45 protein-coding genes and 7 pseudogenes (1 of these 52 running past the window's edge) are annotated in these 57,671 nt (G+C 65.6%); 33 read left to right on the top strand and 19 right to left on the bottom strand.

Annotation, left to right across the window (positions count from 1 at the left end; translation table 11 throughout):
* Positions 1 to 316: the final stretch of a preprotein translocase subunit SecA gene (secA, locus tag AKN84_RS28925; protein ID WP_050423931.1), read on the top strand. 2,549 nt of this gene lie to the left of the window's left edge; the window shows 316 of its 2,865 coding nt (coding positions 2,550-2,865); its start codon lies off the left edge, out of view; its stop codon occupies positions 314 to 316.
* A 161-nt stretch (positions 317 to 477) separates the two neighbouring features.
* Here the strand turns inward: secA and AKN84_RS28920 are convergent, their stop codons facing one another.
* On the bottom strand, positions 478 to 912 hold the full coding sequence (locus AKN84_RS28920; protein WP_050423930.1) for a VOC family protein: 435 nt from the start codon (positions 910 to 912) through the stop codon (positions 478 to 480).
* A 175-nt stretch (positions 913 to 1,087) separates the two neighbouring features.
* Positions 1,088 to 1,531, bottom strand: a complete 444-nt coding sequence (locus AKN84_RS28915; RefSeq protein ID WP_050423929.1) for a MarR family winged helix-turn-helix transcriptional regulator — start codon at positions 1,529 to 1,531, stop codon at positions 1,088 to 1,090.
* A gap of 178 nt (positions 1,532 to 1,709) precedes the next feature.
* On the opposite strand from AKN84_RS28915, the gene AKN84_RS28910 reads away from it, so the two are divergent.
* The 9 genes and pseudogenes from AKN84_RS28910 (at position 1,710) to AKN84_RS28870 (ending at position 10,930) form a co-directional block, all read left to right on the top strand.
* Positions 1,710 to 2,891: a substrate-binding domain-containing protein gene (locus tag AKN84_RS28910; protein ID WP_050423928.1), complete on the top strand. Its 1,182-nt coding sequence runs from the start codon at positions 1,710 to 1,712 to the stop codon at positions 2,889 to 2,891.
* 65 nt (positions 2,892 to 2,956) lie between these two features.
* Positions 2,957 to 4,139 (top strand): annotated as a pseudogene (locus tag AKN84_RS28905) (substrate-binding domain-containing protein).
* A gap of 333 nt (positions 4,140 to 4,472) precedes the next feature.
* Positions 4,473 to 5,986, top strand: a pseudogene (locus AKN84_RS28900) (amidase).
* A 36-nt stretch (positions 5,987 to 6,022) separates the two neighbouring features.
* Positions 6,023 to 6,895: a branched-chain amino acid ABC transporter permease gene (locus AKN84_RS28895; protein WP_050423927.1), complete on the top strand. Its 873-nt coding sequence runs from the start codon at positions 6,023 to 6,025 to the stop codon at positions 6,893 to 6,895.
* The gene (locus AKN84_RS28890; RefSeq protein ID WP_050423926.1) at positions 6,885 to 8,105 is read left to right on the top strand and encodes a substrate-binding protein; all 1,221 of its coding nucleotides are present in this window, start codon (positions 6,885 to 6,887) and stop codon (positions 8,103 to 8,105) included. Before AKN84_RS28895 ends, AKN84_RS28890 begins: the two co-directional genes overlap by 11 nt.
* 7 nt (positions 8,106 to 8,112) lie before the next feature.
* Positions 8,113 to 9,210 carry a branched-chain amino acid ABC transporter permease gene (locus AKN84_RS28885; protein WP_244485558.1) on the top strand — a complete coding sequence of 366 codons (1,098 nt, stop codon included), beginning with the start codon at positions 8,113 to 8,115 and terminating at the stop codon, positions 9,208 to 9,210.
* Entirely contained in the window at positions 9,197 to 9,931 is a 735-nt protein-coding gene (locus AKN84_RS28880; RefSeq protein ID WP_050423924.1) for an ABC transporter ATP-binding protein, read from the top strand. The genes AKN84_RS28885 and AKN84_RS28880 overlap by 14 nt, the downstream gene beginning before the upstream one ends.
* Complete coding sequence (locus AKN84_RS28875; RefSeq protein WP_050423923.1) at positions 9,924 to 10,625, top strand: branched-chain amino acid ABC transporter ATP-binding protein; 702 nt, start codon at positions 9,924 to 9,926, stop codon at positions 10,623 to 10,625. The genes AKN84_RS28880 and AKN84_RS28875 overlap by 8 nt, the downstream gene beginning before the upstream one ends.
* A 74-nt stretch (positions 10,626 to 10,699) precedes the next feature.
* Positions 10,700 to 10,930 carry a cysteine rich repeat-containing protein gene (locus AKN84_RS28870; RefSeq protein ID WP_050423922.1) on the top strand — a complete coding sequence of 77 codons (231 nt, stop codon included), beginning with the start codon at positions 10,700 to 10,702 and terminating at the stop codon, positions 10,928 to 10,930.
* 37 nt (positions 10,931 to 10,967) lie between these two features.
* Here the strand turns inward: AKN84_RS28870 and AKN84_RS28865 are convergent, their stop codons facing one another.
* The 5 genes from AKN84_RS28865 to AKN84_RS28845 all read right to left on the bottom strand — a co-directional run bounded on the left by AKN84_RS28865 (position 10,968) and on the right by AKN84_RS28845 (position 15,686).
* Positions 10,968 to 11,363, bottom strand: coding sequence for a nuclear transport factor 2 family protein (locus AKN84_RS28865; RefSeq protein ID WP_050423921.1), 396 nt, complete (start codon positions 11,361 to 11,363; stop codon positions 10,968 to 10,970).
* Between the two features lie 278 nt (positions 11,364 to 11,641).
* On the bottom strand, positions 11,642 to 13,126 hold the full coding sequence (locus tag AKN84_RS28860; protein ID WP_050423920.1) for a L,D-transpeptidase family protein: 1,485 nt from the start codon (positions 13,124 to 13,126) through the stop codon (positions 11,642 to 11,644).
* Between the two features lie 229 nt (positions 13,127 to 13,355).
* Complete coding sequence (locus AKN84_RS28855) at positions 13,356 to 14,318, bottom strand: acetyl-CoA carboxylase carboxyltransferase subunit alpha (RefSeq protein ID WP_050423919.1); 963 nt, start codon at positions 14,316 to 14,318, stop codon at positions 13,356 to 13,358.
* Between the two features lie 202 nt (positions 14,319 to 14,520).
* Positions 14,521 to 15,522, bottom strand: a complete 1,002-nt coding sequence (xerD, locus tag AKN84_RS28850; RefSeq protein WP_050423948.1) for a site-specific tyrosine recombinase XerD — start codon at positions 15,520 to 15,522, stop codon at positions 14,521 to 14,523.
* Positions 15,523 to 15,539: 17 nt separating this feature from the next.
* Positions 15,540 to 15,686: a hypothetical protein gene (locus tag AKN84_RS28845; RefSeq protein WP_016843561.1), complete on the bottom strand. Its 147-nt coding sequence runs from the start codon at positions 15,684 to 15,686 to the stop codon at positions 15,540 to 15,542.
* A gap of 145 nt (positions 15,687 to 15,831) precedes the next feature.
* Here AKN84_RS28845 and AKN84_RS28840 point away from each other — a divergent pair, with 145 nt between their 5' ends.
* The 3 genes and pseudogenes from AKN84_RS28840 to AKN84_RS28830 all read left to right on the top strand — a co-directional run bounded on the left by AKN84_RS28840 (position 15,832) and on the right by AKN84_RS28830 (position 18,927).
* Positions 15,832 to 16,464, top strand: coding sequence for a shikimate kinase (locus tag AKN84_RS28840; protein ID WP_050423918.1), 633 nt, complete (start codon positions 15,832 to 15,834; stop codon positions 16,462 to 16,464).
* Entirely contained in the window at positions 16,461 to 17,603 is a 1,143-nt protein-coding gene (gene aroB / locus AKN84_RS28835) for a 3-dehydroquinate synthase (protein ID WP_050423917.1), read from the top strand. Before AKN84_RS28840 ends, aroB begins: the two co-directional genes overlap by 4 nt.
* A 17-nt stretch (positions 17,604 to 17,620) precedes the next feature.
* Positions 17,621 to 18,927, top strand: a pseudogene (locus tag AKN84_RS28830) (HlyC/CorC family transporter).
* Positions 18,928 to 19,081: 154 nt separating this feature from the next.
* Here AKN84_RS28830 and AKN84_RS28825 read toward each other — a convergent pair.
* Complete coding sequence (locus tag AKN84_RS28825) at positions 19,082 to 19,531, bottom strand: hypothetical protein (protein ID WP_050423916.1); 450 nt, start codon at positions 19,529 to 19,531, stop codon at positions 19,082 to 19,084.
* Positions 19,532 to 19,607: 76 nt separating this feature from the next.
* A complete protein-coding gene (locus AKN84_RS28820) occupies positions 19,608 to 19,883 on the bottom strand; it encodes a BolA family protein (RefSeq protein WP_028338206.1) in 276 nt (91 codons plus the stop codon).
* A gap of 109 nt (positions 19,884 to 19,992) precedes the next feature.
* Here AKN84_RS28820 and AKN84_RS28815 point away from each other — a divergent pair, with 109 nt between their 5' ends.
* Positions 19,993 to 20,628: a J domain-containing protein gene (locus AKN84_RS28815; protein WP_050423915.1), complete on the top strand. Its 636-nt coding sequence runs from the start codon at positions 19,993 to 19,995 to the stop codon at positions 20,626 to 20,628.
* An 84-nt stretch (positions 20,629 to 20,712) separates the two neighbouring features.
* Here AKN84_RS28815 and AKN84_RS28810 read toward each other — a convergent pair.
* A pseudogene (locus tag AKN84_RS28810) lies at positions 20,713 to 21,807 on the bottom strand (citrate synthase/methylcitrate synthase).
* Between the two features lie 76 nt (positions 21,808 to 21,883).
* Here AKN84_RS28810 and AKN84_RS28805 point away from each other — a divergent pair.
* Positions 21,884 to 23,106: pseudogene (locus AKN84_RS28805) on the top strand (citrate synthase).
* Between the two features lie 30 nt (positions 23,107 to 23,136).
* Here AKN84_RS28805 and AKN84_RS28800 read toward each other — a convergent pair.
* The gene (locus tag AKN84_RS28800; protein ID WP_050423914.1) at positions 23,137 to 23,799 is read right to left on the bottom strand and encodes a DedA family protein; all 663 of its coding nucleotides are present in this window, start codon (positions 23,797 to 23,799) and stop codon (positions 23,137 to 23,139) included.
* Between the two features lie 295 nt (positions 23,800 to 24,094).
* On the opposite strand from AKN84_RS28800, the gene cobS reads away from it, so the two are divergent.
* From cobS to AKN84_RS28765, 7 genes and pseudogenes are all read left to right on the top strand, one after another.
* Positions 24,095 to 25,093, top strand: a complete 999-nt coding sequence (cobS, locus tag AKN84_RS28795) for a cobaltochelatase subunit CobS (RefSeq protein ID WP_050423913.1) — start codon at positions 24,095 to 24,097, stop codon at positions 25,091 to 25,093.
* Between the two features lie 3 nt (positions 25,094 to 25,096).
* Complete coding sequence (locus AKN84_RS28790; RefSeq protein ID WP_050423912.1) at positions 25,097 to 25,507, top strand: GNAT family N-acetyltransferase; 411 nt, start codon at positions 25,097 to 25,099, stop codon at positions 25,505 to 25,507.
* Positions 25,504 to 27,402, top strand: coding sequence for a cobaltochelatase subunit CobT (cobT, locus tag AKN84_RS28785; protein ID WP_050423911.1), 1,899 nt, complete (start codon positions 25,504 to 25,506; stop codon positions 27,400 to 27,402). The genes AKN84_RS28790 and cobT overlap by 4 nt, the downstream gene beginning before the upstream one ends.
* 3 nt (positions 27,403 to 27,405) lie before the next feature.
* Positions 27,406 to 28,512, top strand: coding sequence for an esterase-like activity of phytase family protein (locus tag AKN84_RS28780; RefSeq protein ID WP_050423910.1), 1,107 nt, complete (start codon positions 27,406 to 27,408; stop codon positions 28,510 to 28,512).
* Positions 28,513 to 28,816: 304 nt separating this feature from the next.
* Positions 28,817 to 29,929, top strand: a complete 1,113-nt coding sequence (locus AKN84_RS28775; RefSeq protein ID WP_050423909.1) for an NADH:flavin oxidoreductase/NADH oxidase — start codon at positions 28,817 to 28,819, stop codon at positions 29,927 to 29,929.
* A 237-nt stretch (positions 29,930 to 30,166) separates the two neighbouring features.
* Positions 30,167 to 31,266, top strand: a pseudogene (locus AKN84_RS28770) (LLM class flavin-dependent oxidoreductase).
* Positions 31,267 to 31,573: 307 nt separating this feature from the next.
* On the top strand, positions 31,574 to 31,993 hold the full coding sequence (locus tag AKN84_RS28765; protein WP_050423908.1) for a hypothetical protein: 420 nt from the start codon (positions 31,574 to 31,576) through the stop codon (positions 31,991 to 31,993).
* A gap of 51 nt (positions 31,994 to 32,044) precedes the next feature.
* On the opposite strand, the gene AKN84_RS28760 is transcribed toward AKN84_RS28765, so the two are convergent.
* Positions 32,045 to 33,223 (bottom strand): ABC transporter substrate-binding protein, encoded by a 1,179-nt coding sequence (locus AKN84_RS28760; protein WP_050423907.1) that lies wholly within the window; start codon positions 33,221 to 33,223, stop codon positions 32,045 to 32,047.
* A gap of 222 nt (positions 33,224 to 33,445) precedes the next feature.
* Here AKN84_RS28760 and AKN84_RS28755 point away from each other — a divergent pair, with 222 nt between their 5' ends.
* Entirely contained in the window at positions 33,446 to 33,916 is a 471-nt protein-coding gene (locus AKN84_RS28755; RefSeq protein ID WP_162240913.1) for a winged helix-turn-helix domain-containing protein, read from the top strand.
* 32 nt (positions 33,917 to 33,948) lie between these two features.
* Here the strand turns inward: AKN84_RS28755 and AKN84_RS28750 are convergent, their stop codons facing one another.
* A complete protein-coding gene (locus tag AKN84_RS28750) occupies positions 33,949 to 34,569 on the bottom strand; it encodes a TetR/AcrR family transcriptional regulator (protein WP_193399695.1) in 621 nt (206 codons plus the stop codon).
* 52 nt (positions 34,570 to 34,621) lie between these two features.
* On the opposite strand from AKN84_RS28750, the gene AKN84_RS28745 reads away from it, so the two are divergent.
* The 4 genes and pseudogenes from AKN84_RS28745 (at position 34,622) to AKN84_RS28730 (ending at position 41,485) form a co-directional block, all read left to right on the top strand.
* Complete coding sequence (locus AKN84_RS28745) at positions 34,622 to 34,879, top strand: hypothetical protein (protein ID WP_050423904.1); 258 nt, start codon at positions 34,622 to 34,624, stop codon at positions 34,877 to 34,879.
* A 287-nt stretch (positions 34,880 to 35,166) separates the two neighbouring features.
* Positions 35,167 to 38,636: pseudogene (locus tag AKN84_RS28740) on the top strand (acyl-[ACP]--phospholipid O-acyltransferase).
* A gap of 87 nt (positions 38,637 to 38,723) precedes the next feature.
* Positions 38,724 to 40,508 (top strand): NAD(P)-binding domain-containing protein, encoded by a 1,785-nt coding sequence (locus AKN84_RS28735; protein WP_050423903.1) that lies wholly within the window; start codon positions 38,724 to 38,726, stop codon positions 40,506 to 40,508.
* A gap of 14 nt (positions 40,509 to 40,522) precedes the next feature.
* The gene (locus tag AKN84_RS28730; protein ID WP_050423902.1) at positions 40,523 to 41,485 is read left to right on the top strand and encodes an alpha/beta hydrolase; all 963 of its coding nucleotides are present in this window, start codon (positions 40,523 to 40,525) and stop codon (positions 41,483 to 41,485) included.
* Positions 41,486 to 41,666: 181 nt separating this feature from the next.
* Here the strand turns inward: AKN84_RS28730 and AKN84_RS28725 are convergent, their stop codons facing one another.
* Entirely contained in the window at positions 41,667 to 42,872 is a 1,206-nt protein-coding gene (locus tag AKN84_RS28725; RefSeq protein WP_050423901.1) for an ABC transporter substrate-binding protein, read from the bottom strand.
* A gap of 265 nt (positions 42,873 to 43,137) precedes the next feature.
* Positions 43,138 to 43,362 carry a hypothetical protein gene (locus tag AKN84_RS28720; RefSeq protein ID WP_050423900.1) on the bottom strand — a complete coding sequence of 75 codons (225 nt, stop codon included), beginning with the start codon at positions 43,360 to 43,362 and terminating at the stop codon, positions 43,138 to 43,140.
* Positions 43,363 to 44,263: 901 nt separating this feature from the next.
* On the opposite strand from AKN84_RS28720, the gene AKN84_RS28715 reads away from it, so the two are divergent.
* Positions 44,264 to 46,408 (top strand): COG3904 family protein, encoded by a 2,145-nt coding sequence (locus AKN84_RS28715; protein WP_128971254.1) that lies wholly within the window; start codon positions 44,264 to 44,266, stop codon positions 46,406 to 46,408.
* 128 nt (positions 46,409 to 46,536) lie between these two features.
* On the opposite strand, the gene rpmB is transcribed toward AKN84_RS28715, so the two are convergent.
* Positions 46,537 to 46,845, bottom strand: coding sequence for a 50S ribosomal protein L28 (gene rpmB / locus AKN84_RS28710; RefSeq protein ID WP_050423898.1), 309 nt, complete (start codon positions 46,843 to 46,845; stop codon positions 46,537 to 46,539).
* A 353-nt stretch (positions 46,846 to 47,198) separates the two neighbouring features.
* Here rpmB and AKN84_RS28705 point away from each other — a divergent pair, with 353 nt between their 5' ends.
* From AKN84_RS28705 to AKN84_RS28685, 5 genes are all read left to right on the top strand, one after another.
* Positions 47,199 to 48,029, top strand: coding sequence for a DUF3108 domain-containing protein (locus AKN84_RS28705; RefSeq protein ID WP_050423947.1), 831 nt, complete (start codon positions 47,199 to 47,201; stop codon positions 48,027 to 48,029).
* 665 nt (positions 48,030 to 48,694) lie between these two features.
* Entirely contained in the window at positions 48,695 to 52,267 is a 3,573-nt protein-coding gene (locus AKN84_RS28700; RefSeq protein WP_050423897.1) for a helicase-related protein, read from the top strand.
* Positions 52,268 to 52,328: 61 nt separating this feature from the next.
* Positions 52,329 to 52,571: a S4 domain-containing protein gene (locus AKN84_RS28695; RefSeq protein ID WP_050423946.1), complete on the top strand. Its 243-nt coding sequence runs from the start codon at positions 52,329 to 52,331 to the stop codon at positions 52,569 to 52,571.
* Positions 52,572 to 52,767: 196 nt separating this feature from the next.
* Positions 52,768 to 53,106 carry a ferredoxin FdxA gene (gene fdxA, locus AKN84_RS28690; protein ID WP_050423896.1) on the top strand — a complete coding sequence of 113 codons (339 nt, stop codon included), beginning with the start codon at positions 52,768 to 52,770 and terminating at the stop codon, positions 53,104 to 53,106.
* 421 nt (positions 53,107 to 53,527) lie between these two features.
* Positions 53,528 to 54,310, top strand: coding sequence for a CarD family transcriptional regulator (locus tag AKN84_RS28685; protein ID WP_128971253.1), 783 nt, complete (start codon positions 53,528 to 53,530; stop codon positions 54,308 to 54,310).
* 549 nt (positions 54,311 to 54,859) lie between these two features.
* On the opposite strand, the gene AKN84_RS28680 is transcribed toward AKN84_RS28685, so the two are convergent.
* The 3 genes from AKN84_RS28680 to AKN84_RS28670 are packed head-to-tail and all read right to left on the bottom strand — an operon-like array spanning position 54,860 to position 57,531.
* Positions 54,860 to 55,396 carry a response regulator transcription factor gene (locus tag AKN84_RS28680; RefSeq protein ID WP_050423895.1) on the bottom strand — a complete coding sequence of 179 codons (537 nt, stop codon included), beginning with the start codon at positions 55,394 to 55,396 and terminating at the stop codon, positions 54,860 to 54,862.
* Positions 55,386 to 56,771 carry an ATP-binding protein gene (locus AKN84_RS28675; RefSeq protein ID WP_050423894.1) on the bottom strand — a complete coding sequence of 462 codons (1,386 nt, stop codon included), beginning with the start codon at positions 56,769 to 56,771 and terminating at the stop codon, positions 55,386 to 55,388. The genes AKN84_RS28680 and AKN84_RS28675 overlap by 11 nt, the downstream gene beginning before the upstream one ends.
* Positions 56,743 to 57,531: an SURF1 family protein gene (locus tag AKN84_RS28670; RefSeq protein WP_050423944.1), complete on the bottom strand. Its 789-nt coding sequence runs from the start codon at positions 57,529 to 57,531 to the stop codon at positions 56,743 to 56,745. The genes AKN84_RS28675 and AKN84_RS28670 overlap by 29 nt, the downstream gene beginning before the upstream one ends.
* Positions 57,532 to 57,671: the final 140 nt, after the last annotated feature.

The following is a 57,671-nucleotide window of genomic DNA, read 5'->3' as shown; positions in this document are numbered from 1 at the left end:
CCAGGAGATGAGCGCGCATCTGCGCGAGGCGGTCACCGCGCAGCTGATGCGGGTCGAGATCGTGCCGCCGGACGAGCCGCCGCAGCCGCTGCCGGTGATGGAAGCGCACAAGCTCGATCCCAACACCGGCGAGGACGAGTTCGCCCGCGCCAGCCTGCTCGAGGCCACCTACGCCCAGGCCTCGCTGGCGCCGGGAATGCCCGCCGCCGACCGCAATCCGAACGACCCGGCAAGCTGGGGCAAGGTCGGCCGCAACGAGGACTGCCCCTGCGGCAGCGGCAAGAAATACAAGCACTGCCACGGCCGCTACGCGTAAGGCGCGGCAATCGTCGCGATTGTAGGGTGGGCAAAGCGAGAGCGTGCCCACCACGTCTTGTGTTGCTCTCGAGGGTGGGCACGCTGCGCTTACGGTCTGTCCCTGCACCCGCCAGCACGCTCGCACTGTTGGGAATTAGCCTTCGAATTGATATTGAAGCCTCACCCCGCATACGCCCTGTCGAGATCGGCGATCACGATCTTCTGCATCTTCAGCATCGCCTGCATGACGCGGTCGGCTGCCTTGCGGTCGGGATCGCCGAGATAGCGGCTCAGCGCCGTCGGGATCACCTGCCAGGACAGGCCGAAGCGGTCCTTGAGCCAGCCGCAACGCGATTCCTGGCCGCCGTCGGTGAGCTTGCCCCAGAAGTAGTCCACCTGCTCCTGGGTCTCGACGCTGAGGAAGAACGACACTGCCTCGTTGAACTTGTGCTGCGGTCCGCCATTGAGCGCGTAGAACCGCTGGCCCTCGAGCTCGAAGCTCGCCATGAAGTCGCTGACGGTCTCGATCTCGGCATTCGGAAACACGGATTTGTAGAACGCGACGGCATCGCGGACGTTGTTGTCGAGCCAGAGGAACGGCGTGATCGAAGTCATGGCGGGAATGTCCTCGCTGATGGTGGATCGGGGAACCCTGCGCGACGGCGCGCGACGGCGCGCGAAGCTGCGCCGCAGGCGCGCCCACAGGACGCACCAACCGCCCCAGGCCCGACATTCCCCGCCGGTCTTTTTTTGACGGCCCGGCGCGCGGTGGCGCCCGGCCTGTGCGGCGTCAATTGGCGGTGCCGATCAGGCTTTCCAGCAGGCGCTTGAGCTCGGTGGTCGATTTGTCGCCATAGCTCTCGACGATGTGCTCTTCCTGGCTCACCGCCAGCGAGTTGAGCCGGCGGCACAGCGCCTTGCCGCGGTCGGAGACGAACATCAGCACCTTGCGGCGATCCTTGGGGTCCTGGACGCGGTAGACCAGCGCGTCCGACACCATGCGGTCGATCATCTTGGTCAGCGTCGGATGGTTGAGCAGCACAGCATCGGCGAGCTCGCCCATCGAATGGCCGTTGCCGTCGGACAGAACCTTCAGGATGCGCCACTGCTCGACCGGCACGCCTTCCTTGGCCAGCCGCGTCTCCAACTGCCGGTTGATCTCCCGGTTGGCTTGCGCGAGCAGGTAGGTGAGGTGTTCGGTGATCGGGGAGTTTTCTTTCGGCGGTTTAGCCACGGCGTGAGACCTGGTTCCTGACCCGGTGAATGAATGTCCGGCAATGCATGCCATTTCTATATGCACTTCAATTGTTGAATATTCAATATTTTCCCCTAGGATATTCCCCCAACCAAAGGGCGGATGCCGCGACCGCCCGCTGGCTGCGTTGCGTATTGCTTCCCAGACAGGAGTTGGCGTGCTCTCGACGGTCTCTTACCAGGCGTATGGCGGCTTGCCCGTCGCGCCGCCGCACCTGTTTCGAAGTCCGTCGTCCTGCGCGGCCGATCTCGCTTTGACCGTCAAGCCGGGCTCTTCGCGCCGCGGCGGCACCGACAGCAAGCTTCGGATCGGCAATTTCATCACCTTCTCCGGCGCGCCCGGCATCTGGGGGCCGATCTCCGCCAACAGCGTCATGCTGGCGGTCGCCGAGATCAACCGGCGCGGCGGCATCCGCGGCCGCGAGGTCGAATTGTCGATGTACGACGCCGGCGGGCCGATCGATGAGGTGGTGCGCCGCGCCGAGCGGGCGATCGCCTACGACGAGATCGACGTGATCATGGGCTCGCATATTTCGGCGGTCCGCCTCGCGCTGCGCAAGGTCACGAGCGGCCGCATTCCCTATGTCTACACGCCGGTCTATGAGGGCGGCGAGCGGACGCCCGGCGTGATGGCGATCGGCGAGACGCCGCGGGCCGAGAGCCGCCCGGCGATCCATTGGCTCACCGAGGTCAAGAAGGCGCAGCGCTGGTATCTGATCGGCAGCGACTATGTCTGGCCCTGGCAATCGCATCGCGCGGTGAAGCGCTACATCAAGGAGGCCGGCGGCCAGGTGGTCGGCGAGGAGTTCGTGCCGCTCGGCGAGGACGATCACGAGCCGCATCTGGCACGGATCCGCGCCGCCAGGCCCGATGTCGTGCTGGTCACCCTGATCGGAACCGACAGCATCACCTTCAACCGCGCCTTCGCCGAGGCGGGGCTCGCCGCCACCACGCTGCGCTACGCGGGCGCGATGGACGAGACCGTGCTGCTCGGCATTGGGCCGGACGCGACCGAAAACCTGTTCTGCGCCTCCGGCTATTTCGGGTGCGTCGGCTCGCGCGCCAATGACGAGTTCCAGACCAGCTACCGCGCGATGTTCGGGGCGCACGCGCCGCCGATCGGCTCGGTAGGGCAGTCGAACTATGAAGGGATGCGCTTCCTCGAAGCCGCGGCCAACCGGGCTCGCTCGCTGTCGACGGGGCCGCTGTCGTCAGCGGCGCGCAACCTCGTCTACAGCGGTGCGCGCGGCACGGTCACCATTCGTGACGGCCGCGCCGAAATGCCGATCTATCTTGCCGAAGCCGACGGTCTCGACTTCAATGTGATCAAGACGATCTAGCTTGGCACCGTCGTCCGCGAGGGCGATGCCGTGGGGCGGCGTGCCGGTGCCAGACAGGAGCAGGTGTGCATTCGACGCTCAACGTCACGGCAAGAGACCTCCCGTTCCCGCCATCCCTGCTGTTCAGGAACCTGGCGTCGGCGGCGTCGGATCGCGTGCTTGCGCCGATGGATCGTGGTGGATTCGGTCCGCGCGGCGCGCGCAACCGGCTGCGGATCGCCGGCTTCGTCTGTTGCTCCGGTTCGCCCGGGATGTGGGGGCCCGCCGCGACTTCGACCGCGCAGCTCGCGGTTAGCGACATCAACCGGCGCGGCGGCATCCTCGGCCGCGAGATCGAGTTCCAAGTCTACGACGCCGGCGGACCGATCGATGAGGTGATCGACCGCGCCGAGCAGGCGATCGCGTCCGACGAGGTCGATCTCATTATGGGAATGCACACCAGCAGGGTGCGTGTCGCGCTGCGCGGCCTCATCACCCGCAGCAGGATCCCCTACATCTACACGCCGGTCTACGAGGGCGGCGAGCGGACGCCGGGCGTGATTGCGATCGGCGAGACGCCGCGCTGGCAGAACCGGCCCTCGATTCACTGGCTGGCCGAGGCCAAGCGCGCCTCGCGCTGGTACCTGATCGGCAGCGATTATGTCTGGCCGTGGCAGTCGCACCGCGCGGTGAAGCGCTACATCAAGGAGACCGGGGGCCTCGTGGTCGGCGAGGAGTTCGTGCCGGTCGGCGAGGACGATCACGAGGCACAGCTGGAGCGGATCCGCACCGCAAAGCCCGATGTCGTGCTGATCTCGTTGATCGGCACCGACAGCGTGACCTTCAACCGCGCCTTCGCCGATGCCGGGCTCGCCGCCACCACGCTGCGCTTTGCCGGCTGTTTCGACGAAACCGCACTGCTCGGCATCGGCGCCGACAAGACCGAGAACCTGTTCTGCGCCTCCGGCTATTTCCCCTCGGTCGGCTCGCGGGCCGGCGACGATTTCAGGGACCGCTATCGCGCGATGTTCGGGGCGTTCGCGCCGCCGGTAGGGTCGTGCGGCGAATCCGCCTATGAAGCTTCTGCCTGCTCGAGCTGCCGCCAGGCGCGCCGGCACACTGGACACACGGCCGCTGCTCGCGGCAGCCGACAACCTCGTCTATCGCGGCCCGCGCGGTCCGGTCACGGTGCGCAGCGGCCACGCCAGGATGCCGATGTATCTTGCCGAAGCCGACGGCCTCGACTTCAGGGTGATCAAGCCGATCTGAGAGGCTGTGGCCTTGGCCGTCATTGCGAGGAGCGAAAGCGACGAAGCAATCCATCGTCCCGTTCTGCCGAGCCATGGATTGCTTCGCGGAGCCTGTCATCCGGCGGCGTTTCGCGCCGACCGGGTGGCTCGCAATGACGAGGGCGGACGTCTGCGACTCCTCGACCCACGGGGCGACAGCTTCGGTGACCGATCTGCGAAATAATACTTGAAAAGGAAAATATTTCCGTTTTCAATACAGCAACGGGGTGAGCGGTTCGCGCGGCGTCAACGCGCAGCACGCTGCCCTGCGCCGAGGGATCAGATCCAAGATCAAAAACTTCAGGAGAGCGCCGTGACCGTCGTCCTTCCCACGCCAACACAACTTCGCGCCGTCGCCGAGCAGTGCGGCCTTTCACTCACCGATGAGGACGTGGCCTCGTTCCGCGGCCTGATGCAGGGCTCGATCGAGGCCTACAATCTCGTCGCCCAGATGCCGGACGAGCTGCCCGAGGTGAAGTATCCGCGCACGCCCGGCTACCGCCCGGCGCCGGAAGAGAACAAGCACAACGCCTGGTATCGCAAGTCGACGGTGAAGGGCGCGGCCTCCGGCAAGCTCAAGGGCAAGACGGTGGCGCTGAAGGACAACATCATGCTGGCCGGCGTGCCGATGACCAACGGCTCGTCGACGCTGGAAGGCTACATCCCCGACTTCGATGCCACCATCGTCACGCGCATGCTGGACGCCGGCGCGGAGATCGCCGGCAAGACCCACTGCGAACATTTCTGCCTGTCCGGCGGCAGCCACACCGGCTCCTACGGTCCGGTGCACAATCCGCACAAGATGGGCTACTCGGCCGGCGGTTCGTCGTCGGGCTCCGGCGTCGTGGTCGCGCTCGGCGAGGTCGACATGGCGATCGGCGGCGATCAGGGCGGCTCGATCCGCATGCCGTCCTCGTTCTGCGGCACCTACGGCATGAAGCCGACCTGGGGTCTCGTGCCCTACACCGGCATCATGCCGATCGAGATCTATGTCGACCACACCGGCCCGATGACCGCGACCGTGGAAGACAACGCGCTGCTGCTCGAAGTGCTGGCCGGCGACGACGGCTACGATCCGCGCATCAAGGCGCCGAAGGTCGAGGACTACACCAAGGCGCTGGGCAAAGGCGTCAAGGGCATGAAGATCGGCATCCTCAAGGAAGGTTTTGAGCAGCCGACCGCGGAAGCCGCGGTGAACGAGAGCGTGCGCGAGGCGGCCAAGCGCCTCAAGGACCTCGGTGCGTCGGTCGAGAATGTCTCGATCCCGATGCACATGGCGGGCGGCGCGATCTGGACGCCGATCGGCACCGAGGGCCTGACCCAGACCATGATGTTCGGCGACGGCTACGGCCTCAGCCGCGGCGACCTCTATTCGACCTCGCTGATGGATTTCCACCGCGGCTGGCGCCGTCAGGCGGATTCGCTGTCCGAGACCACCAAGCTGTTCATGATGCTCGGCACCTACATCAACAACAATTTCGGTCCGCGCTTCTACGGCAAGGCGCTCAACATTTCGCGAAGGCTCACTGCTGCCTACGACAAGGCCTTCAAGGACTACGATCTCTTGCTGATGCCGACCACGCCGATGAAGGCGACGAAGCTGCCCGAGGCCAATGCCAGCCGCGAGGAATATGTCGCCCGCGCGCTCGAGATGATCTCCAACACCGCGCCGTTCGACATCACCCATCACCCGGCGATGTCGCTGCCCTGCGGCATGGTCGACGCCTGCCGGTAGGCCTGATGCTGGTCGGCCGGATGTTCGAGGAATCCACCATCTACCGCGCCGCGCACGCCTTCGAGCAGGCCGGCGACTGGAAGAAGATGTGAGGCGCCGCTTGTCGCAGACCGGAGGGATCGAACACCATGGCTAGCACCTTCGCCGCGGTGTTCGAGATCGTGAGCTTCGGCGCGATCATCGTGCTGGTCGTGCTCGGGCTCGGCATCATCGCCAGCATGATGGGCATCTTCAACTTCGCGCAGGGCGAGTTCGTCCTGCTCGGGGCCTATGTGACCTATCTGGCCTACGCCCATGGCGCGCCGGTCTGGGTCGGCATGATCGCGGCGCCCTTCGTGGTCGGCGCGCTCGGCTTCGTGCTGGAGGCGCTGATCATCCGGCGCTTCTACGCCGCGCCGATCGTGGCGATGCTCGGCACCTATGCGCTCGGGCTCATCATCCGCGAAAGCGTCCGCGGGCTGATCGGCGGCTTCTATCTCACGGTGCCGGAGCCGATCGGCGGTTCGATCGATCTCGGCTCGGTCCACATCTCGGCCTGGCGCTTCACCATCATCGTGATCACGCTGCTGGTGATGGGCGCCTGCTATCTCCTGCTGGCGCGCACCTCGTTCGGGCTGCGGGTCCGCGCCACGCTGGAGAACCCAGCGCTGGCGCGCGCGTCGGGCATCTCGACGCCCCTGATCTACGGCGCGACCTTTGCGTTCGGTGCGGCGCTCGCCGGACTTGCCGGCGCGCTGATCGTGCCGGTGTTCAGCCTGTTCGCCGATCTCGGCATCCGCTTCCTGATCCAGGGCTTCGTTGCCGTGATGGTCGGCGGGGTCGGCTCCTTCATCGGTCCGGTCGCCGGCGCCGGCCTGATCGGCACGCTCAGCGCCGCGCTGCCATGGGTGATGTCGCCCGTCGTCGCCGACGTGCTCGTCTTCGTGCTCGCCATCGCCTTCATCAAATTCCGGCCGCAAGGCTCATTGCCGGGAAAGGGGTCTAATCACCATGTCGATTGAACGCATGAATCTGACGCGCCGCCGCTTCATGAGCAATTTTGCCTTCGCGACCGGCGCACTCGCGACGGGGGTCGGCAGCTGGGTCGTGAGGCCGGATTGGGCCAACGCCGCCGAGGGCCCGATCAAGGTCGGCATCGCGACCGACCTGACCGGCCCGATCGCCTATGCCGGCAATGCCGACGCCAACGTCGCCAAGATGGTGATCAAGGAGATCAATGCCGGCGGCGGCCTGCTCGGCCGGCCGCTCGAGCTCTACATCGAGGACACCGCCTCGAACGAATCGGTCGCGGTCGGCAATGTCCGCAAGCTGATCCAGCGCGACAAGGTCGACATGGTGCTGGGCGGCATCACCTCGTCGATGCGCAACGCCATCAAGGACCCGATCGTGGCGCGCGGCAAGACGCTCTACATCTATCCGCAGCTCTACGAGGGCAAGGAGTGCACGCCCTATCTGTTCTGCACCGGGCCGACACCGGCGCAGCAATGCGACACCTTCATTCCCTGGTTGATCAAGAACGGCGGCAAGAAGTTCGCGCTGCCGAGCGCCAACTATGTCTGGCCGCACACGCTCAACGTCTACGCCCGCAAGGTGATCGAGGACAATGGTGGCGAGGTCGTGTTCGAGGAGTATTACCCGCTCGACCAGGTCGACTTCTCGGCCACGGTGAACCGCGTCATCTCCAACAAGGTCGACGTCGTCTTCAACACCGTGATCCCGCCGGGCGTCGGTCCGTTCTTCAAGCAGCTCTATGAAGCAGGCTTCCTCAAGAACGGCGGCCGGCTCGCCTGCGTCTACTATGACGAGAACACCCTCAACATCAATCAGGCCAACGAGATCGAGGGGCTGGCGAGCTGTCTCGACTATTTCAAGGTGCTGACCAAGGAAGATCCTTTCGACGCCAAGCTCCAGGCAGCCTACGAGAAGGATTTCCCTGGCAACTTCCTGTTCGCAGCCGGCAGCGCCGCCACCGGAACCTATCGCGGCCTCAAGCTGTGGGAAGCCGCGGTCAAGGAAGCCGGCAAGGTCGACCGTGAGTCGGTTGCCGCCGCGCTCGACCACGCCAAGATCGCCGAAGGTCCGGGCGGACCGGCCGAGATGGTGCCCGGCAAGCGTCACTGCAAGATGAAGATGTACACCGCTGTTGCCAAAGGCGGCAACTATGAGATCGTGGCGCGCAGCGACGGTCTCGTTGATCCCAAGGAGTGCTGAGCGATCCATGGGTGGAGCAAGCGAGGCCGTCGCACGCGTCGGTGAGGAACCAGATGTCGTGACGGGTGAAAGTGCACCGGCCGCACGCGCGCCGGCGGGAAAGGCATCGGCAGGATGGAAGGTCCTGCCGATCGTGGAAGGGCTGGTGCTGCTGATCGCACTGGTCCTGCCATGGGTGCTTCAGGATTACCTCACGGTGTTCGCCACCCGCGTGGTGATCCTCGCGCTGTTCGCGCTGTCGTTCGACCTGGTGTGGGGCTATGCCGGCATCATGAGCTTCGGCCAGGCGCTGTTCTTCGGCGCCGCCGGCTACGGCGTAGCGCTGATGGCGCGCGACCTCAATGTCACCTCGATCCTGCTGATCCTGCCCGCCGGCACCTTGATCGGCCTCACCGCGGCGCTGCTGCTCGGCGGTTTCCTGCTGCTCGGGCGTTATCCCTCGAGCGTGATCTTCGTCTCGCTCGGCACGTTGACCGGTTCCTATGCCGCGGACCGGCTGGCGCGCGGCTGGTACTATCTCGGCGGCCAGAACGGCATCCCGTCGATCCCGCCGCTCACCCTCGGCAGCTACGAGTTCGAGGAGGGGCCGGTCTACTACTACATGGTGCTCGGCATCCTGGTCGTGGTCTATCTGCTCTGCCGCTTCCTGGTCCGTTCGCAATTCGGCCTCGCGCTCGCCGGCCTGCGCGAGAACGAGCAGCGCATCGCCTTCTTCGGCTACAAGGCGCAGCATCTCAAGGCGATCATCTTCGCGGTCGGCGGCACCATCGCCGGGCTCGCCGGCAGCCTCTATGCCTTCCACGAGGGATTCGTCTGGCCCAACATGCTGGGCGTCGTGTTCTCGACCCAGGTCGTGCTCTACGTGTTGTTCGGCGGCTCCGGCACCTTGATCGGCGCCGTGATCGGCACCGTGATCATCGAGGGCGTCTCGTTCTGGCTGTCGGACAATTATCGCGACATCTGGCCGATCATCCTCGGCGTGCTGCTGCTGCTCGTCATCATGTTCCGCCCGCTCGGGCTGATCTCCTTCGTGCTCGGCGAGCGCGAGCGGGTCGGTAGTTTCGGCAAAGCGCCCAGCAAGGAGCCCGGTAATGCCGCTCCTTGAGGCGTCAGGGATCAGCAAGGTGTTCGGCAAGCTCACCGCGCTCGACGGTGCGGCGCTAACTGTCGGCGAGAACGAGTTTCACGGCCTGATCGGCCCGAACGGCTCGGGCAAGAGCACGCTGATGAAATGCGTCGCCGGCGCCGAGGTGCCGACCACGGGCAAGGTCAGCTTTATCAACACCGACATCACGGCGTTCACGCCGACCGAGCGTGCCCGCGCCGGCATGAGCCTGAAATTCCAGATCACCTCGGTGCTGCCGACGCTGACGTTGTACGACAACATCCTGCTGGCGCTGCAGGCGCATTGCTCGCTGTTCGATCTGGTGCTCTCGCGCACCCGCAGGAAACTGCACGATCAGGTGATGACGATGTTGACCCAGTTCCGGCTTGCCGATCGGGCGCATGATGCCGCAGCGGCCTTGTCGCACGGCCAGCAGCAATGGCTCGAGATCGCGATGGCGCTCGCAGGCCGACCGCGGCTTCTGCTGCTGGACGAGCCGACCGGCGGCATGAGCCTCGAGGAGCGCCGCGTCACCGGCGAATTATTGCAGCCGATCAAGCAGCATTGCTCGCTCGTCATCGTCGAGCACGATCTCGATTTCATCCGCGACATCTGCGACCGCCTCACCGTGCTCGACCAGGGCAAGGTGCTGGCGTCGGGGACGGTCGCGGAAATCCAGGCCAACAAGAACGTCCAGGAGATTTATCTTCGCCGTGCCTGAGCAAACCTTCCTCGATATCAGGCATCTCGATGCCGGTTATGGCCGCAGCCAGGTCCTGTTCGATGTCAACATCGGCATTCCCTGGCGCGGCGGCGTCGCCGTGCTCGGCCGTAACGGCGCCGGCAAGACCACGCTGATGAAGACCATCGTCGGCGAGCTCACGAGCTCGCAGGGCGAACTTTTCTTCGATGGCCGCGACATCACGCGGCGCCGCACCGAGGAGCGCGTGCGCTCCGGCATCGGCTATGTGCCGCAGGAGCATTCGGTATTCGCCCGCCTGTCAGTGCGCGACAACCTCGCGGTCGGCTCGCTGACCAATTCCGATGCGAGCGCGGTCGATCGCGTGCTCGAGATCTTCCCGAAGCTCGGCCAACGCCTCGACCAGCCGGCCGGCACGCTGTCCGGCGGCGAGCGCAAGATGTTGGCGATCGGCCGCGCCATGCTCGGCAATCCGAAGCTGCTGCTCTTGGACGAGCCGACCGAGGGCGTCTGGATCGGCGTGATCGAGGAGATCACCGAGCGGCTGATCGAGCTCGCCAAGAGCATCGCGGTCGTGATCGTCGAGCAGCATCTCGACCTCGCGCTGCGCGTCGCCGACTACGCCTATGTGCTGGACCGCGGCCGCGTCGCGCTGCAGGGCGGCGCCAGCGATGTGCGCAGCGATCCGGAACTGCTGCGGTATCTCGCGCCGTAGAATCCAAGGGTTCCCTCCGGCTCCTTTGGGAACGAAGCGCTTCCGCTGCCGTTGGGCCGCGGGAGGAATTCACGATGCGCTATTTTTCAATTGCTGCTGCTTTAGCTGTTGCCGTCATGAGCAGCGGTGCCGCATTGGCTCAGCATGCCGGCACCAAGTCGGAACAATCCGCCTGCTCGCGCGATGCACAGCGCTTCTGCCGCAAGGACCTCGGCAATGACGGCGCCGTGCAGAACTGCCTTCAGACCAATCGCGATAGCCTGAGCCGAAGCTGCAAGAAGGTGTTCGAGAGCCACGGCATGTAGCCGTCGCTGACGGTCGCAGCGGCAACTCCTGGTCGGTCTAGCGCGGCGACGTTTCGTCAATGCGCTCGACGAGATGTGCCCGTGAAGGCGAAGGGTCGAATCGCTCGGCGAAATACTGAGTTTCGTGGACGACTAGCCCGTCGCGGAATTCCATGATGCTCACCACGTAGGATGGCCTGTCGTCATAGGTCAGGATGTACTCGGTGATCCATAGATCGCCGCCACCGAGGATGCGCCGGATCGCGAAGCGCTTCTTGTTCGGCTGCACCGTCCGGCTCTGCTGAATGTTGTGCCGGCCGCGGATCCGCTCGCCCGATTGCGGATAATCGAGCACGGCATCCGTGGCGTAGATGTCATGCTCGCGCTCGAAGTCGCTGGCATCCGACGCGTCCCAATGGCGCTGGAGGGCCGCCCGCACGGCTTGATCGTTCATCGCAACCTCCCGGTTGTGCCCCGCGTGTCATTTCGCGATGGTCTGCGCATGGGTGCAAGGGGAACGTGTTCACGAAAACGAGTGCGGTCTTTCCGTCGTCATACCGGGGCTCGCGAAGCGAGAGCCCGGAATCCATTCGACCACTCGTTTTGCGGCTTGATGGATTCCGGGCTCGGCCCTTCGGGCCGCCCCGGAATGACGGGTGGATGCTCGGATTCATCCTCCCCCTCCAGGGGAGGGTGGCAGTCCGTCGTCGGGATAACGGAGCGATGCCGCGCTTACTTCACCGCGGAGAAGCGGGTGTCGAACGAGTTGGTCTGCACGACAGGTGCGGAGCCGGCGAGTTGGGTCGACGATGTCGCCGCCGGCGCGGCTGCGGCGGTGTCGGCGACTTGCGGCTTCGGCGCGGGCTTGGCGGCCGGCTTCGGCTCGGCCTTCGGTGCGACGCGCACAACCGATTGCGGCTTGGCTTCGGCAACCTTCGGCTTGGCTGGAGCGGCAGCCGCCGGCGCGGCCGGCTTGCTGGCGTCGGCGGTGGCGCCACCGATGCCGACCTTGCGGGCAAAGCTGGAGAAGAAGCCTTCGGACTTGTCGGACGCATTCGCCGACGCCACACGGGTGGTGGCCGGCGGCGTGGTCGACGACGCTGTCGCGACCGAGGTCGACGACGTCGTCGCGACCACAGGCTCTTCTTGCTGAACCGCGAGATTTGGCCGCGGCGGATTGACCGTGCCGGGGATGGTGCCGGGCGCGCGCGCCAGCGACATCGATGCCAGCGCCTGGCTGTCACCGCCTTCGGACAGACCGGTGTTTCCTTCCGGAATCTTCGAGGCGAAGATCGCGTTCATGCCGCCGTCGATGCCGGTGTTGAGGCGCGCCACCGGCGTGCCCTTGGCGGCCAGCTTGGCCATCTCGGCGTCGTCGCGCTGCTCCTTCTCGCGCACCGCACTCGCGATCTCGTCGGGGATCACATAGGCCGGGCACTTCGCCGATGCATTGAACACCGGATCGCGCACGGCGTCCGCCGGCTTCGCCGCGTCGAAGACGTATTTCTTCTCGCAGAAGTCGACCTTCGGCTCCTGCTTCGTCACCTCGAAATGATCATAGCCGACCTTGATCATCTTCCAGAACGGCATGTTCGGATTGTTGCGGTGCTTGGCCATGTTCACCGCGGTCATCCGGAACGGATAGGCCTGAAACTGGAACGCCTTCTGGCCACCGAAGAAGGATTCGCGGCCGAGCGAATAGATCTCCGCGATCTGCTCGTCGGTCATCGCGTAACAGCCGCGCGACGAGCAGTCGCCATGCACCATCAGCTCCGAACCGGTGCGGCCGAGCGACTTATCGAAGGCGTTGGGATAGCCGGTGTTGAACGACAGATAATAGGCGGACTGCGGATTCATCTGGCTGGGGTTGATCGAATAGAACCCTTCCGGCGCCTGGCGGTCGCCTTCGCGGACCTTCGGGCCGAGATCGCCCGACCAGCGGCAGATCGGATAGGTCTTGAGCAGGGCGAACTGGCCGGAGCGGGTCTGCTTCCAGACCTCGAGCTCGGCCTCCTGCTTGAACAGCCGCACCAGGATCGGCGACTGCAGGTCCATGTCCTTCTCAGCCATGGCGGCGACGAGCTTTGGCGGGACCGGCTGGTTGGCCTTGGCGTTCTGGGCGAGCGAGATCTGGTCGCTGTCACAACCGGCGAGCATGACGCCTGCGGCGAGCACCGCCGAAGTCAGAAGCGCGCGTACGAGCGTGCGATGAGTCAAGTCCGAGCTCCACACCCACCGGGCGATTTTCGCGACCCCAACACGGCGAATATGCCCTGAAGCCATTGTGTAAAATATTAGCCTTCGACCACCCCTGCTCGCAACCTGAACCGGGGCTGACAGCCTTCACGGTAGCAGGCATGGTTCAAGGAACGTTAAAGACCCGGCTCGGGGCCCAATTACGGCAAAATCGGCCGATTTGGTCGAAAAATCGGGCTATTTAGCTGGCTCAGGCCAGCTTGCGGCCGATATCGAGGAACTTCTGGCGCCGCTGTTTGCGAATCGCGTCCGGATCAAGATTTCGTAGGTCGTTGAGGGCCTGGGCGATGGCATCGCCCGTGGTCGCGATCATCGCGGCGGGGTCGCGATGCGCGCCGCCGGAGGGTTCCTTGAGGATCTGGTCGATCACGCCGAAGCGCAGCATGTCCTGCGCGGTGATCTTCATGCTGTTGGCGGCTTCCTGCGCCTTGGTGCCGTCGCGCCATAGGATCGAGGATGCCGCTTCCGGCGAGATCACACTGTAGATCGCGTGCTCCATCATCAGCACGCGGTTGGCGGTGGTGATGGCGATGGCGCCGCCCGACATGCCTTCGCCGGTGACGATCGCAACATTGGGCACGCCGAGCGACAGGCAGGCGTCGGTCGAGCGCGCGATCGCCTCGGCTTGGCCGCGCTCCTCGGCGCCGATGCCGGGATAGGCGCCGGCGGAATCGACGATCGACAGCACCGGAATGCCGAAACGGTCGGCCATCTCCATCAGGCGCACCGCCTTGCGGTAGCCTTCGGGGCGCGCCATGCCGAAATTGTGCTTGATGCGGCTGTCGGTGGTGGCGCCCTTCTCCTGGCCGACCACGCAGATGCTCTCGCCGCGGAAACGGCCGAAGCCGCCGATCAGCGCCTCGTCGTCGGCGAATTTGCGGTCGCCGGCCATCGGGGTGAATTCGGTGATCAGGCCGCCGATGAAATCAGTGAAGTGCGGCCGCTGCGGATGCCGCGCCACCAGCGTCTTCTGCCACGGCGTCAGATTGGCATAGAGGTCGGTGAGCGCCTGCGCCGCCTTGTCCTCGATCCGCGCGACCTCGTCGCCGATGTCGCTGCCGCTCGCGGCAAGCGCACGCAACTCGTCGATCTTGGATTCAAGCTCGGCGACGGGTTTTTCGAAGTCGAGATAGCTGCGCATCGGATCGGGCATCAACTCAATATAGGGAGGAACGGTGCGAGGGGCGAAGCGGTTTTGGCAGTGGCAAGAGAAGTTTCGTAACTTCAATCGGTTAACGCGCATTCTGGCGGAATGCACGCTTCGGGATCGCAGGCAGGTGACGCTCTTTCTGCGGAGATGGTGCGGAAGTCAAGGCGGATCAGGTGAAGGTATCGATGTCCGGCGGGCGCTGGACTTACTTCTCCGCCAGCGGATGCAGGTCGCGGACCAGGCTCTTCAGCCGCTCCTCGACCACATGGGTGTAGATCTGGGTGGTCGAGATGTCGGTGTGGCCCAGCAGGGTCTGTACGATGCGCAGGTCCGCGCCATTGTGCAGCAAATGGCTGGCGAACGCGTGGCGCAGCACGTGCGGGGAGACCAGCCGCGACGCCAGGCCGGAGGCAACCGCAAGCTCCTTCAGGTCGCGGGCGAAATGCTGCCGGGTCAGATGGCCGCTCTCGCCGGAGGAGGGAAACAGCCATTTCGACGGCGCCGCCTTCTTCGCCTTCGGCTGCATCACTTCCATCGCGGCGAGGTAATCGGCCATCGCCTGGCGCGAGGCGTCGTTCAGCGGCACCAGCCGTTCCTTGTTGCCCTTCCCGCGCACCACGATCATCCGCGCATCGCGCCGCGCCGCGGCGACCGGCAATGACACGAGCTCGGAGACGCGCAGGCCGGTGGCGTAGAGCACCTCGAGCAGGCAATACAGCCGCAGCGCGCGCAGCCGCTGCGCCGGCGAGGCGTCGGTCTGGGTCAGCTCCTTGGCGCGGGTCAGCATGCGGTCGACATCCTGGATCGACAGCACCTTGGGCAGGCCGCGGCCGCGCTTCGGGCCGGACAGGATCGCGGCCGGATCGTCGGTGCGGACCCGCTCGTTGAGCAGAAAACGATAGAGATGCCGCATTGCCGACAGCCGCCGCGCCACGCTGGTCGACTTGAAGCCGCGCGTGTCGAGGTCGGCAAGGTAGCCGCGCAGCGCCTCGGTGTCGGCGCTGGTGAAGTCGGCGCCGGCATGGGCGAGGTAGTCGGAAAAATCCGTGAGGTCGCGCCGGTAGGCGTCGAGCGTGTTGCGGCCTGCGCCCTGTTCCGCCGCGAGCATGTCGAGGAACAACGCGGTCAGCTTGGCGTCGGAGGATTTAGCCGGAGCCTTGGTGGTGGCCTTGGCGGATGTCTTGGTGATCTTGGCGAGAGCGGTCATGCCAAGACTCATAGCGCCTATTTCTTGAGGAACTTATCCGGCGGGATGGTTACGGTCATTTCCCGGGGTTTCGGGTGCACGAAATTCGCCAGCGCGAAGACGATGCCGTAGCCGATCCCGAAAATCACGGCGACGACCGTCAGGAAGCGGAACAGGCTGGGCATGGAGGCGACTCGGGCGGCGAATTAACCAATGAAATCATCCAACATGTTCCCCGCGCGGTTGCAAGAGTCGCTGGTAACGGTGTCGCCGGGGGTAGTATAGGTGGCTCGAATTCCAAACAATTCGTCCCAATATCCGAGCTTTTTGATGTCCGACGCAGCCGTACCGGCGCCCACCCACCCGACCCTGGAGGTCGACATCGCGGCCGCGCTGGGGCCGCGGTCGATCGTGCTGGTCGGCATGATGGGGGCCGGCAAGTCGACCATCGGCCGGCGGATGGCGGCGCGGCTCAAGCTGCCGTTCACCGATGCCGACACCGAGATCGAGACGGCGGCCGACATGACGATCCCCGAGATCTTCGAGACCCATGGCGAGGCCTATTTCCGCGACGGCGAGGCGCGGGTGATCGCCCGGATCCTCGACAGCGGCCCGATCGTGCTTGCGACCGGCGGCGGCGCCTTCATGCGCGAGGAGACCCGGAGCCGGATCCGCGACCGCGCGATCTCGATCTGGCTCAAGGCCGACAGTGATATCATCATGCGCCGGGTCCGCCGCCGCGCCGATCGGCCGCTGCTGCAGACCGCCGACCCCGAGGCGACGGTCAACCGCCTGCTCAGCGAGCGCGAGCCGGTCTACCGTACCGCCGACCTGACGATCGCCTCGCGCGACGTGCCGCATGACCGCATCGTCGACGAGTGCCTCGAGGCCCTGCATGCGCATCTGTGCGGCGCGCGGCCGGCCTGCGAGCCACCACCTGATGGATTGAACGCGACCTCATGACTGCGCCCCTGAAACATTCCGCCTCCGTTACCGTCGACGTCGCGCTCGGCGACCGCGCCTATGACATCGTCATCGGCCGCGACGTGCTGGCCTCGCTCGGCGAACGCGTCGCGGCGCTGCGGCCCGGCGTGCGCACCGCCATCGTCACCGACCGCACCGTCGCCAAGCATTGGCTGGAGCCGACCGAGGCGTCGCTCGCGGCCGCGGGCGTGCCGACGTCGCGGATCGTCGTCGAGGAGGGCGAGGGCTCGAAGAGCTACGCGACGCTGACACAGGTCAGCGAAGCGCTGATCTCAGCGAAGATCGAGCGCAATGATCTCGTCATCGCGCTCGGCGGCGGCGTGGTCGGCGACCTCGCGGGCTTTGCGGCTGCGATCCTGCGCCGCGGCGTCGATTTCGTGCAGGTGCCGACCTCGCTGCTGGCGCAGGTCGATTCTTCGGTCGGCGGCAAGACCGGCATCAACTCGCCGCAGGGCAAGAACCTGATCGGCGCCTTCCACCAGCCGGTGCTGGTGATCGCCGATACGTCCGTGCTCGACACGCTGTCGCCGCGCCAGTTCCGCGCCGGCTATGCCGAGGTCGCGAAATACGGCATTCTGGGCGACGAGGCGTTCTTCGCCTGGCTGGAGACGAACCACACCGACATCTTCTCGGGCGGGGCCGGGCGCGAGCACGCCATCGCCACCTCCTGCCGCGCCAAGGCCGGCGTCGTCTCCCGCGACGAGCGCGAGACCGGCGAGCGTGCGTTGCTCAATCTCGGCCACACCTTCGGCCACGCGCTGGAAGCCGCGACCGGCTTCTCCGACCGCCTGTTCCACGGCGAGGGTGTCTCGGTCGGCATGGTGCTCGCCGCCGAATTCTCGGCGCAGCTCGGCATGATTTCACCTGACGATGCGGCCCGCATCGCCCGTCATCTTTCCGCGGTAGGACTGCCGACGCGCCTGCAGGATATCGCAGGCTTCACGCAGGAAGGTCTCGCCGATGCCGACGCGCTGCTGGCGCTGATGGCGCAGGACAAGAAGGTCAAGCGCGGCAAGCTGACCTTCATCCTGCTGGAGGCGGTCGGCCGCGCCGTGATTGCCAACAATATCGAGCCGCAGCCGGTGCGCGACTTCCTGCAAGCCAAGCTGAAGGCTTAAAGCCACGGATCATTTCAGTGGGATGGTTGACCTTCTCGATCGTGCTGCTCTGTCTCTTGATCTCCGCGTTCTTCGCGGCGAGTGAGACGGCGCTGACCGGCGCCTCGCGCGCCAGCATGCTGCGGTTGTCGAAGCAGGGCAACAGCGAGGCCAGCGTGGTCTCAAGGCTGATCAACATGCGCGAGCGGATGATCGGCGCGCTGCTGCTCGGCAACAATATCGCCAATATCGGCGCCTCGGCGCTGGCGACCGGGGTGTTCACCGCCTGGTTCGGCGATGTCGGCGTGCTCTACGCCACCGCGGTCATGACCGTGATGGTCGTGGTGTTCGCCGAGGTGCTGCCGAAGACCATCGCCATCAACGCGCCCGACCGCATCTCGCTGCTGGTGGCGCGGCCGATGCGGCTGACCATCTTCGTGCTGGGGCCGCTGCTCACCGTGATCGAGACCATCGTGCTGGCGCTGATGAAGCTGCTCGGCATCAAGGTTGGCGCCCATCAGGCGGTGCTGTCGCCGACCGAGCGCCTGCGCGGCGCGGTCGATCTGTTGCATCACGAAGGCAAGGTCGAGAAGCAGGACCGCGACATGCTCGGCGGGCTCTTGGACCTCAGCGAGCTGCAGGTCTCCGACGTCATGGTCCATCGCACCGAGATGACCATGGTCAACGCCGACCTGCCGCCGGAAGAACTGGTGCGCGAGGTGCTGGCGAGCGAATACACCCGGATCCCGCTGTGGCGGGAGAAGCCGGAGAACATCGTCGCGTGCTGCACGCCAAGGATCTGCTGCGCGCGATCCGCGCCAATGAGGGCGACATGTCCGCGATCGATGCCTCCGCGATCGCGCTGCCGCCCTGGTTCGTGCCGGAGATGCGCCCGGTCTCCGAACAGCTGAAGGCGTTCCGCCGCCGCAAGACCCACTTCGCCCTCGTGGTCGACGAGTATGGCGAGGTCGAAGGCATGGTGACGCTGGAGGACATCCTGGAGGAGATCGTCGGCGACATCTCCGACGAGCACGACGTCGTCGTCGCCGGCGTGCGGGCGCAGCCGGACGGCTCGGTCGTGGTCGACGGCTCGGTGCCGATCCGCGACCTCAACCGCGCGATGGACTGGCGCCTGCCGGACGAGGAGGCGACCACGGTCGCCGGCCTCGTGATCCACGAGGCGCGCTCGATCCCGGAGCGCGGCCAGAGCTTCACCTTCCACGGCTTCCGTTTCCGCGTGCTCCGCCGCGAGCGCAACCGCATCACCGCGCTGCGCATCGTCGCTGTGCCGCGCGAGGCCGAGCTCGACGAGAAGAAGCCGAAGCGGGCGGGCACGGCGTTCTAGCGCTAGACGATTGGCTCAAGCCCATCACCGTCACCCTGAGGTGCGAGCGGAGCGAGCCTCGAAGGGTCGACGGCCCGGCTGGTGGCCGATTCATCCTTCGAGGCTCGCTCCGCTCGCACCTCAGGATGACGGGTCTGATAGTCGAAGGAGCGGCCTACTCGATATCGATCGAGATGCCCGACAGTTTCCATGCGCCGTCGGAAGGGATGAAGCCGAGCTGATACTTCACCTGCTTGGGCGTGGTGTCGAAATGGCCCTTCAGCCGCAGCACGCCCTTGTCGTCGATCTTGGCGTCCTCATCGAGCACGATCGGCTTGGCGACCACGGCGTCGAACACGGCGTGCTTGTCGACCAGGTCCTTGAAGATGGTCTGCAGCTTGTCGGGCGGAAACTGGTCGCGGAACGGCTTCGAGATCTTGGCGTGAAACACGCTGAAATTATTCGAGGCCACCGCGTCGTTGAGCGACACCAGGATGCTCTTGATCAGCACCTCCTGGACGAACGGGCTCGGCATATCCAGCGCCGCGGCCGGGCGTATCGCGCAGATCAGGAGCAGGCCGGCGGCGGTGACGATCGACCGGAAACGTGGCCAGCAAGGGATCATCAATGGCCCCATCTAAAGCGCGGAGGTGCTATTCTCATAACGGAAAACCGCTGCTTCGTCTTGAGGCAAGCGCGAGCTAGCGCGGCTTTTCCCCGGGGCCGTGCGCGTGGATCGCCAGCGCATGCACCGAGCCGGCGAGTTCCTGCGCCAGCGTCGCATTTATCATGCGATGGCGTTCGATCCGGCTCTTCCCTTCGAAGGCCGGAGACACAATATATACCCTGAAATGCGTCTCCCCGCCTGGCCTGTGGCCGGCGTGGCCCTCATGCAGATGTGACTCATCGACGACGTCGAGGCTTTCGGGCAAGAAAGCTTCACGCAACTTGTTTATGATAGCGTCTTTGGTGCTCATGGCGGCGGAGTTAGGTTCGCGACGGCTTTTCGTCAATGGTGCAAGCGGGAAACGAGGTCTGCGCAATGTCAAGACTTGAAGATTTGTGCATTGCGTAGTCAAAGAGATCATGCCGATCGATTCATCAAAATTCTTCGACTCCATTCGCATCAAGCCGACCAAGGTGAGTGCGAAGCGCCAGGCGCAGGCCGGCGAGCAGGCCGTGACCTGCGAGTGGGCGGGTTGCCAGAACAAGGGCGCGCACCGCGCTCCGAAGGGCCGCGAGAATTCGCGCGAGTATTGGCACTTCTGTCTCGATCACGTCCGCGAGTACAACCAGTCCTACAATTTCTTCCAGGGCATGAATCCTGACGACGTCGCGCGCTACCAGAAGGACGCGCTGACCGGTCATCGTCCAACCTGGAAGATGGGCGCCAACAACGGCAAGAAGGAGAGCGGTCTCGATGCCGCCTCCGATCCGTTCCACGTGTTCTCCGAGCTCAACGGCCGCGGCCGCTGGCGCCCCGGGCCGGGCGGCGCGGAGCCCAAGCCCGAGACCCGCAAGGTCATGAACGCCGAGCGCAAGGCGCTGCTGGTGATGGGATTGGGGGCCGAGGCGACGCTGGAAGACGTCAAGTCGAAGTACAAGGCGCTGGTGAAGCAGCACCACCCCGACGCCAATGGCGGCGACCGCTCCACCGAGGATCGCCTGATCGAGATCATCAAGGCGTATAATTATCTGAAGACCGTGGTGCGCGAGGCGTAACTCTCGCCGTTGTCGCCCCTGCGAACGCTTTCGCAGGGACGACGGCGGGATTTGTGGCCCCGCCGTCGGATGCATTCTGCAGTCTCAATCCTTCGGCACCGCCCCGACATAGGACGAGCTCGGCCGGATCAGCCGGCCGGTGCGGCGCTGCTCCAGCGCATGCGCGGTCCAGCCTGCGGCGCGGGCCACGGCGAAGATCGGCGTGAACGCCTGCCGCGGGATCTCCAGGCCATCGAGCAGGATCGCGGTGAAGAACTCGACATTGGTCTCGAGCGGCCGCTCCGGATTCTTCTTCCGCAACGCCTCGCGGATATAGGCTTCGACCTCGCCGGCAAACGGCAGGTCGGCACCACTGGCCTCCAGGCGCTCGATTGCGACCTTCAACACGTCGGCGCGCGGATCGCGCACCCCGATAGACGCGGTGGCCGAAGCCCATCAGCCGTTCGCCATGCGCCAGCGCGCCGTCGACCCAGGGCTTGATCCGCTCGCTTGTGCCGATCGCATCCAGCATCTCGAGCACCGGCTCGGGCGCGCCGCCATGCAGCGGGCCCGTCAGCGCGCAATAGCCGCCGGTGATGGCCGCGAACAAATCGGCCTGGGTCGAGGCGATCACCCGCGTGGTGAAGGTCGACGCGTTCATGCCGTGGTCGCAGACCGTGACGAGATAGGCGTCGAGCGCCGCGACCTCACGCGGCGCCGCCTTGCGGCCCAGCAGCATATGCAGTGTGTCGGCGGCGTGGCTGACATTCGGATCGGGCGCGATCGGCGCCTGTCCCTTGGCTTGCTGCACCAGGCGCCGGCGATTACCGGGAAGGCGCCGACAATGGTCGCCTCGTGCTCCAGCCCGTTCTCGCCGCGCAGGCCCGCGATCGCGGCGCGGAAGCCGTCGACGATCGACATGCCGCGCGTTGCCGGCAGCAGGTCCGGCAGCCGTGCGAAGGCGCGCTCGCGGGCGGCGCCGAGGCTGGCGCGGACATTGGCCTCGCTCAGCGTCTTGCCGGTGGCGCCGTTCCACAGCCGCGCGGTGACGCCCTCGAAGCTCGATTTGCCGGCGAGGTTGGCGACGTGCTCGCCGGCGATGATGAGTTCGCCGCGCTCGCCGTCGACATGGCTCAACACGGTCTCGGCGGCGGGAACGCCGTCCAGACCGATCTGGCTCTTGGTGAGAATCATGTTCATGGCCCGATCTCCTTGCTTCACCTCTTCAAGGTCGGACCTCTCGACGAGTTGATCAATCTTGATTATATAAATCAATATGAAAAAATCCGCTGAGCTGTACCTCTCCGCCCGGGAGGCCGCCGCCGAGCTCGCGATCTCGCCGCGACCCTCTACGCCTATGTCAGCCGTGGCCTGATCCGCTCCGAGCCGTCGCCGGATTCACGCAGCCACCGCTACCGCGCGGAGGACATCAGGGGTCTGAAGGAGCGCCGCGTGCCGTCACCGGAGCCGCGCGGCTTCCGCAATTTCGATGCCGATTTGCCGGTGATGGATTCGGCGATCGCAACCATCACCGAGCAGGGGCCGATCTATCGCGGCGTCAACTGCGTCGATCTCTCCCAGCGCGACACGCTGGAGCACACCGCGACGCTGCTGTGGGACGTCACCGGCGTCGATCCGTTCGCGCCGGACAATTGCCCGCATGTCTCCGATGAAATGCGTGCGATCGCCGAAGCCGCGCGGCGCGCCCAGCCGATCGACCGCACGGTCGCCGTGCTGGCGCTGGCGGCGAGTGCCGATCCCGGCGCCTTCACCCGCGCGCCCGATGGCCGCGCGATGGTCGGCGGGCGCATCTTGCGGCTGCTGGTCGCGACCATGCTGAACGCTGTGCCGTCGGCCGAGCCGCTGCATGAGCAGGTGGCGCGGGTCTGGACGCCCGACAACAAGCACGCGCCCGACCTGATTCGCCGCGCGCTGGTGTTGCTCGCCGATCATGAGCTGAATGCGTCCACCTTCACCGCGCGCTGCGCGGCATCGACCGGCCTCAACCTGTACGATGCCGTGATTGCGGGTCTCGTCGCGCTGAAAGGGCCGATGCATGGCGGCGCCGGCGTGCTCGCCTCGCGCCTCGTCAAGACGATGATCGACCATGACGTCGCGCCCGTGGTCCGCGAACGTGTGGCGCTCGGCGAGCGTTTCGCCGGCTTCGGTCACGGCGTCTACAAGAAGGGCGATCCGCGCGCGATCTCGTTGCTCGAGGCGCTGACGCGGGCCGGCGCGCCGCGCAAATTCACCAGGGAAGTGCCGGATAGAATCGCCGAGGCAACCGGCGAGTTCGTCAACATCGATTACGCGCTGGCGGTGCTGGTGCATGCGCTGCGGATGCCCGCAGGCAGCGAGCTTGCGCTGTTCGCGATGGCGCGCAGCGTCGGCTGGATCGCGCATGCCAGCGAGCAGCTTCAGCTCGGCAAATTGATTCGGCCTCGCGCGCGCTATGTCGGCCCGGCACCCGGGCGGGCCGGCACGACGAACAGCATCTAGAGCATGATGGAGATCATGCTCAAGTAAAGCCTATTTTGCCGGGTTGGCCGGTTCGATGATCCCGCCGCCATGGCGGCGGCGGATGGTCCAGATCGCGAGCGTCAGGATGACCGCGCCGCCCGCCACCGCGAACATCCATAGATGCTTGCCGACATGTTGATGATGCGGCAGGCCGGCATAGTCGTGCAGCGCGGTGACGGCGAGCACCCCGGGCAACACGTGGGCTGGCGCCCAGAGCAGGATGGCTGGGATGTTGACCGCGTAGAAGCGCGCCGGCGGCATGTCGAGCGCACCGGCGGTGATCGGCACGAAGGCGCGAATCGGCGGCACGAAGCGGGCGAAGAACACCGCGAGCACGCCCCAGCGGTTGAAGAAGGCCTCGCTCTGCGCGACCACACGCGGGTAGTTGGAGAGCGGCCAGGCCGACAGGATCTCGCGCTGGCTGCGGTAGCCGATCAGATAAGCGGTGCCGTCGCCGAGCATCGCGCCGGCGGCGGCCGCGGCCAGCACCGGCACGAGCTTCAATTCGCCGCCCGGGACCAGCGCGCTCAGCGCCAGGATGATGGTCGAGCCCGGCACCAGCGAGCCGACCACCGGAACGGCTTCCAGCAGCGCGGCCAGAAACAGCGTCAGGTAAGCGAGCCAGGCATGGGCCGAAACGAATGCGATCAAGGGGTCAAGGAATGAAGTCACAGAATCCCTGGGTGGTGAAGAAACAGGTTCGAGAGCTAACAACTCCGCGCCGGGCTGAAAAGTGCCCGGCCCGGACAGGCCGCCGTGGCGCTGCGGCGAAAGTACGGCGGGATTTGCAGAGCAGCCTTCCAAAAACCGAGTTTCGCGCCTATCTTTATGATACAACGACGGAACTTTGATTTGCCCGTGGGCTTCTGCCGGCCGATGCTCTCTGCTAGGCTTGTGCGTAGCACCCCATCCGCAGCCAAATGACCTTAAATCTGGTTTCGGGAATGCCCGGGACCTCGGAGGATGAATGACGACCGCCGTCCAGACCAAAGAGCAAGAACCCGTCGGCTTGCCCGACATGAAGGTTTCGGTTCGGCAGGTCTTCGGGATCGATAGCGATCTGGAAGTTCCCGCCTATTCCGAAGTCGATCCGCATGTGCCGGAAGTCGACAGCGACTATCGCTTCGACCGCGCCACCACGCTCGCGATCCTCGCCGGCTTTGCCAAGAACCGCCGCGTGATGGTCACCGGCTATCACGGCACCGGCAAGTCGACTCACATCGAGCAGGTCGCGGCCCGCCTCAACTGGCCCTGCGTGCGCGTCAACCTCGACAGCCACATCAGCCGTATCGATCTCGTCGGCAAGGACGCCATCGTGGTCAAGGACGGCAAGCAGGTCACCGAATTCCGCGACGGCATCCTGCCTTGGGCGCTGCAGCACAACATTGCACTGGTGTTCGACGAATACGACGCCGGCCGTCCGGACGTGATGTTCGTGATCCAGCGCGTGCTGGAAGTCTCCGGCCGCCTGACGCTGCTCGACCAGAACAAGGTGATCAAGCCGCATCCGGCGTTCCGCCTGTTCTCGACCGCCAACACGGTCGGCCTCGGCGATACCTCGGGCCTCTATCACGGCACCCAGCAGATCAACCAGGGCCAGATGGACCGCTGGTCGATCGTCACCACGCTGAACTACCTCGCCCATGACGAGGAAGTGGAGATCGTGCTGGCCAAGGCGCGCCATTACCGCACGCAGGAAGGCCGCGACATCGTCAACAAGATGGTTCGGCTTGCCGATCTCACCCGCAACGCGTTCGCCAATGGCGACCTGTCGACGGTGATGAGCCCGCGCACGGTGATCACCTGGGCCGAGAACGCGGACATCTTCAACGACATCGGCTTCGCGTTCCGCGTCACCTTTCTCAACAAGTGTGACGAGCTGGAGCGGCCGCTGGTCGCCGAGTTCTACCAGCGCTGCTTCAACGTCGAGCTGCCGGAATCCTCGGTCAACGTGGCGCTCAGCTAGTCCATGCCGAAAATCTCCGTCGAGCGCACAGTCACACAGACGAAGAAGGCGGTGCTCGGCGGATTGCTCCGCTACAACAACGAGAAGATGGGGAAGCAGAAGTACAAGCGCTTCGCCATCTCGCTGCGGCAAGGCGACGAGATCGTCGGCGGCATCGTCGGCGAGGTCTGGACCGCGGTGTTGTTCATTCAATTGTTCTGGATGGAGCGGAAGTTTCGCAACAAGGGCTTTGGCGCGAAGCTGATCAAGGCGATCGAAGACGAGGCGCGGCGCTTCGGAGCCACGCAATCCTATCTGGATACGATGAGCTTCCAGGCGCCGGGCTTCTACCGCGCCAACGGATATAAAGAGTTCGGTTCGATTGAGGGGTATCCCGGCGGCGTCACGCGCCACTGGTTTACGAAATCGCTATGACAACCTCCAATATCAAATTCCGTCCCGGGTCGAAGGAAGCGCCGACCGAGCCGTTCAAGCGCTCGGTGTCGGCGTGCCTGAAGGCGATCGCCAAGAAGCCGGAGCTCGAGGTCTCTTTCGCCGCCGAGCGGCCCGGGCTCGCGCCCGGCAAGGCGCGGCTGCCGGAGCCGGCGCGCAAGATGACCAAGCGCGATGCGGCGATCGTGCGCGGCCACGCCGATTCGATCGCGCTCAAGATCGCCTGTCACGATCCCAAGGTGCATCGCAAGCTGATGCCGGGCAATCCGCAGGCGCGCGGCGTGTTCGAGGCGGTCGAGCAGGCCCGTGTCGAGGCGATCGGCTCGCGCCGGATGGCCGGCGTTGCGAAGAACCTCACCGCGATGCTCGACGATCATTTCCACCGCGGCAAGTATGACGAGATCACCGACCGCGCCGATGCGCCGCTGTCGGATGCGCTGGCGATGCTGGTGCGCGAGCGGCTCACCGGCATGGCGCCGCCCGCGGCCGCCAAGAAGATGGTCGATCTCTGGCGTCCCACGCTGGAGGACAAGATCGGCTCGCGGCTCGATCAGCTCAGCCGTTTCACCGAGGACCAGGCGAGGTTCGGCGATCTCGTCCATGACCTGCTGTCGGCGCTCGATCTCGGCGACGATCGCAACATGGATTCCGACGACGACGAGGATCAGGACGAGAACCAGGACGGCGAGAGCGATCAGTCCGGCGCCGAGGGCTCGCCCGATTCCGACGCCGCGCAGGAGATGAGCGCCGACCAGGCCCAGACCACCGCCGACGAGATGAGCGAAAGCGCGATGGAGAGCGCGCAGGCCTCGACGTCAGACACGTTCGACGACGGCGAGCTCGGCGACGACGAGACGCCGGGCGAGGCGACGCGGCCGAATTCGCGCGGCCAGAACGAGCCGCGCGGCCCGGAATATCATGCGTTTGCGCCGAGGTTCGACGAGGTGATCGCGGCCGAAGACCTCTGCGACCACGACGAGCTCGAGCGGCTGCGCTCCTATCTCGACAAGCAGCTTGCGCATCTGCAGGGCATCGTGGCGAGGCTCGCCAACCGCCTGCAGCGCCGCCTGATGGCGCAGCAGAACCGCGCCTGGGATTTCGATCTCGAGGAAGGCATCCTCGATCCGGCGCGGCTGTCGCGCGTCGTCACCGATCCCTATCATCCGCTGTCCTTCATGCACGAGAAGGAGGCGACGTTCCGCGACACCGTGGTGACGTTGCTGCTGGATAACTCCGGCTCGATGCGCGGCCGACCGATCACGGTTGCCGCCACCTGCGCCGACATCCTGGCACGGACGCTGGAGCGTTGCGGCGTCAAGGTCGAGATCCTCGGCTTCACCACCCGCGCCTGGAAGGGCGGGCAGTCGCGCGAGTCCTGGCTTGCCGCCGGCAAGCCGGCCAATCCCGGCCGCCTCAACGATCTCAGGCACATCATCTACAAGTCGGCCGACGCCCCGTGGCGTCGTGCGCGGAAGAATCTCGGCCTGATGATGCGCGAAGGCCTCCTGAAGGAGAACATCGACGGCGAGGCGCTCGACTGGGCGCACAAGCGCCTGCTTGCGCGTCCCGAGCAGCGCCGCATCCTGATGATGATCTCCGACGGCGCGCCGGTCGACGACTCCACGCTATCGGTCAATCCCGGCAACTATCTCGAGCGGCATCTGCGCCACATCATCGAGGAGATCGAGACCCGCTCGCCGGTCGAGCTGATCGCGATCGGCATCGGTCACGACGTGACGCGCTACTATCGCCGCGCCGTCACCATCGTGGATGCCGAAGAGCTTGGCGGTGCCATCACCGAAAAGCTCGCCGAGCTGTTCAGCGAGACCCACGGCTCGACGCCCGCACCGGGCACCCGGCGCCGCCTCCACTCGTGAGACATGCGCTCACTTTTTAGCCGCCGCCATTTCCTGAGAGATGTGGCGGCGGGGCTGTCGGCCGCAGCAGTGCCGCGGCTCGCGCAGGCAGAAGGCGCGAGCCAGCCGGCGCTGACGCCGGGACCGCCGGGGCGGCCGGGCCGTCACCGCGTCGATGAACCGGTCGCGGTCGAAGTCAACGCACGGCCGCTGCCGTCGTTCGACATCCGCGATCGCGCAAAGATGCGGTTCGGCGCACTGGAATATCGCAGCGGTCTCATTCTGACCTCGTCGTTCTCCGGCTTCGGCGGCCTCTCTGCGCTCAGGCTCGACGCCAGGGGCGAACGCTTCATCGCGGTCAGCGACCAGGGCACCTGGTTCACCGGCCGCATCGTCCATCGTGGCCGCGACATGATCGGGCTCGACGATGTCGAGGCGGCGCCGCTGCTCGCGGCTGACGGCCGGCCGATCACGGCGACCCGCGGCTGGTATGATTCGGAATCGCTCGCGCTCGACGGCTCCATTGCCTATGTCGGGCTCGAGCGGGTCAACCAGGTGTTGCGCTACGATTTCGCCAAGGGCTTCACCCGCTCGCGCGGCGAGGTGGTGCCGCTGCCGCCGGCGGCGCGCAAGCTGCCCATCAACAAGGGGCTCGAGGCGCTGGTCTTCGTGCCGAAGGCCATGTCCAAGGATCTGCCCAAAGCGCAGGCGCTGGCCGGCACGCTGATTGCGATGTCGGAACGCGGGCTCGATGCGAGCGGCAATTTGATCGCCTTCCTGGTCGGCGGCAAGACGCCGGGCCAGTTCAGCGTCCGCCGCACCGAGAATTTCGATATCAGCGACGCGGTGCTGCTGCCGTCGGGCGATCTGTTGATCCTGGAGCGGAAATTCTCCTGGCTCGGCGGCGTCGGCATCCGCATCCGCCGCCTCGCGCTCTCCGACATCGCGCCCGGCGCCGTCGTCGATGGCCCGGCGATCTTCAATGCCGATCTCGGCAACGAGATCGACAACATGGAAGGCATCGACGCCCATGTCACCGCCGAAGGCGAGACCGTGCTGACCATGATCTCCGACGACAATTTCTCCCTGATCCAGCGCAACCTGCTGCTGCAATTCACGCTGGTCGAGTGAGGTTTCTCCTCTTCACCCTCCCCTGGAGGGGGAGGGTCGGCTCGCAATGAGCGAAGCGAATGCGAGACGGGGTGGGGTGATCTCTCAACACGGACAGTGATCGAGTGGAGGGACTGTCACCCCACCCCGTATCGCATCTTGCTGCGCGCGATGCGATACGACCCTCCCCCTCCAGGGGAGGGTGAACGGACGCCGTATCCGCATTGCTGGTCTGCGTCCTGGCCTGTCTGCCGCTCCCGCCTGTTGGTGATCGCAGCCGCGGTCTCTATCTTAAGCGCGCCCTTCCCCGATCCGGATATCCCGCATGAGCACCCTGTTTTCCCCGATCGAACTGCGCAGCCTCAAGCTCTCTAATCGCATCATGGTCTCGCCGATGTGCCAGTATTCGGCCGTCGACGGCTCGGCCACTGATTGGCACTTCACCCACATCAACATGCTGGCGCTATCGGGCGCCGCGATGTTCTGCATCGAGGCCACCCATGTCGAGGATATCGGGCGGATCACGCCGGGCTGCCTCGGCCTTTACAGCGATGCCAATGAAGCGGCGCTGAAGCCGATCCTGGCCTCGGTGCGCAAGCATTCGAAGGCGGCGGTCGCGATGCAGCTCGCCCATGCGGGCCGCAAGGCGTCGAGCCAGCGGCCCTGGGAGGGCGGGCAGCTCATTCCAATTGCGGAGGGCGGCTGGCAGACGGTTGGACCGTCCGCGGTGCCCCACAAGGAAAGCGAGGCAGCGCCGGTGGCGCTCGACGACGCCGGCCTGAAGCGCATTCGCGAGGCCTTTGTTGCGTCGGCGAAGCGCGCCGACCGGCTCGGCATCGACGCGCTCGAACTGCACGGCGCGCACGGCTATCTGCTGCACCAGTTCCTGTCGCCAATCGCCAACAAGCGCACCGACCGCTACGGCGGCTCGCTGGAAAACCGGATGCGCTTCCCGCTGGAAGTGTTCGACGCGGTGCGCGCCGTATTTCCGGATCACAAGCCGATCGGCATGCGGGTGTCGGCGACCGACTGGGTCGAGGGCGCCTGGGACCTCGCGCAGACCATCGAGTTTGCCAAGGAGCTGAAGAAGCGCGGCGTCGACTGGATGGATGTCTCCTCGGGCGGCGTGTCGCCGCTGCAGAAGATCCCGCTCGGGCCGGGCTATCAGGTGCCGGCGGCGCAGGCGGTGAGGGAAGCGACCGGCGTCACCACGATGGCGGTCGGCCTGATTACGGAAGCGAAGCAGGCGGAGGAGATCGTCGCGACCGGGAAGGCCGACATGGTCGCGCTCGCCCGTGGCATGCTCTACGACCCGCGCTGGGGCTGGCATGCCGCCGCAGAGCTCGGCGGCGAGGTGAGCGCGCCGCCGCAATATTGGCGCTCGCAGCCCTCGACCCAGAAGGCGCTGTTCGGCAAGACCACGTTCGGCGCGCGGTAGGACTGTCGCCCGGATCGAGCGCACGAGCCCGTAGCCCGGATGGAGCGAAGCGAAATCCGGGGATCTCGCAACCTGCACAGAACTGTCTCGGATCGCACTTCGCGCCATCCGGGCTACCTCTGCGCATGGCCAGGGAATGACGATGTGATCCATTGAGCCATTGTCCTGCCGCAGCCTCGGCAGCTACTCTCTGCAGCGCGTGCGCAAGATACGCATCGAAACAAACAGAGGAAACCCATGGAACTCGGATACTTCGCGATGCCGTCGCATCCGCCGGAGTGCGGATTGAAGGAGGGCCACGACTGGGACCTGCAGGTGCTGCGCTGGCTCGACGAGCTCGGCTATCAGGAAGCCTGGATCGGCGAGCACCATACCGCGCCTTGGGAGCCGCATCCGTCGCCGGATCTGTTGGTCGCCCAGGCGCTGCTGCAGACCAAGAACATCCGCATCGGCCCCGGTGGCTTCCTGCTGCCGTATCATCACCCGGCCGAGCTCGCCAACCGCGTCGCGATGCTCGATCACATCTCGAACGGCCGGTTGAACTTCGGCGTCGCCGCCTCGGGCCTGCCGAGCGACTGGGCGATGTTCAATGTCGACGGCATGTCCGGCCAAAACCGCGACATGACCCGCGAGGCGCTCGAGATCATCCTGAAGATGTGGACCGAGCCGGGTCCGTGGACTCATAAAGGCAGGTTCTGGACGGTCACCAAGCCGGACACGATGTTCGATTTCCTGAAACCCCACATCAAGCCTCAACAAGCGCCGCATCCGCCGATCGGCGTCGCGGGATTGTCGAAGAATTCGGACACGCTGAAGCTCGCCGGCGAGCGCGGCTTCATTCCGATGAGCCTCAATCTCAACCCGGCCTATGTCGGCAGCCACTGGGATTCGGTCGAGGCCGGCGCCGCCAAGACCGGCCGCAAGCCGAGCCGCAAGGACTGGCGGATGGTGCGCGAAGTGTTCGTGGCCGACACCGACGCGGAGGCCTGGAAGCTCTCGACCGGCGACATGATGGGCCGGATGATGGGCGAGTATTTCCTGCCGCTGCTCGGCCACTTCGGCTTCAAGGATTATCTGAAGGCCTCGCCCGACGTGCCCGACAGCGACGTCACGGTGGAATATTGCGCGCGCAACAACTGGATCGTCGGCTCGCCCGCGACGGTCACCGAGAAGATCGAGCAGATCTACCAGGAAGTCGGCGGCTTCGGCGTGCTCCTGGTGTTCGGCTTCGACTACAAGCACAAGCCGGAGCCTGGCACAATTCGCTGCGGCTCCTGAAGCAGGAAGTGCTGCCGCGGCTGAAGCATCTCGACGCCTCTGTCAGCCGCGCGGCGTAGGAGGATGAGATCACGCGGGACAGCGGCAACGCTGCCCCGCGTTTCACGTCGTGGCCCCGCCCGGTGATCTTCGGACTCGGCATTGAAAGACGCTCGCTGAAATGCATGAGGCGGACGACGCAGCGTAGAGCAGCAGCCGGATCGATTGCTACCTTGGATCGATCAATAATCATTCCATGCCGCGATAGGTGTGAACTGGCGCACAAAAGCGTCACGAGGTCGCGGCCATTTGAGACGTGACGACTTTCGCGACGTGTCGAAAAGGCCTAGCTTGATTGGCGGCGCAATTCATTGATGAGGCATAGCGATGCGCAGCCGCGTCAGAAAATTTGCCCATGTCCTGGAGCGCTTCGGCCTTGCCCTGGCGGGCGCCGCAAGCGGATTGTTCGTCGCCATCCATGTCGGCTCGAGCGTGTCGGCGCTGACCTCGCAGGCGTTCCTGCTGATCATGATGCTGAGCGGCGCGATCGGCTTCTATGTCGGCATCGATACGCCGCCAAAGCTCTTCCATCCGAAGGACGGCGCCTCGACGCGCAAGATCGACACGGCGGAACTGCTCAGCGCGATCGGTACTTTCCTCGCGACCATGGTGGCGTTCTTCTCGGTTGGTGTCGTGGTGCTGCGCAGCGAGCCGGACATCGCCTGGACCGCGGCGATCATGGCCGGCTGGGTGCTCGGCGTCGCCATGCAGATCGTCGCCGGCACGATCGCTCGCACCCGCGTCTGAAACGTCGGAGCGGCGCGAAGGCCTGGCCGGCCTCGCTCCGCCTCGCCTGGCTCATTTGTTCGCGATCTTGCTGGGGTCCTTGACCGCCTTGAACGTCTCGTGCTCGACGCTGTAGAGCTCGCCGCCGACTTTCTCGACCTTGCGAATGTAGATGTCGTGGACCACCTCGCGCGTCTTCGGGTCGATCGACATCGGGCCGCGCGGGCTTTCCCAGGCCATGCCCTTCATGGCTTCGATCAGCGCGTCGCCATTGGTCTTGCCGCCGGTCGCTTCCAACGCCGCGTAGATCAGATGCATGCCGTCATAGGCGCTGACGCTGATGAAGTTCGGGCGGACGTTTGCATTGGCCTTGCGGAACGCTGCGACATAGTCGCGGTTCAGATCGGAGGGATGCGCCGCGGAATAGAATCCCGCCGTGATCGTGCCGATCATGGCATCGCTCATCCCCGGCAGGTCCTCGTCGTCGGCGAGGTCGCCGGGGCCGATCAGCTTGATCCCGCTCTTGTCCAGCCCACGCTCGACAAATTGCTTGGCCAGGATACCGGCTTGGCTTGTCGGGACGAAAATGAACAGCGTGTCGGGATTGCCGTCCCGCGCGCGCTGCAGGAACGGCGCGAAGTCGGGATTGGCCAGCGGCACTTTCAGCGCTTCGACGACCGATCCGCCCGCCGCGGTGAAGGTCGCCGAAAATACCCCGGCGGCTTCACGCCCGGGAGCCCAGTCGGACGCGATGATGGTGGCCCGCTTCGATCCGTTTCTGGCCGCCCAATCCGCCAGCACGCTGGCCTGCTGGGCATGCGTCCAGCTGGTGCGCACGAAGTAGGGCGACCTTTCGGTCACGATCGATGTGCCCGATATCATGACGACTGTTGCCGTCTTGCTCTCGGTGACCAACGGCGCGAGTGCCAGCACGCTCGGCGTCAGCCCGCCGCCGAGGATCTCGGCCTTGTCGTTGACGATCAGCTCCTGCGCAATGCGCTTGGCGTTATCAGGTACGCTGGCATCGTCCCGGACGATCAATTCGATCTTGCGACCGGCGACCATGTCGCCGTGCTGCGCCATGTAGAGCCGCGCCCCGGCGACCGCTTGCTTGCCGACCGGCCCCAGCACGCCGGTCAACGGCATCACCAGCCCGATCCTTAGGGCGTCTTGCGCCCGGGCGGGTGCCGGTTGCACCGCCGCGAGCGCCAGCATAGCCCCGGCCAACACCGCAAACGGTGTCCTTGACATGGTCAACCTCCCGCGGGCCCGAAAATGACGTCGGCCAGTTCGCGACTATCGGCTTCGCCGCGGGGAAGTCCTGATCAAGAAGTGACAGAACGACGAAATTCCTGCTAAATTTGCCGGATTGGTGCCGTCTGTGGGCATGGAGTGACCTCTATGGACCCGGCAACTGATTCTGTTTTGGCATTTGATTCATTTGTATTGGACCTCGCCCGCGGCGTCGTGCGCGTGAACGGCGTCGACCTTGATCTCAGGCCGAAGTCATTCGCGGTGCTCCGCCATCTCGCCAGCAACGCCGGTCGGTTGATCTCCAAGCAGGATCTGCATGCGGCAGTCTGGGGCAACGTCGCGGTCTCTGACGATTCACTGGTCCAATGTATCCGCGAGCTGCGCCTGAAGCTGCGGGATGACGACCATCGCATCATCAAGACGGTGACGCGACGGGGCTATCGCCTCGATGCTGAACCGATTCCGCCCTCCGACGATCATGAACCGCACAACGCTCCGCGCCGGGCGTCGACTTGGCGCGTCGCAGCACGCTTGGCCGCGCTTCCCCGATGGTTGCTTGTCGCCGGCGTGTCGCTGACCGTCTTCGCGGTTCTTGCCGTCGTGCCGTCGATTGCCAACGGGATGTGGCATCCCCTGGCGGAATTGGCGAGCTGGCTTGCACCGCAGGATCACGGCATCGTGCCGAACTAGTCGCCGGCACGATCGTCCGCACGCGCGTCTGACTACGCCTTGCGCGTGAGGCCCAATCCTGCGAGGTGCGTGTCGACGAACTGCGCGAGCCGCTCGCGCAGCTTTTCCGGCGGCACCGCGACCATGCGCTCCTCGAGCCCCAGCGAGATGATGCCGTGAACCGCGGAGAACATCATCCGCGACAGCAGCGCGACGTCGTCGAGATCGCGATCGGGCAACAGCCTCACCAGCGGCGCATGCATCAGCACGAACGCATCCATCACCATCGCCAGGATATCTTCCGGAAACGGCCGGTCGTCCTCCATCCGGTGCTCGAACAGTGAGCGCAGCAGATTGGCGTGCTCGGTAGCGAAGCCGAGATAGGCGTCCGCAAGCCCGTGCAGCTGGCGCAGGGGATCGTCGGCCGGGACGGCCTTGAGCCGCGCGGTCAGGGCCTGAACGGTCTCCCGGTTCACGGTCAGGATCAGGCCGTCGAAGTCGCCGAACTCGTTATAGACGCTGCCGATGGAGCAGCCGGCGGCCTCGGCGACATCACGAACTTTCAATGATCTCAAGCCTTTAGTGGCGATATAGCGGCGTGCGATCTCGATCAGCAGAGCTCGCCGCTGAAGTTTTTTCCGGTCTCGTCGCGATTCTTCTTGAACAATGTTCATTTTTGAGCTACTAATTTGAGCGTTGCTCAAGATGGTATAGGAGGCCACTCACATGCAGACCCTAGCACTTCAATTGACCACCACCTTCGTCGATGACGCGATCGAGCTCGTGAAGGGCTTTGGCCGCGCCATCCTCTCCCTGGCGATGGCGCCGATCGAGCGGATCGCACGCGCCTGCGACGTCGCAGGCGTCCTGGAGCAGCGGCGCGCCGATCGGCGCGCCAAGCGCCCGGCGGCACAGCGTGGCGGCGGCTGCAAATCACGCAACTGCCGATGGTCGCCGTTCCGCGGCCTGAGTGAACTGACCTGAAGCGCTCAGCCCGCAATTGTCGCCGAAACCTCAACAAAGCGCTCACCATGTCCTTGCGACCCGATCTCGAGATCGATCAACCCCAGGTCTGGATAAGGTCTCGTACATCTCTGGCGGGCAATGTCCCCGCGGCCCGGCGCTTGCGGATGTGCGCCGGTTCGAACCGAACCATTGCGGAAAAGACTAAAGGCTGCGGGATATCAGTCATTTTCACCACGCCCCCCATTCTCCGCCACCCGAATTTGCAGACCTGCCAGCGCCGTGCGCGCTAACCCAAGGAACCGGTCATGATCAAGGAATTGATGACGTCCCGCCGCTTCGCGCCGCTGTTCTGGTCGCAGTTCTGCTCGGCCTTGAATGACAACGTGCTGAAGAACGCGCTGGTCATCATGCTGCTGTATGGCGTCGCCAACGAGCAGGGGCCGGCATTGGTGCAACTCGCGGGTGCGGTCTTCATCGCTCCGTTCTTCGTGCTGTCGGCGCTCGGCGGCGAGCTCGCGGACCGCTACATCAAGTCCGTCGTCGCGCGCCGGCTGAAGTTCTTCGAGATCTTCGCCGCCGCCTTCGCCGCGGCCGGCTTCTTCACCCATTCGATCCCGCTGCTGTTTATCGCGCTGGCGTTGTTCGGCATCGTGGCCGCGCTGTTCGGCCCGGTGAAGTACGCGGTGCTGCCCGACCAGCTCTCGGTGTCCGAACTCGCGACCGGTAATGCGCTGGTCGAGGGCGCGACCTTCATGGCGATCCTGATCGGCACCATCGCGGGCGGGATGTTCGTCGCCGGCGCCAGCCACATGGGCTGGATCTGTGCCGCCGTGGTCGGCCTGTCGGTGCTGTCCTGGGGATTTGCGTCGCGCATTCCGGTGACGCAGCCCTCCGCGCCCGACCTGCCGATCACCAAGAATCCCTGGACCTCGACCGTGCGCCTGTTGAAGTCGCTCTATGCCGAGCCGCGGCTGTGGGACGGCATGGTGATCGTGTCCTGGTTCTGGATGGTCGGCGCGATCGTGCTGTCGCTGCTGCCCGCGCTGATCAAGGAAGGCGTCGGCGGCACCGAGGGCGTGGTCACGCTGTGCCTCGCCGTGTTTGCGATCGGCATCGCCGCCGGTTCGCTGTTCGCCGCGCAGCTCAGCCATATCAGGCCGAATCTTGCACTGGTGCCGATCGGCGCCATCGTCATGGGCGTGGTCGGCCTCGACCTCGCCTGGGCGATTGCCACCACCTCGCTCGGCAAGGACGTCACCGCGGCTGCGTTCGCGACCTCGTTCGGTGGCTTCCGCATGCTGGCCGACTTCTTCCTGTTCGCGTTCGGCGGCGGCCTGTTCGTGGTGCCGTCGTTCGCCGCCGTGCAGGCCTGGACCGCGCCGTCCGAGCGCGCCCGCATCATCGCCGCCGGCAACATCCTGCAGGCCGGCTTCATGGTCGCCGGCGCGGTGTTCGTCGGCGCGCTGCAGGCTACCGGCCTGCCGATCGCCTGGATCTTCTTCGGCCTTGCGATCGCGAGCTTCGGCACCGTCTGGTTCGTGTTGACCAAGTGGGGCAAGGAGGGCGTGCGCGATTTCGGCGCGCTGCTGTTCCGCGCGCTGTTTCGTCTCGAGGTGCGCGGCATGGAGAACCTGCCGCCCGCCGGCACCCGGATGCTGATCGCGCCCAACCATGTCAGCCTGGTCGATGGTCCGTTGCTACATGCGATGCTGCCGATCGATGCCAGCTTCGCCGTCGACACCGGCATCGCCAAGGCGTGGTGGGCCAAGCCGTTCCTGAAGATGATCAAGCACTACACGATGGATCCGTCGAAGCCGCTGGCCGCGCGCGACCTGATCAAGCTGGTTGCCGCCGGCGAGCCGGTCGTGATCTTCCCCGAGGCCGCATCACGGTCTCCGGCTCGCTGATGAAGGTCTATGACGGCACTGCGATGATCGCCGACAAGGCCGATGCTGTGGTCGTCCCGGTCCGCATCGAGGGCGCGCAGCGTTCGCATCTCAGCTATCTGAAGAATGGCGAGATCAAGCGCTCCTGGTTCCCCAAGGTGACGATCTCGATCCTGCCGCCGGTAAAGCTGCCGGTCGATCAGGCACTGAAGGGCAAGGCGCGCCGCAACGCCGCCGGCGCCGCGCTGCAGGACGTCATGATCAACGCCATGGTCCAGAACGCGATGCTCGACCAGACCCTGTTCGAGGGCCTCGGCCACGCCTATCGCGACCGCGACACCGGCAAGCCGATCATCGAGGACGCGCTCGGTACCAAGCTGACCTATCGCAAGCTGATCCTCGGCGCGCAGGTGCTGAGCCGCAAGCTCGAGCAGGGCACCGTTGTCGGTGAGAATGTCGGCGTGCTGCTACCGAATTCGGCCGGCGTCGCCGTCGTGTTCATGGCGCTGCAGACCATCGGCCGCGTGCCGGCGATGCTCAACTTCTCGGCGGGCCCGGTCAACGTGCTGGCCGCGATGAAGGCGGCGCAGGTCAAGACCGTGCTGACCTCGCAGGCCTTTATCGAGAAGGGCAAGCTCGACAAGCTGATCGCGGCAATGGCCGGCCAGGCGCGCGTGATCTATCTCGAGGACGTCAGGGCCGGCATCAGCCTCACTGACAAGATCGCGGGTTTCCGCGCTGGCATCGCGCCGCGGGTTGCGCGACATGCGAATGATCCCGCGGTCATCCTGTTCACCTCGGGCTCGGAAGGCACGCCGAAGGGTGTCGTGCTGTCCCACCGGAACATCCTCGCCAACGCGGCGCAGGCGCTGGCGCGGGTCGATGCCAATGCCAACGACAAGGTGTTCAACGTCCTGCCGGTGTTCCATTCGTTTGGTTTGACCGGCGGCATGATGATGCCGATCCTCGGCGGCATTCCGATCTTCATGTATCCGTCGCCGCTGCATTACCGGATCGTGCCCGAGCTGATCTACCAGACCGGCGCGACCATCCTGTTCGGCACCGATACCTTCCTCACCGGCTACGCTCGCTCGGCGCACGCCTATGATTTCCGCACGCTGCGGCTCGTCATCGCCGGCGCGGAAGCGGTGAAGGAGCGCACGCGGCAGGTCTACATGGAGCGCTACGGCATCCGCATCCTCGAGGGCTACGGCGTCACCGAGACCGCGCCGGTGCTGGCGATGAACACGCCGATGGCGAACCGCCAGGGCACCGTCGGCCGGATCTCGCCGCTGATGGAGTACCGCCTCGATCCGGTCCCGGGCATCGAGGAAGGCGGACGCCTGTCTGTGAAGGGGCCGAACGTGATGCTCGGCTACCTGCGTGCCGAGAATCCCGGCGTGCTCGAGCCGCTGCCTGAAGGCTGGCACGACACCGGCGACATCGTCACCGTCGATGCGCAGGGCTTCATCGCGATCAAGGGCCGCGCCAAGCGCTTTGCCAAGATCGCAGGCGAGATGGTCTCGCTGTCGGCGGTCGAGACGATGGCATCGGCGCTGTGGCCGCAGGCGATGTCGGTTGCGGTCACGCTGCCCGATGCGCGCAAGGGCGAGCGCATCGTGCTGCTCACCACGCAGAAGGACGCCGACCGCGCCGCGATGCAGCGCCAGGCCAAGAGCGTCGGCGCCTCCGAGCTCGCGGTGCCCGCCGACATCCGCATCGTCGACAAGGTGCCGCTGCTCGGCACCGGCAAGACCGACTATGTCGGTGCGACTGCACTGGCCAAGGAAATAGCGGCGGAACTCGCCGCCGCGCCCGCAGCGAAGGCCGAGCCCGCGAGCGAGGAGGGTGAGGCCGAGCCGCAGTCGCTGCAGCAACACGTTGCATGAGTCCTGGCATGAGTCTTGGCATGATGGTTGTGCTTTTCGGGAGCATGTTGTCAGATAGACGGCAACTGCTCCCGAGAAAGCACGATCATGCTGGACAAACTGAACCCGGCTACAGAGGACGCGCCTGAACTCATCGCCGAGCGCTGGATCGGCGCGCTCGATGCGGCGCTTGCCGGCCGCTCCGCTGAGGCCCTTGCCGGGCTGTTTGCGCCCGAGAGCCACTGGCGCAACATCTTCGGCATTTCCTGGCACTTTGCGACGTTCAGCTGGCGGCAGCGCGTCGTTGCCGAGCTGCTGGAACGCGCTGCCGCGGTCAACGCGCGCGGATTTCGCCTTGATGATCGTGCCTTGAACCCGCGACGCGCCGCAGTGGCCGGACGCGACGTGATCGAGGCTGTCTTCACCTTCGACACGTCGAATGGACCGGGCACCGGTGCGGTCCGCCTGCTGCACGACGCGGGCGGAAATTCCGCGGCATGGACGTTCTCCACCATGCTCGATTTCAATCGCATCTGCGACGCGCGCGGAGATCAAGCCGCGGAGCAATCCCATGCGCGCGATTTCGCCGCACCCGACTGGCTGGAGCAGCGCCAGGTCTCGCGCGCCTATGCCGACCGCGAACCCGATGTGCTTGTTGTCGGCGGCGGCCATGCCGGCATCGCGGCCGCGGTCGAGTGCAAGCGGATCGGGCTCGATGCACTGATCGTCGATCGCGAGCAGCGCATCGGCGACAATTGGCGGCTGCGCTATCGCGGCCTGAAGCTGCACAACAAGACGCCGGTCAACCTGTTTCGTTACCTGCCGTTCCCGCCGACCTTCCCGGACTACATCCCGAAGGACAAGATCGCGAATTGGCTGGAGAGCTATGTCGACATCATGGAGCTCGACTTCTGGACCGAGACCTCGTTCGAAGCCGCGCGCTATGACGACACGGCGCAACGCTGGACAGTGACGCTGCAACAAAGCGATGGTCCGCGCACGCTGCATCCGAAGCACATCGTGCTCGCAACCAGCGTCAGCGGCACGCCGAACATTCCGACCATTCCCGGCATCGAGCACTTCAAGGGCAAGGTCCTGCATTCGAGCCAATTCGCGGCGGGGCGGCAATGGGCAGGCCGCTCGGTGAGCGTGTTCGGCACCGGCACCAGCGCGCATGACATCTGCCAGGAGCTGCATGCGGCCGGTGCTGACGTCACAATGGTGCAGCGCAGCCCGACCATGGTGGTCAATGTCGAGCCGGCGCAGCTCTACGACAAGACTTATCTGGGCGACGGCCCGCCGATCGATGTGCGCGACATTCTCAATTCCGGCGTGCCGCTGCCGGTGATGAAGATCGCGCACAAGATCATCACCGACGAGGTGAAGCGGCTCGATGCGCCCCTGCTGTCGCGGCTCGAGCGCGCCGGCGTCCGTCTCGAATTCGGCGAGAACGGCACCGGTTGGCCGCTCAAGTTTCGCTCCCGCGGCGGCGGCTACTATTTCAACGTCGGCTGCTCCGAGCTGATCGCCGACGGCAAGATTCGCCTGATCCAGGCTGCCGACATCGTTGATTTCACCGCAACCGGCCTCGCGCTGAAGGACGGCACGTCGCTCGCCGCCGAGCTGTTCGTGCTCGCCACCGGTTACAAGGGCCCCGACCATCTCGTCGGCAAGCTGTTCGGCGAGGATGTCGCCGCGCGCGTCGGCCGGGTCTGGGGCTTTGACGATGCGACGCAGGAGCTGCGCAACATGTGGACGCGCACGCCGCAGCCCGGCCTCTGGTTCACCGGCGGCGCGTTCTCGCAGGCCCGCATCTACAGCCGCTTCATCGCGCTGCAGGTCGCAGCGATCGAGGCCGGCACGCTCTCCAAGCACTTGAACTGCAAGCACTGACCTGAAGGACTCCCATGCCGCTCCCGCTCGATGCCATCATTGCCAACATCATCCCGCTGCTGCCGCTGCGCGACCCTGCCACCATGACGCCGCAGAGCGCGCGCGATTCACTGCGCGCGCTGGCCGAGGCGCGCAAGGCAGTGCCGCCACCGCCGGTCGATGTTTTCAGCGACATCGAGGTGCAGGGCGCCGGCGGCAAGCTCGCCGCGCGGCTCTATCGCAACGGCAGCGGCACGGCGCCGACCGTGATCTTCTTCCATGGCGGCGGCTGGGTTGCCGGCGATCTCGAGACCCATGACCGCCAGGCCCGCAACCTCGTGATCGAGACCGGCGCAGTGGTGATCTCGGTCGATTATCGCCGACCGCCGGAAACGCGCTTTCCCGGCGCGTTCGAGGATGCGTTCGCCGCGGTCCGCGACGTGGTCGCGCGCATCGGTGAATTCGGCGGCGATCTCTCCCGCGTCGGCGTCGCCGGCGATTCCGCGGGCGGCAATCTCGCCGCGACCACGGCGCTCGCGTGCCGCGACACCGGCATCGCGCTCGCCGGGCAATTGCTGGTCTATCCCGTCACCGACGTCGTCGGCAATTTCGCCGACCCGGCGGAGAACGCGAAGTTCCCGTCGCGCGCCGAGAATGCGGAGGGCTACTTCCTGTCGCGCGCGGTGATGGAATGGTTCTGCGGGCACTATCTCGCGAACCCTGCGCAGGGCGCCGACTGGCGCGTCTCGCCGCTGCGCGCGACGAGCCTCAAGGGTGCCGCGCCGGCGGTCGTCACGACAGCCTGGTTCGACCCGCTGCGCGACGAGGGCCATGCCTACGCCAAGGCGTTGCAGGCGGCCGGGGTGCCGGTGACGTATCACGCGGGCGAGGGCCTCATTCACGGCTATTTCGGCCTCGGCGATGCGTCGGATGCCGCACGCGCCGAGGCGCAGCGCGCGCGGGCCGATTTCAGGGTGCTGCTGGAGCGGGGAGTCTAACCTCCCGTCGTCCCGGCGAAGGCCGGGACCCATAACCACCGCAGCCTGTTGTTGCAGCAGGCTGTGGCCCCAGCGTCGCGTCACATCGCCCGGTCGGGGTAATGGGTCCCGGCCTGCGCCGGGACGACGATGTGGAGGGGGCGCGTTCGACAACTTCCCCTCAACACATCTCTCTCACCCCTCAATCATTGCCGATGGTGTCGCCGAACAGCTGCCAGGTCTCGCCGTTGAACTTCTGCAGCCGCATCGCCTCGACCGGGAAATAATCGGTCGGCGAGGTCTTCACCTTGATGCCGGGCAGGAACATCGGCAGCGCGATGTCGAGGTTGGCGGCCTGCTTCATGATGTTTTCGTGGGTGAGGTCGTCGCCGCATTGCTTCAGCACCTGCACCGTCGCCTCCGCCACCACATAGCCGTAGACGATCAGTTGGTCCTGCAGATTGCCGTCCGGAAAGTAGCTCTTCATGAAGTCCTGCCAGGCGATCACGTCCGGATCCGTCTTCCATTGCGGATCGTTCGGGTCCTTCAGCGAGTACGACGAGATGATGTCCTTGGAATATTCGAAGCCGGCCGGCTTCAGCACCGAGGACACCGACGTCGAGGTCGCCGCGAGGAAGAACAGGTCCGGCTTCCAGCCGATCTCGCCGATCTTCTTGATCGCCTGCGCCGCCTGCTTGGGGATCGCGTGCATGAACAGCACGTTGGCGCCGGAGGCTTTCAGCTTCACGATCTGGCTGTCGACCGTCGGATCGGTCGATTCATAGGTCGTCTCCGCCACCACCATCCTGGCGGTGTTCTCTGCGCCCAGTCCCTTCTTGAAGCCGTTGCCGTAATCCTTGCCGGCATCGTCGTTCTGGTAGAACAGCGCGATCTTGGCGTCCGGCTTCTGGGTCAGCACATATTTGGCATAGACCGCGGTCTCGGCCTGGTATGACGGCTGAAAGCCGATCGACCACGGATAATGCGCATAGTCGCCCCACAGCGTGGCGCCCGCGCCGACGAACAACTGCGGCACTTTCTTGTCGTTGAGATATTTGCGCACGGCAAGGCCGGTCGGCGTGCCCAGCGGATTGAGGATCGCGGCGACCTCCTCCTGCTCCACCAGCTTGCGGGTCTGCTCCACCGTCTTCGGCGGCGAGTAGCCGTCGTCGAGCGTGATCAGGTTGATCTTGCGCCCGTTCACGCCGCCCTTGTCGTTGATCATCTTGAAGTAGGCGGCCTGCGTCTTCGCGATCACGCTGTAGGCCGACGCCGCGCCGGAGAACGGCGAGGTCTGTCCGAGCTTGATCTCGGTGTCGCTGGCGCCCGCGCCATATTTCTTCTCGGCGGCGTACACTTGTGATGCGAGCGCAAGCGTGAGCGCTGCCGTGATGGCCTTCCAGATCATCGTGAGCCTCCCTGTGGCTTTTCTGTTTTGTTCGCGAGGAGAGCTTACGCAGGTCGGGGGAGGCAGGCTTGTGGCGAGACGCCGGAGCAGGGATGCGAAAATGCGGCAGGCCGCAATTACCGCCGTCGTCCCGGCGAAAGCCGGGACCCATAACCACTAATGTTTGCCGTTACACGGAATGTTGCCCCAGCGTCGCACCAAATAGACAGCCGGGGTAATGGGTCCCGGCCTTCGCCGGGACGACCAAGAGGAGAGAGCGGAGCCCTCAACGGTAGCGTACGCTGCCGGTGGTCACCGGATCGGTCGGCAGCACGGTGGCGCCGGCGCGGTTGGCGGCGGCGGAGGTGATCATGCCGGGCTCGCCCTTCAGCACATTGCGGGGCGGGTTGAATTCGAGGATGACGAGGGCGGCGGTCGCCAGCACCGCCACGGCGGCGGTTGCGAGCGCAGGCACCAGTCTTCCGCGCGTATCGGCTGCGCGAACTTGCATTGATCAATTCCTTTATCGGGATCGTTCTTTGGACGCGACATAAGAACGGCCAGGCTTCTTCCCAAGAGTGCGGCATACATGCCTCACAATCAGTTGTACCGGCCGTGATGTCCCTCACGGTTTTCGAGCCGCGCGACTTAGCCGCGTCGAATCGAAACCGTGTCGGACGGCTTGTTTGCACACCATGAGTTGGAAGAGATCGTGGCGTTTTGCATGCGCCTCATGCGCTCGTGATGATGCGAATGAGTTTGTGATTAACGTCCGCCCGTGAAGCCCGCTTTGCCTTATTTTATAGGGTTTCTGAACGGGGCAAGGCGCGTGCGTTAAGCCTTTCTTCACGCACCAGCAGCGCATCGACATGGATTCGCGCGTTGCGACGAGCGATGACACCGCTGTCATTGGCAGCAGCTGGCGATGATAAGCTCCGTCATTGCGGGACGTGTCGCGCCGAAGCCTTCGGCGTGGACGAAAGACAATCCATCTCTCCTCGCGCGACGTGGTGGATGATTCTACTTCGCGCTTCATCGCGTAGAGAAGAATCCGCTCGCGTCTCGTCGCGCGCGCCCTCAAGCGTCCACCGCATCCCGCCTCAACGTCCGTGACGATCGCGATACGCCCCTCTCAGAGGAGGCGGGACGCGCTGCTTGGACCGGTGAGTTGGGGGTCGGGCAAGAGGAATATTTTCTTTGCGAGGACTGGACAGGGTGTGTCACCTTGAAAAGGCTGGTGAAATTCGCGTTCTCGCGCGCGCCGTCTGCGCGCCGGCGCACCGTTAACTCACGGGAGTTGCAACAGCTTGCCACGGCAACCGAACTTCGGCACCATGCCTCCGCTGTGCGGCCCGGCAGGTTGTGGGATCGCGGGCGGCTCCGGGTGAGCCGATTTTGTTTGGCAGTTTGTCTTGAGTGACCTTACGACCGATTCCCCGCTTCAGATCGTGGAGGGCGTGGCGCGCGAACGCGGTGGCTTCTGGCGCCGCGTAACGGCGTTCGCGGTCGACATCGCCATCGCAACGCTGTTGCTCCAGGTGCTGGCGTTTGCCTTGTATCCCGCGACCGGCGGGCGCGTGCAGTTTCCCGGCGGCTTCATGCTGCTCTATTGCGATCAGCTCAAGGCCGTTCCCGAAGGCTTCGACGTCCCGGCGGATTTCGTCCCCACCACGATCGTCGATTGCCGGCAAGGCCTGTTTCAGCTGACGTCGGCACGTGCGCTGAACCTGGTGCGGGTCACGCAAAACGGCGCCTTCACCACGCGAAAGCAGATCACTTACCTGCGCGATGCCGAGGGCAAGCCGGTCGCGGAGCCGATCCTCGGCCTGTTCTGGCTGCCGCTGTTCTTCGTGCTGCGCCTCTTGTCCGATCGCCGGGGCGGCACGCCGGGCCGCCGGCTGCTCGGCCTTCGTCTCGCTGACGCCGCAAGCGGGCTGCATCCGCCGCCATCATCGGCAGTGCTGCGCCGCTACCTGATGCAGGCGTTGCCGCTTGCACCCTACGTCGCCGGGCCGCTGCTGCTGTCCCTGCTCGGGGTGCGTATCACACCGCTCGGCGAGGCCTGGTGGATGGCGATGATCTTGCCCACGGTCTGCGGCGGCATCGGCGCGCTGATCGCGCTGCATCACGTGATCTATCGCAAGGATGCCTTCTACGATTCGTTTGCGCAGACCGGCGTGCTGCGGATCGATGGCGCCAGTGCGGCGGTGCCGTTAGTTGCCGTGCGACCGCTGCCGCCGCCGCCGTTGCCCGGCGTCGCGCCTGGTCAAGTCGAACCTGCTCTGTTCGATGGGGCTGATCAGGCCGAGCGAGCCGTTGCCGACGCATTGGGCGTCGCACAGGCGAGCGCCGCTGCGCCGCCGCCATCCATCGTGCTGCCGCCGCCCTTGCCGCGGCGGGCCAATTATTTCGTGCGGCACTGGCGCGGCGAGCTGTCGCTGCCGGTCTCCTATTGGGTCAACGGCACCGTGCTCGGCGCCGGCCTCGGCGTTGTGATCGTCGTGGTCAGCCACCTGCTCAACGAGCGCGGCAGCGAATATCCGGCGCTGTGGCTGGTCTCGATGATCGCGATCTGGGTGTCGATCGTGCTGTTGCGGATCTGGGTCACCGTCGGCGTCTGGCGCGCGGCGACGCATTACCGGGCGCTCGGCAAGTCGTTCTGGGGCGGCGCGGCCAAACTCGCCACGGCGCTCGGCGTCGCCTACCTCGCCTATAGCTGCCTGTTCGTCGCGGCGCCGCAGATCGCCGGCGTCTACGAGATCGTCTCAGGCGACGCCCGCCTCGGGCCGCACCAGTTCCGCGTGCTGTTGAACGGCCAGATGCTGGAATTCTCCGGCGGCATCACCTTCGGTGTCGCCAAGGAGCTTGAGGGCTTCCTGAACGCGATGAGTGACCTGAAGCTGGTCCGGCTCAATTCGATCGGCGGGCGCATGAATGAGGCGCAGAAGATGGCCGACCTGATCAAGGCGCGCGGGCTTGCGACCTTCGTGAAGGACAGCTGCGTCTCCGCCTGCACGGTGGTGTTCCTCGGCGGCAAGGAGCGCGGGCTGTTCACAGGCGGCGGCAAGCTCGGATTTCACCAGGCCTCGTTTCGCGGCATGACCGCAGCCGATCGCCGAAGCTCGATCGAACGCGAGATCGCGCGCCTGCAAAGCTTCGGTATCAGTCGCGGCTTCGCCGAGCGCGCTATGAAGATGCCGCCGAGCGGCATGTGGTACCCCGACAATGAAGAGCTGGTGCGCGAAAAGGTGGTGACGCGGCTCTACACGCCGCGGGCGCCAGTGAACAATCCAGCGAGCGGCAACCAGCCAGCCGCGAGCGCGGCACCGCCGGCGCCCGCCGCGGCAAGCAATGCGGCGATCGCCGTGCCGCCGGTCTCAGCCACACCACCCGATACTGCCAGCGGAAACCGCGTCTTCCCGACACCCAGTCCGCCGTCCCAGACGGAATCCGGCACCTACCAGACCGGCCGTGCGTTCATACCGGCTGAAGTGATGAAGCGATTGACGGCCAAGCCAGCCGAGAAGGCAACGACGACCGAAGAGCCGAAGAACTAAACAAAGGGCCGCCAGTTCGAGCGAGGCGAAGTTTGTTTGAGTTCGATGCACCCCCAAAACAAAAACGGCCGGGTCATCGACCCGGCCGTTCAAAACTCTCTTCGCGAATTCCGCTCTTGCGGCTTCGCTCAGCTCGCCTTCTTCACCGGCGCCGGCTTGCCGACCTTCTTCTCGATCGCGCGCTTCAGTTCGAGGGCGCGGGGCGAGAGCACGTCGGCCTTGGCCTTGAGCAGGTAGGCGTCGAGGCCGCCATTGTGGTCGACGCTCTTCAGTGCGTTGGTCGAGACGCGCAGGCGCACGTTGCGGCCGAGCGCATCCGAGATGAAGGTCACGTTGGCCAGGTTCGGCAGGAAGCGCCGCTTGGTCTTGATGTTGGAGTGGCTCACCTTGTGGCCCGTCTGGGGGCCCTTGGCCGTCAGTTCGCAGCGCCGGGACATCTTACAAAATCCTTTTCCATCCCCGCCTCTCTGTCAGGCGTGCATTCGCACGGCCCGCGCGGGGGTTTTGAATTCGCGTCCATTTTCCAGGAACCGCGGGTGTATAGGGGCAGATCGCCCAAGCGTCAAGATTATATCGCCGCATGGCGCTACCGGGGAATGCCGGTTCATAAGCCGTTCCAGCCACTTAACAGCTGAAATGGCAACCATATAAAGGGCGTATTCGGCTGCAAGTCTTGGTTCCATAAGAGACGCGCAAATTGTCCGGCCGAATTGAAGGACCAAACGGACAACGAACAGAGCGCCGATAGCAGGACCGTCAGGTAGGTTAAGTGACCACCGCCATTGCCATTTTGCCCCCGCTCGGCCGGCTCCTCGGCCTGTGCGCGGGCGCCTTGCTGCTGTTTTGTGCCGAACGCGCCAGCGCGCAGGGGCGGCTCGACGCCCAATATGAGGCGACGCTCGCCGGTATCCCGGTCGGCAAGGGCAGCTGGACCATCGAAATCGGCGACGACACCTTCTCGGCCGCAGCCCAGGGCGGCACCGCGGGCCTCTTGAAGGCGTTTTCCGGCGGCACCGGCGCGGGCGCCTCGCAGGGCCGCGTCGTCAACGGTTCGCTCGCGGCCTCGTCCTACACCGCGACCACCACCACCTCGAAGAAGTCGGAGACGATCCGGATGGTGCTCGCCAATGGCGGCATCAAGGAATCCGCGATCGAGCCGGAGCCGCCGGTCGATGCCGACCGCCTGCCGGTGACCGAGGCGCAGAAGAAGAACGTGTTCGATCCGATGACCGGCTCGTTCCTGCGCGCGCCCGGCAATGCCGAACTGATGAGCCCGGACGTCTGCCGCACCGGCGCCGGCGTGTTCGACGGCCGGATGCGCTACGACCTCAAGCTGGATTTCAAGCGGGTCGAGATCGTCAAGGCCGAGCGCGGCTATCACGGCCCGGCGCTGGTCTGCGCGCTCTATTTCGTGCCGGTCTCGGGCTACATCCCGGATCGCCCCGTGATCAAATACCTCGCCGCCCAACGCAACATCGAGATCGCCTTCGTGCCGATCGCGGGCACCCGCCTGCTGGTGCCGTTCCGCATGACGATCCCGACCCCGCTCGGCCAGGCCATGCTGGAAGCCACCTCGTTCGTCACCACCGCCGCGCCGCCGCGCGTGGCGAAGACGCAGTAGGATTACGTCACTGCCTGACCGTCACCCTGAGGAGCGCGTAGCGCGTCTCGAAGGGTCGACGGCCACCGGCGGGGGCCGTGCATCCTTCGAGGCTCGCTCCGCTCGCACCTCCAGCGACAAAGGCGGGGCCTTTGCGCGGGGATGACGGGTCGGGCAGTTCTTGAGCGCAAGGCATGCAACAAACATCATGGAATCCAGTTGACTCTTGCCCGGTTCTGATTCGACTCCGCCACCCCTGGAACTTAAGGAATTCAGTCCGCATATCCCCTGCTTGTGGAGCCCTCTCAAACTTGATCTAGTGCCGCCGCCGTCAGCCTACCCGAGATGTTGCGGTGAACGTTTCGAGCCTGGAATGGAGTCAGCGATTCGGCCGCGATTCGTTCTAGACTCGTTCCGAAGCTTAAGCGGGGCGCAGAAAGCGTCGCATTGTGAGACAGATTTTGCGAAAGGATACGTGCAGGAGTGAGGCTCACGGCTCCCAACTCTCCCCGTCACCCTGAGGAGGCCGCGCAGCGGCCGTCTCGAAGGGCGGCGGCCCACCTGTCTCGGCTAGCGGATCGCCACGTGTGGAAATCTCGGCCGTGCATCCTTCGAGACGCGCTGACGCGCTCCTCAGGATGACGGATTGAGCGTTCCGCCAACAGTTCAAGAAACACCTGCAAAATATGGCTTTCTCAACTTCGTTCGGAAATGACCGCGCGCCCGGTGCAGGCGTCACCGCGGTGCTGGGGCCGACCAATACCGGCAAGACGCATCTGGCCATCGAGCGCATGCTGGCGCATTCGTCGGGCTTGATCGGCCTGCCGCTGCGGCTTCTGGCACGCGAGGTCTACAACAAGATCGCGGACCGCGCCGGCGTCGACAATGTCGCGCTGGTGACCGGCGAGGAGAAGATCAAGCCGAAGGCGCCGCGCTTCTGGGTCTCGACGGTCGAGGCGATGCCGCGCGATCTCGATGTGTCCTTTCTCGCGGTCGACGAGATCCAGATCGCGGCCGATCTTGAGCGCGGGCATGTCTTCACCGACCGCATCCTCAATCGCCGTGGCCGCGACGAGACGCTGCTGCTGGGCGCTGCGACGATGCGCCCCATGATCGAGCGGCTGCTGCCCGGCGCCTCGATCATCACGCGGCCCAGGCTGTCGCAGCTCGAATTCGCCGGCGACCGCAAGATCACGCGGCAGCCGCGACGCACCGCGATCGTCGCGTTCTCCGCGGACGAAGTCTACGCGATTGCCGAATTGATCCGCCGCCAGCACGGTGGCGCGGCCGTGGTGCTGGGCTCGCTCTCGCCCCGCACGCGCAATGCGCAGGTCGCGATGTTCCAGAACGGCGACGTCGATTATCTCGTCGCCACCGACGCGGTCGGCATGGGGCTCAATCTCGACGTCGATCACGTCGCCTTCGCCTCCGACCGGAAGTATGACGGCTACCAGTTCCGCCGGCTGACACCGGCCGAATTCGCGCAGATCGCGGGCCGCGCCGGCCGCGCGACGCGCAACGGCACATTCGGTACCACGGGCCGCTGCGCGCCGTTCGAGCCGGAGCTCGTCAATGCGCTGCAGAACCACACCTTCGACAGCGTCAAGATGCTGCAATGGCGCAATGCGAAGCTGGATTTCTCCTCGCTCGGCGCGTTGCAGGTGTCGCTGGCGCTGTCGCCCAATCATGAGGCACTGACGCGGGCGCCGGTCGCCGAGGACATGCGCGTGCTCGAGCATGTTGCGCGCGACGCCGAGGTGCGCCAATGGGCGCATGGGCCTAAGGCCGTGGAGCGGCTGTGGGAGGCCTGCCAGGTTCCGGACTACCGGAAGCTGTCGCCAGCCGCCCATGCCGAACTCGTGACCACGCTGTATGGCTTCCTGATGCAAAAGGGGCGTATCCCTGACGCATGGTTTGCCGCCCAGGTCGACCAGGCCAACCGGACCGACGGCGATATCGACACGCTATCGGGCCGGATCGCGCAGATCCGGACCTGGACCTTCGTTGCCAACCGGCCGGACTGGCTCTACGACCCGGACCACTGGCAGGGGATCACGCGCGAGCTCGAAAATAAATTATCCGATGCGCTGCATGAACGGCTCACGGAGCGTTTCGTTGACAGGCGGACCAGTGTATTGATGCGCCGCCTGCGGGAGAACTCAGTTTTGAATACGGAAATTGGCAAGACCGGTGAAGTGATCGTGGAAGGCCATGTGATCGGCCGGCTCGATGGTTTCACCTTCGCACCTGATGCGGCCGAGGCCGGCAGCGACGCCAAGGCGCTGCAAGCCGCTGCCCAGCAGGTGCTGGCGCGCGAGATCGATGCGCGGGCCGAGAAACTGGGCGCCGCCCCCGACGAGCAGTTCGTGCTGACCTCCGACGGCACCATCCGCTGGACCGGCGATGCGGTCGCCAAGCTGGTCGCGGCCGACGACGCGCTGCATCCGCGGCTGCGCATCATTTCCGACGAGCGGCTGACCGGCGCCTCGCGCGAGGCCGTGCAGACGAGGCTCGATCTCTGGCTCAAGACGCATATCGAAAAGCTGCTCGGGCCGCTGTTCGAACTGTCCAAGGCTGAGGATCTGCAGGGCATCGCCCGCGGCATCGCCTTCCAGCTCGTCGAGGCGCTCGGCGTGCTCGAGCGCACCAAGATCGCGGCCGAGATGAAGGATCTCGACCAGCCCTCGCGCGCGGCGCTGCGCAAATACGGCGTGCGGTTCGGCGCCTACCACATCTATTTCCCGCAGCTTTTGAAGCCCGCGGCGCGCTCGCTGGCCTCGCTGCTGTGGGCCGAGAAGCAGAGCAATGTCGACATGGCTGCGCTGTCGAACGTGCAGCATCTGGCGAGTAGCGGCCGCACCTCGTTCCCGGTCGACAAGACGTTGCCGCGCGATGGCTATCGCGTGCTCGGCTATCGCCAGTGCGGCGAGCGCGCGGTGCGCGTCGACATCCTGGAGCGGCTTGCCGACCTGATCCGCCCGGCGCTGGCCTGGCGCGAGACCTCGCCGGGCGAGAAGCCGGCCGGCGCGTTCGATGGCCGCGGCTTTGTCGTGACCCAGGCAATGACGTCGCTGACCGGCTCGGCCGGTGAGGACTTTGCCTCGATCCTGCGCGCGCTCGGCTACCGCATGGACCGCCGTCCGCCGTTGCCGCCGAAGCCTGTCGAGGCCGCGCCGGTCGAGGCCGTGCCCGCCGAGACGACCGAGACGGTCGCAGCCGAGACGCCGCCGGTCGAGGCGACGTCCGATGTCGCCGTCGACCCGCCGGTTGATGCCTCCCCCGAGGTCGTGGCCGACGCGCCCGAGGCTGCCACCGATCAGCTGGTGTCCGGCGATCCCGCACCATCCGCCGCGCTGCTGCCCGATGTCGGCTTTGCCGAGGTGGCGTCCAGCGAAGCGACCCCCGTGGTCATCGAGACGACGCCCGTGGTCGTCGAGACCAGGCCCGAGCCGGTGGCCGAGGTTGCCGCGGAGCCTGCCGCTGCCGCCGCAGAATCCGCCCCAGAGGCGCCCGCTGCCGACGTCGCAGCCGAGCCCGCGCTTGCCGCGGAAGCCGCTGCGGAGACGACGTCCGAGGCCACCGCCGAAGCGCCTGCGGAGACCGCGAGCGCCGATGCTGCACCCGCCGAAGCCGCCACTGCCGAAGCCGCTCCCGCCGCTGCGGAGACGCCGGCCGAGCCGCAGCTGGTCGAAGTCTGGCGGCCCGGCGGCCGCTCCGACGAGCGCCGTCCGCATCATCGCGGCGGTCACGACCGCAACCGCGGCCGACATCAGGGCAAGCCCGCCGAGGGCGCGCAGGCCAGCGAAGGCGGCGGCGAGGGCGAGAAGCGCGAGCATCATCGCCGTCCGCGCCGCCATCAGGATTTCCGCACGCCGCGTCCCGGCGCGCCGGCCGATGCGACGGCAGTCGCAGCCGCGCCTGCCGACGGCGCACCGGCGCGCGACAATCGCCAGGATAATCGTGACGACCGCGGCCAGCGCCGCGAGCGCTTCGAAGGCAAGGGTCGCGATCGCGACAACAACGAGCGTCGTCGCGACAACAAGTTTGGCGGTGGCGGCGATCGCAAGGGCGAGCGCGGTGACCGTGACCGCGGTGGCCGCGACTTCGGCAAGGGCGGCCGCGACAAGCGCGAGAGCGGCCCGTCGCACCGGCCCTATGCCTCGAGCGCGCCGCGCGAGCGCGACCGTCCGATCGATCCGAATTCGCCATTCGCCAAGCTCGCTGCCCTGAAAGAACAGCTCGCCGGCCGGAAGGAATAGTCCAACCCTTGGTCTGAAGCTTGGATCGACAGCGGCTCGACAAATGGCTGTGGCACGCGCGGTGGTGAAGGCTCGCACCAGCGCGGCTGAACTCGTCGCATCAGGTCATGTCCGCCTCAACGGCACGCGCGAGAAATCGCCGGGCCATGCGGTGAAGATGGGCGATGTGGTCACCGTCGCGCTCGACAACAGCGTCCGGGTGCTCAAGGTGATCGGCTTTGCCGAGCGGCGCGGCGACGCCAGCTCGGCGCGCGAGCTGTACGAGGATTTGCAGGCCGGCGATTTGCAAGCCGGTAAGGAGTAGTTATCTCACGTTTGTTATTTCGACCGGAGCATGATCCGGATGTGTGGGGCCGGACTGGCGATAGGATCATGCTCCCAACAAAACCGGCTGGCAGGGTCGCCAGAACGCAGGTGTTTTTCGGAGCCGGCTTCCCTTGCGGCTCCGGTATTCCTGCGCTACGCAACGCCAGAAAAAGTGGATCGTTTCGGAGTTTTGGATGACCTACGTCGTCACTGAAGCCTGCATCAAGTGCAAATATACCGACTGCGTCGAGGTCTGCCCCGTCGATTGCTTCTACGAGGGTGAGAACATGCTGGTCATCCATCCGGACGAATGCATCGATTGCGGCGTGTGCGAGCCGGAATGCCCGGCGGACGCCATCAAGCCGGACACCGAGCCGGGCCTGGAAAAGTGGCTCGAGGTCAACCGGGACTACGCCAAGACCTGGCCGAACATCACCCAGAAGAAGGACTCGCCCGAAGACGCTAAGGAGTGGGAAGGCAAGGAAGGCAAGTTCGAGAAATATTTTTCTGCGAATCCGGGCAGCGGCGACTGATTCGTCAGCAGTTACCGGGGACTACCCCGATAAGGGCGGGCTCCGGCCCGTCGCGGCCCTCCGTTCGGCCGCCTATTTAACCCTAATGACGGACATATGACCTGAGCGGCCCCCGTTATGCCCGGAATCGGGCGTAAACCATTGATTTTTGCGGAAAATGTGCTATATTGAGCACATTACAGGCCAAGAACCCCCTGCCATGCGTACCTTGTGGCTTCGAGGTTCCCGCAAACATCGAACAGGGGCGTGGCAGTTTCCGCGCGCAAACTGTGTCACAGAAAACGCGTAAAAAGAGTGCTTCAAAGACGACGAAAAAAGCCGCTGTCGTTGCTCGCAGCGCAACCAAGGGCCGTGCCAAGCGTCCGTGAAGGGGGCCAAGAAGGCGGCGGCTGCAAAGTCCTCAAAGAACAAAAGAAGCGTGATGCCAGAAAAGACTGCCAAGACTGCCGCGAAAGCGGCAGCTGCGAAGCCCGCTGTTGCGAAGGTCGCTCCCAAGACTGCTGCTGCCGCGCCGAAGCCGGCCGCCCCGAAGGCTGCCGTCCCCGCCGCTGCTCCGAAGGTTGCCGCCAAGCCGGCCGCTCCGGCCCGCCCGGAAGAGAAGAAGGTCGTGACCCAGCGTCAGGGCTTCAAGGCCAATGAATTCGTCGTCTATCCCGCTCACGGTGTCGGCCAGATCCTGGCGATCGAGGAGCAGGAGATCGCGGGCGCCAAGCTCGAGCTGTTCGTGATCAATTTCATGAAGGACAAGATGACGCTGCGCGTCCCGACGGCAAAGGTCGCCAATGTCGGCATGCGCAAGCTGTCGGAGCCGGCGCTGGTCAAGAAGGCGCTGGAGACGCTGAAGGGCCGCGCCCGCGTCAAGCGCACCATGTGGTCGCGCCGCGCCCAGGAATACGAAGCGAAGATCAATTCGGGCGACATCGTCGCGATCGCCGAGGTGGTCCGCGACCTCTATCGTTCGGAATCGCAGCCCGAGCAGTCCTACTCGGAACGCCAGCTCTATGAAGCCGCGCTCGACCGCCTGTCGCGCGAGATCGCCGTGGTGCAGCACTCGACCGAGACCGAGGCGATCAAGGAGATCGAAGGCCAGCTCGCCAAGAGCCCGCGCCGCGGCGCCAAGGCCGAATCCGCTGAAGGCGATGCCGACGGTGAGGATCTCGACAACGACGGCGACGACACCGCCGTCGAGGACGAAGCCGCCTGAAAGGGTTCGACGGGTTGAAAACAAAAGCCCGGTCGCAAGACCGGGCTTTTTGTTTTGTTGAGGCGTCTCCGTGAGGCACGCTTCACCTCTCCCCTTGTGGGAGAGGTCGGATTGCATCGTCAGATGCAATCCGGGTGAGGGATACGGCCTCTCCGCGAGTTGGCGTCCCTCGATAGACCGCAACCCCTCACCCGGACCGCATTCCGCTGCGCTTCATGCAGTCCGGCCTCTCCCACAAGGGGAGAGGCAGCGCGAGTGCGCGGACGGCATTCGTAGCCCGGATGCAGCGAAGCGAAATCCGGGGCTACACGTGGAAAGGCCGATCCCGGATTCCGCTGCGCTTCATCCGGGCTACGCGCACTGCAGGACGTAGCCCCGTCATCCCCGCGCAAAGGCTTCGCCTTTGTCGCTAGAGGTGCGAGCGGAGCGAGCCTCGAAGGATGCGCGGCCCCGCTGGTGGCCGTCGACCCTTCGAGACGCGCTGCGCGCTCCTCAGGGTGACGGTGCGGCACGCTTCATGGGCTGCTTCGTAACGCGTGCTGCGCGCCGCTACTTCACCCGCTGCTTCTCGAGCTTCCGCGCCAATGTCCGGCGGTGCATGCCGAGGCGGCGGGCGGCTTCGGAGATGTTGAAGTCGGTCTCCATCAGCGTCTGGTGGATGCGCTCCCATTCCAGCGTCTTGATCGAGGTCGGCCGTGCGCCGACCTCGATGGCGGCGTTGCCTTGCGCTTTAAGGAACGCGGCCTCGATGTCGTCGGTGTTCGACGGCTTGGCCAGATAATGGCAGGCGCCGAGCTTGATGGCCTCGACCGCGGTCGCGATGCTGGCAAAGCCGGTCAGCACCACGATCAGCATCTCGGGGTCATGGGCGTGCAGCGCTTCGACGCAGGCGAGGCCCGACGCGCCGCCGGCGAGCTTGAGGTCGACGACGGCATAGCCGGGCGATTGCTGCTCGAGCAGCGCGCGGACCTCGTCGAGCGAGGCCGACACGGCGACGCAGTAACCGCGGCGTTCGAACGAGCGCTTCAAGGTGCGGGCAAAGCCTGAATCGTCCTCGACGATCAGAAGCTGGCGTTCATCCGTCAAGATGGTCTCCGATCGCGAGCGTCGAGAGCGGCAGCTCGAGCCTGACCGCGGCGCCGATGTCCGGCCGGTTGCGCGCCGTCACCACGCCGCCGAGCTTGCGCACGACGTTGACGACCAGGAACAGGCCGAGGCCGCTGCCGGGGCTGCCCTTGGTGGACTGATACGGCTTGCCGATATGCGCCAGCATCTCGCGCGAGAAGCCGGGGCCGCGATCGGTCACCGACAGCAGCAGCGTATCGGCATTGCGCTCGGCCATCAGCTCGATCCAGTCGCGCGAGACCTCGGCGGCATTGTCGAGCACGTTGAAGATCGCCTGCTTGAGCGCGATGTCGGAGACGATCGCAAGGTCGGTGCCGAAGGCGTTGCGGAAATACAGCGTGGCCGACGGCCGCGTGGTCCGCCATTCCTCGACGAGCGCGGTCAGGAACGCCGCCACCGTGGTCGGCGAGGAGCCTTCGCCGCGGGCCTCGCCGGCAGACAGCAGAATGCCCGTGACGATCGACTTGCAGCGCTGCACCGAGATTTCCATCTCGCCGAGGTCCTGCGACAATTCGGGGTCGGAGGCGAGGGCGGGCATCCGGCGCCAGTCGCCCAGGATGACCGAGAGCGAGGCGAGCGGGGTGCCGAGCTCGTGCGCGGCGCCGGAGGCCAACAGTCCGATCCGGACGATGTGGTCCTGCTCGGCGGCGTGCTGGCGCAGCGCCGCGAGGCGCAGGTCGCGGTCGCGCAGATTGCGGTTGATCCGGGTCATGAACACCACGAGCAGCACGGCGTCGAGCACGAGGCCGATGAAGGTGCCGGCGATGTAGAGATTGAAGGCGTCGGCAAAGCCCTGCTGCGGCAGCTCCAGCGGGCGGTAGTAGCTGGTCAGCCAGGCGAAGTTCATGCAGACCAGCGCCACCAGCGACCAGGTCGATGGCGCATCGAGCAGCACCGCGCCAAGCGTCACCTGCAGCAGATAGAGCGAGGTGAAGGGATTGGTGGCGCCGCCGCTGAGATAGAGCAGGGCGGTCAGTGCCGCGACGTCGAGCGCCAGCGCGACCAGGAGCTCGCGGTTGTTGATGTCGGCGCGGTAGCGAAGCCACAAGAGGCTGACGACATTGAGTGCCCCCAGCCCCGAGATCACGGCCGCCAAAGGCAGCAGCGGCAAGGCGACGCCCATCCAGAACTGCACGAAGCCGATGGTGACAATCTGGCCGATCACGGCGATCCAGCGCAGCTGGACCAGCAGGGCCATGTTCTTGCGATTGGTCGCGATGTCGGCGGGGGCTGCGAGATCGTACGGCATGCGGGCGGCCGCGCTCACGGCGGACGGCATCACGGCCGTGCCGGTTGCGGCGTTCTCCTCATGCAGATCCGATGTGCGCTCGAGCATCTGGGCCTGTGTCGCGAGACAGATTGCGGGCTGCGCCGATCAGGCGGCGCACGGCGGCGCGCCTTGAACTCCACCTTGGATCGGAGGCGCCGGCGCGGCTCCTGGCGCTGACGATGCGCAGGAGCGCGCCCGCCAGCATAAGGGCCAGCGCGAACCATGTCAGCGCGTAAATCAAATGGTTGTTTGGAAACCGTACGATCGTGAGCCCGCCGACCGGGATGCCACCCGGATTCGGCGTCGCGTCGGCATCGATGAAGAACGGAGCCACCTGCGACAATCCGCACACGGCGGCGATCGCCGCGACGTCGCGGGAGTACCAGCGGCCGGCCGAAGCGTCGTTGCTGCGCAGGAAGCCACCCTTCGGTTCAGACATCCGCAACAGTCCAGTGACGCTGACCGGGCCTTGCGGGTTGCCGTCGCGCCGCGTCGCGGGATCGCGCCGGTCAGGCGGAACAAAGCCGCGATTGACCAGCACAGTGGTTCCGTCGGCCATCCGCAGCGGCGTCAGCACCCAGAAGCCGGGGCCTTCGTTCGTCACCGCCTGTACCAGCGTCTCGTCGGTGTTCAGGAAGGTGCCGTCGACGGTGACGCGGCGGTATTCGTCGCTCGCGGCGGTAACTTCAGGCCATGACGAGGGCGGCGGCGGTGCGACCGGTGCCGCATGCATGCGCTGCTCGACCCGTTCGATCAGCGCCAGCTTCCAGGCCCTGCGTTCGACCTGCCAGATCGCGAGCGCGCTCAGCAGCACCACGCCCAGCATGCCGAGCGTGAGCAACGTGTAATGACGAAGAGCCGACCTACGTCCACCGCGGGACTGCGCTCCCTCTCCCGCTTGCGGGGGAGGCCGGGGTGGGGGTTTTGGCCACGGAATCCGGATGAGTCATTGTGTGGGAGAGAGCC

Origin of the sequence: Bradyrhizobium tropiciagri (assembly GCF_001189845.1) — a bacterium.
In the GTDB taxonomy this organism is placed as follows: Bacteria; Pseudomonadota; Alphaproteobacteria; order Rhizobiales; family Xanthobacteraceae; genus Bradyrhizobium; species Bradyrhizobium tropiciagri.
The sequence above is the reverse complement of the archived record's forward strand: the minus strand, read 5'-3'. Positions and strand labels throughout refer to the sequence as shown.

Coding starts and splice junctions, on each gene's coding strand:
- AKN84_RS28735 (WP_050423903.1), top strand. CDS start 38,724: ATGCTGGACAAACTGAACCCGGCTACAGAGGACGCGCCTGAACTCATC.
- cobT (WP_050423911.1), top strand. CDS start 25,504: ATGACAACCTCCAATATCAAATTCCGTCCCGGGTCGAAGGAAGCGCCG.
- AKN84_RS28920 (WP_050423930.1), bottom strand. CDS start 912: ATGACTTCGATCACGCCGTTCCTCTGGCTCGACAACAACGTCCGCGAT.
- aroB (WP_050423917.1), top strand. CDS start 16,461: ATGACTGCGCCCCTGAAACATTCCGCCTCCGTTACCGTCGACGTCGCG.
- AKN84_RS28780 (WP_050423910.1), top strand. CDS start 27,406: ATGCGCTCACTTTTTAGCCGCCGCCATTTCCTGAGAGATGTGGCGGCG.
- fdxA (WP_050423896.1), top strand. CDS start 52,768: ATGACCTACGTCGTCACTGAAGCCTGCATCAAGTGCAAATATACCGAC.
- AKN84_RS28855 (WP_050423919.1), bottom strand. CDS start 14,318: ATGCCCGATCCGATGCGCAGCTATCTCGACTTCGAAAAACCCGTCGCC.
- AKN84_RS28790 (WP_050423912.1), top strand. CDS start 25,097: ATGCCGAAAATCTCCGTCGAGCGCACAGTCACACAGACGAAGAAGGCG.
- AKN84_RS28725 (WP_050423901.1), bottom strand. CDS start 42,872: ATGATCTGGAAGGCCATCACGGCAGCGCTCACGCTTGCGCTCGCATCA.
- AKN84_RS28815 (WP_050423915.1), top strand. CDS start 19,993: ATGCCGATCGATTCATCAAAATTCTTCGACTCCATTCGCATCAAGCCG.
- AKN84_RS28845 (WP_016843561.1), bottom strand. CDS start 15,686: ATGCCCAGCCTGTTCCGCTTCCTGACGGTCGTCGCCGTGATTTTCGGG.
- AKN84_RS28825 (WP_050423916.1), bottom strand. CDS start 19,531: ATGATCCCTTGCTGGCCACGTTTCCGGTCGATCGTCACCGCCGCCGGC.
- AKN84_RS28730 (WP_050423902.1), top strand. CDS start 40,523: ATGCCGCTCCCGCTCGATGCCATCATTGCCAACATCATCCCGCTGCTG.
- xerD (WP_050423948.1), bottom strand. CDS start 15,522: ATGACCGCTCTCGCCAAGATCACCAAGACATCCGCCAAGGCCACCACC.
- AKN84_RS28670 (WP_050423944.1), bottom strand. CDS start 57,531: ATGCTGGGCGTGGTGCTGCTGAGCGCGCTCGCGATCTGGCAGGTCGAA.
- AKN84_RS28895 (WP_050423927.1), top strand. CDS start 6,023: ATGGCTAGCACCTTCGCCGCGGTGTTCGAGATCGTGAGCTTCGGCGCG.
- AKN84_RS28750 (WP_193399695.1), bottom strand. CDS start 34,569: ATGAACATTGTTCAAGAAGAATCGCGACGAGACCGGAAAAAACTTCAG.
- AKN84_RS28870 (WP_050423922.1), top strand. CDS start 10,700: ATGCGCTATTTTTCAATTGCTGCTGCTTTAGCTGTTGCCGTCATGAGC.
- AKN84_RS28700 (WP_050423897.1), top strand. CDS start 48,695: ATGGCTTTCTCAACTTCGTTCGGAAATGACCGCGCGCCCGGTGCAGGC.
- AKN84_RS28865 (WP_050423921.1), bottom strand. CDS start 11,363: ATGAACGATCAAGCCGTGCGGGCGGCCCTCCAGCGCCATTGGGACGCG.
- AKN84_RS28760 (WP_050423907.1), bottom strand. CDS start 33,223: ATGTCAAGGACACCGTTTGCGGTGTTGGCCGGGGCTATGCTGGCGCTC.
- AKN84_RS28675 (WP_050423894.1), bottom strand. CDS start 56,771: ATGCTCGAGCGCACATCGGATCTGCATGAGGAGAACGCCGCAACCGGC.
- AKN84_RS28840 (WP_050423918.1), top strand. CDS start 15,832: ATGTCCGACGCAGCCGTACCGGCGCCCACCCACCCGACCCTGGAGGTC.
- rpmB (WP_050423898.1), bottom strand. CDS start 46,845: ATGTCCCGGCGCTGCGAACTGACGGCCAAGGGCCCCCAGACGGGCCAC.
- AKN84_RS28775 (WP_050423909.1), top strand. CDS start 28,817: ATGAGCACCCTGTTTTCCCCGATCGAACTGCGCAGCCTCAAGCTCTCT.
- AKN84_RS28820 (WP_028338206.1), bottom strand. CDS start 19,883: ATGAGCACCAAAGACGCTATCATAAACAAGTTGCGTGAAGCTTTCTTG.
- cobS (WP_050423913.1), top strand. CDS start 24,095: ATGACGACCGCCGTCCAGACCAAAGAGCAAGAACCCGTCGGCTTGCCC.
- AKN84_RS28720 (WP_050423900.1), bottom strand. CDS start 43,362: ATGCAAGTTCGCGCAGCCGATACGCGCGGAAGACTGGTGCCTGCGCTC.
- AKN84_RS28885 (WP_244485558.1), top strand. CDS start 8,113: ATGGGTGGAGCAAGCGAGGCCGTCGCACGCGTCGGTGAGGAACCAGAT.
- AKN84_RS28890 (WP_050423926.1), top strand. CDS start 6,885: ATGTCGATTGAACGCATGAATCTGACGCGCCGCCGCTTCATGAGCAAT.
- AKN84_RS28880 (WP_050423924.1), top strand. CDS start 9,197: ATGCCGCTCCTTGAGGCGTCAGGGATCAGCAAGGTGTTCGGCAAGCTC.
- AKN84_RS28765 (WP_050423908.1), top strand. CDS start 31,574: ATGCGCAGCCGCGTCAGAAAATTTGCCCATGTCCTGGAGCGCTTCGGC.
- AKN84_RS28685 (WP_128971253.1), top strand. CDS start 53,528: ATGCCAGAAAAGACTGCCAAGACTGCCGCGAAAGCGGCAGCTGCGAAG.
- AKN84_RS28745 (WP_050423904.1), top strand. CDS start 34,622: ATGCAGACCCTAGCACTTCAATTGACCACCACCTTCGTCGATGACGCG.